At 67.8% G+C, this 55,133-nt stretch carries 58 protein-coding genes, 1 tRNA gene and 3 pseudogenes (1 of these 62 running past the window's edge); 37 read left to right on the forward strand and 25 right to left on the reverse strand.

The genetic code is table 11. The features are described 5' to 3' along the window. Positions 1-133 precede the first annotated feature (133 nt). From E3O54_RS07390 to E3O54_RS07440, 11 genes are all read left to right on the forward strand, one after another. Positions 134-1,375: a helix-turn-helix domain-containing protein gene (locus E3O54_RS07390; RefSeq protein WP_134375303.1), complete on the forward strand. Its 1,242-nt coding sequence runs from the start codon at positions 134-136 to the stop codon at positions 1,373-1,375. Beyond that, positions 1,372-2,136 carry an IS21-like element helper ATPase IstB gene (istB, locus tag E3O54_RS07395; RefSeq protein ID WP_134401299.1) on the forward strand — a complete coding sequence of 255 codons (765 nt, stop codon included), beginning with the start codon at positions 1,372-1,374 and terminating at the stop codon, positions 2,134-2,136. The genes E3O54_RS07390 and istB overlap by 4 nt, the downstream gene beginning before the upstream one ends. Positions 2,137-3,237: 1,101 nt before the next feature. Further along, positions 3,238-4,395: an NAD(P) transhydrogenase subunit alpha gene (locus E3O54_RS07400; protein WP_104099785.1), complete on the forward strand. Its 1,158-nt coding sequence runs from the start codon at positions 3,238-3,240 to the stop codon at positions 4,393-4,395. Next, the gene (locus E3O54_RS07405; RefSeq protein WP_104099771.1) at positions 4,395-4,718 is read left to right on the forward strand and encodes an NAD(P) transhydrogenase subunit alpha; all 324 of its coding nucleotides are present in this window, start codon (positions 4,395-4,397) and stop codon (positions 4,716-4,718) included. Before E3O54_RS07400 ends, E3O54_RS07405 begins: the two co-directional genes overlap by 1 nt. Then, positions 4,715-6,088 carry an NAD(P)(+) transhydrogenase (Re/Si-specific) subunit beta gene (locus E3O54_RS07410; RefSeq protein ID WP_104099770.1) on the forward strand — a complete coding sequence of 458 codons (1,374 nt, stop codon included), beginning with the start codon at positions 4,715-4,717 and terminating at the stop codon, positions 6,086-6,088. Before E3O54_RS07405 ends, E3O54_RS07410 begins: the two co-directional genes overlap by 4 nt. 103 nt (positions 6,089-6,191) lie before the next feature. Then, a complete protein-coding gene (locus E3O54_RS07415; RefSeq protein ID WP_134342720.1) occupies positions 6,192-6,803 on the forward strand; it encodes a hypothetical protein in 612 nt (203 codons plus the stop codon). Between the two features lie 207 nt (positions 6,804-7,010). After that, on the forward strand, positions 7,011-7,604 hold the full coding sequence (locus E3O54_RS07420) for a copper resistance protein CopC (protein WP_134342719.1): 594 nt from the start codon (positions 7,011-7,013) through the stop codon (positions 7,602-7,604). 97 nt (positions 7,605-7,701) lie between these two features. Next, on the forward strand, positions 7,702-8,247 hold the full coding sequence (locus E3O54_RS07425; RefSeq protein ID WP_104099767.1) for a copper chaperone PCu(A)C: 546 nt from the start codon (positions 7,702-7,704) through the stop codon (positions 8,245-8,247). Between the two features lie 44 nt (positions 8,248-8,291). Further along, on the forward strand, positions 8,292-9,506 hold the full coding sequence (locus tag E3O54_RS07430; protein WP_370247543.1) for a Dyp-type peroxidase: 1,215 nt from the start codon (positions 8,292-8,294) through the stop codon (positions 9,504-9,506). An 87-nt stretch (positions 9,507-9,593) separates the two neighbouring features. Then, the gene (locus tag E3O54_RS07435; RefSeq protein WP_104099766.1) at positions 9,594-10,193 is read left to right on the forward strand and encodes an HdeD family acid-resistance protein; all 600 of its coding nucleotides are present in this window, start codon (positions 9,594-9,596) and stop codon (positions 10,191-10,193) included. Next, positions 10,190-10,444: a hypothetical protein gene (locus E3O54_RS07440; protein ID WP_104099765.1), complete on the forward strand. Its 255-nt coding sequence runs from the start codon at positions 10,190-10,192 to the stop codon at positions 10,442-10,444. Before E3O54_RS07435 ends, E3O54_RS07440 begins: the two co-directional genes overlap by 4 nt. 112 nt (positions 10,445-10,556) lie before the next feature. Here E3O54_RS07440 and purB read toward each other — a convergent pair whose 3' ends face one another. Then, the gene (purB, locus tag E3O54_RS07445) at positions 10,557-11,939 is read right to left on the reverse strand and encodes an adenylosuccinate lyase (protein WP_134342718.1); all 1,383 of its coding nucleotides are present in this window, start codon (positions 11,937-11,939) and stop codon (positions 10,557-10,559) included. Continuing rightward, complete coding sequence (locus E3O54_RS07450) at positions 11,936-12,463, reverse strand: low molecular weight protein-tyrosine-phosphatase (protein WP_104099783.1); 528 nt, start codon at positions 12,461-12,463, stop codon at positions 11,936-11,938. Before E3O54_RS07450 ends, purB begins: the two co-directional genes overlap by 4 nt. A 180-nt stretch (positions 12,464-12,643) precedes the next feature. Between E3O54_RS07450 and E3O54_RS07455 the strand changes: the two genes are divergently transcribed. Continuing rightward, positions 12,644-12,970, forward strand: coding sequence for a hypothetical protein (locus E3O54_RS07455; protein WP_134401300.1), 327 nt, complete (start codon positions 12,644-12,646; stop codon positions 12,968-12,970). Next, positions 12,967-14,469, forward strand: coding sequence for a hypothetical protein (locus E3O54_RS07460; RefSeq protein ID WP_104099762.1), 1,503 nt, complete (start codon positions 12,967-12,969; stop codon positions 14,467-14,469). Before E3O54_RS07455 ends, E3O54_RS07460 begins: the two co-directional genes overlap by 4 nt. 42 nt (positions 14,470-14,511) lie before the next feature. Here E3O54_RS07460 and E3O54_RS07465 read toward each other — a convergent pair whose 3' ends face one another. Beyond that, positions 14,512-14,904, reverse strand: a complete 393-nt coding sequence (locus E3O54_RS07465) for a phage holin family protein (protein ID WP_104099761.1) — start codon at positions 14,902-14,904, stop codon at positions 14,512-14,514. A gap of 99 nt (positions 14,905-15,003) precedes the next feature. Here E3O54_RS07465 and E3O54_RS07470 point away from each other — a divergent pair, with 99 nt between their 5' ends. From E3O54_RS07470 to E3O54_RS07535, 14 genes are all read left to right on the forward strand, one after another. Then, complete coding sequence (locus E3O54_RS07470; protein ID WP_134342716.1) at positions 15,004-16,107, forward strand: histidinol-phosphate transaminase; 1,104 nt, start codon at positions 15,004-15,006, stop codon at positions 16,105-16,107. Between the two features lie 40 nt (positions 16,108-16,147). Beyond that, complete coding sequence (locus E3O54_RS07475; protein WP_104099759.1) at positions 16,148-17,239, forward strand: thiamine pyrophosphate-dependent dehydrogenase E1 component subunit alpha; 1,092 nt, start codon at positions 16,148-16,150, stop codon at positions 17,237-17,239. A gap of 119 nt (positions 17,240-17,358) precedes the next feature. Beyond that, the gene (locus E3O54_RS07480) at positions 17,359-18,318 is read left to right on the forward strand and encodes an alpha-ketoacid dehydrogenase subunit beta (RefSeq protein ID WP_233191201.1); all 960 of its coding nucleotides are present in this window, start codon (positions 17,359-17,361) and stop codon (positions 18,316-18,318) included. A 51-nt stretch (positions 18,319-18,369) separates the two neighbouring features. Next, positions 18,370-19,746, forward strand: coding sequence for a dihydrolipoamide acetyltransferase family protein (locus E3O54_RS07485; RefSeq protein WP_134401301.1), 1,377 nt, complete (start codon positions 18,370-18,372; stop codon positions 19,744-19,746). A gap of 74 nt (positions 19,747-19,820) precedes the next feature. Next, entirely contained in the window at positions 19,821-20,840 is a 1,020-nt protein-coding gene (locus E3O54_RS07490; protein WP_198411446.1) for a metal ABC transporter substrate-binding protein, read from the forward strand. Between the two features lie 7 nt (positions 20,841-20,847). Then, positions 20,848-21,639, forward strand: coding sequence for a metal ABC transporter ATP-binding protein (locus E3O54_RS07495; RefSeq protein ID WP_104099757.1), 792 nt, complete (start codon positions 20,848-20,850; stop codon positions 21,637-21,639). A gap of 1 nt (position 21,640) precedes the next feature. Continuing rightward, entirely contained in the window at positions 21,641-22,600 is a 960-nt protein-coding gene (locus E3O54_RS07500; protein ID WP_134401302.1) for a metal ABC transporter permease, read from the forward strand. Next, the gene (locus E3O54_RS07505) at positions 22,600-23,406 is read left to right on the forward strand and encodes a metal ABC transporter permease (protein ID WP_134401303.1); all 807 of its coding nucleotides are present in this window, start codon (positions 22,600-22,602) and stop codon (positions 23,404-23,406) included. The genes E3O54_RS07500 and E3O54_RS07505 overlap by 1 nt, the downstream gene beginning before the upstream one ends. Then, positions 23,403-24,029, forward strand: a complete 627-nt coding sequence (locus tag E3O54_RS17330; RefSeq protein WP_370247529.1) for a Fur family transcriptional regulator — start codon at positions 23,403-23,405, stop codon at positions 24,027-24,029. The genes E3O54_RS07505 and E3O54_RS17330 overlap by 4 nt, the downstream gene beginning before the upstream one ends. A gap of 61 nt (positions 24,030-24,090) precedes the next feature. After that, entirely contained in the window at positions 24,091-24,327 is a 237-nt protein-coding gene (rpmB, locus tag E3O54_RS07515; protein ID WP_104099753.1) for a 50S ribosomal protein L28, read from the forward strand. Further along, positions 24,327-24,494 (forward strand): 50S ribosomal protein L33, encoded by a 168-nt coding sequence (gene rpmG / locus E3O54_RS07520; RefSeq protein WP_104099752.1) that lies wholly within the window; start codon positions 24,327-24,329, stop codon positions 24,492-24,494. Before rpmB ends, rpmG begins: the two co-directional genes overlap by 1 nt. 2 nt (positions 24,495-24,496) lie before the next feature. Beyond that, positions 24,497-24,802, forward strand: coding sequence for a 30S ribosomal protein S14 (gene rpsN / locus E3O54_RS07525; RefSeq protein ID WP_104099751.1), 306 nt, complete (start codon positions 24,497-24,499; stop codon positions 24,800-24,802). 272 nt (positions 24,803-25,074) lie between these two features. Further along, on the forward strand, positions 25,075-25,362 hold the full coding sequence (locus E3O54_RS07530) for an HU family DNA-binding protein (RefSeq protein WP_104099750.1): 288 nt from the start codon (positions 25,075-25,077) through the stop codon (positions 25,360-25,362). 118 nt (positions 25,363-25,480) lie between these two features. Continuing rightward, the gene (locus tag E3O54_RS07535; RefSeq protein WP_174720201.1) at positions 25,481-27,487 is read left to right on the forward strand and encodes a cytochrome c oxidase assembly protein; all 2,007 of its coding nucleotides are present in this window, start codon (positions 25,481-25,483) and stop codon (positions 27,485-27,487) included. A gap of 33 nt (positions 27,488-27,520) precedes the next feature. Here the strand turns inward: E3O54_RS07535 and E3O54_RS07540 are convergent, their stop codons facing one another. After that, the gene (locus tag E3O54_RS07540) at positions 27,521-28,564 is read right to left on the reverse strand and encodes a hypothetical protein (protein WP_134401304.1); all 1,044 of its coding nucleotides are present in this window, start codon (positions 28,562-28,564) and stop codon (positions 27,521-27,523) included. Positions 28,565-28,675: 111 nt separating this feature from the next. Here E3O54_RS07540 and E3O54_RS07545 point away from each other — a divergent pair, with 111 nt between their 5' ends. Together E3O54_RS07545 and E3O54_RS07555 are read left to right on the forward strand one after the other, a co-directional pair. Beyond that, positions 28,676-29,989 carry an ATP-dependent RecD-like DNA helicase gene (locus tag E3O54_RS07545; RefSeq protein WP_104099748.1) on the forward strand — a complete coding sequence of 438 codons (1,314 nt, stop codon included), beginning with the start codon at positions 28,676-28,678 and terminating at the stop codon, positions 29,987-29,989. Between the two features lie 400 nt (positions 29,990-30,389). Continuing rightward, positions 30,390-31,625 carry a serine hydrolase gene (locus tag E3O54_RS07555; RefSeq protein WP_158250214.1) on the forward strand — a complete coding sequence of 412 codons (1,236 nt, stop codon included), beginning with the start codon at positions 30,390-30,392 and terminating at the stop codon, positions 31,623-31,625. Between the two features lie 52 nt (positions 31,626-31,677). On the opposite strand, the gene E3O54_RS07560 is transcribed toward E3O54_RS07555, so the two are convergent. Both E3O54_RS07560 and E3O54_RS07565 read right to left on the reverse strand, forming a co-directional pair. Further along, positions 31,678-32,259, reverse strand: coding sequence for a hypothetical protein (locus tag E3O54_RS07560; protein ID WP_134401305.1), 582 nt, complete (start codon positions 32,257-32,259; stop codon positions 31,678-31,680). Positions 32,260-32,295: 36 nt separating this feature from the next. After that, positions 32,296-32,706, reverse strand: a complete 411-nt coding sequence (locus tag E3O54_RS07565; RefSeq protein WP_104099744.1) for a DUF4383 domain-containing protein — start codon at positions 32,704-32,706, stop codon at positions 32,296-32,298. A gap of 118 nt (positions 32,707-32,824) precedes the next feature. On the opposite strand from E3O54_RS07565, the gene E3O54_RS07570 reads away from it, so the two are divergent. Beyond that, complete coding sequence (locus E3O54_RS07570) at positions 32,825-33,346, forward strand: DinB family protein (RefSeq protein WP_134401306.1); 522 nt, start codon at positions 32,825-32,827, stop codon at positions 33,344-33,346. Positions 33,347-33,475: 129 nt separating this feature from the next. Here E3O54_RS07570 and E3O54_RS07575 read toward each other — a convergent pair whose 3' ends face one another. The 9 genes and pseudogenes from E3O54_RS07575 to E3O54_RS07615 all read right to left on the reverse strand — a co-directional run bounded on the left by E3O54_RS07575 (position 33,476) and on the right by E3O54_RS07615 (position 41,259). Then, on the reverse strand, positions 33,476-33,742 hold the full coding sequence (locus tag E3O54_RS07575; RefSeq protein WP_104099742.1) for a GlsB/YeaQ/YmgE family stress response membrane protein: 267 nt from the start codon (positions 33,740-33,742) through the stop codon (positions 33,476-33,478). Between the two features lie 75 nt (positions 33,743-33,817). Next, positions 33,818-34,258: an Asp23/Gls24 family envelope stress response protein gene (locus E3O54_RS07580; protein ID WP_134401307.1), complete on the reverse strand. Its 441-nt coding sequence runs from the start codon at positions 34,256-34,258 to the stop codon at positions 33,818-33,820. Positions 34,259-34,372: 114 nt separating this feature from the next. Further along, a complete protein-coding gene (locus tag E3O54_RS07585; RefSeq protein ID WP_104099740.1) occupies positions 34,373-35,266 on the reverse strand; it encodes a D-hexose-6-phosphate mutarotase in 894 nt (297 codons plus the stop codon). A gap of 196 nt (positions 35,267-35,462) precedes the next feature. Further along, complete coding sequence (locus E3O54_RS16555) at positions 35,463-36,401, reverse strand: RNA polymerase sigma factor RpoD/SigA (protein ID WP_104194766.1); 939 nt, start codon at positions 36,399-36,401, stop codon at positions 35,463-35,465. 105 nt (positions 36,402-36,506) lie between these two features. Then, positions 36,507-36,758 (reverse strand): acyl carrier protein, encoded by a 252-nt coding sequence (locus E3O54_RS07595; RefSeq protein WP_134401308.1) that lies wholly within the window; start codon positions 36,756-36,758, stop codon positions 36,507-36,509. Further along, positions 36,755-37,921: an E3 binding domain-containing protein gene (locus E3O54_RS07600; RefSeq protein ID WP_134401309.1), complete on the reverse strand. Its 1,167-nt coding sequence runs from the start codon at positions 37,919-37,921 to the stop codon at positions 36,755-36,757. The genes E3O54_RS07595 and E3O54_RS07600 overlap by 4 nt, the downstream gene beginning before the upstream one ends. Further along, positions 37,914-38,711 (reverse strand): alpha-ketoacid dehydrogenase subunit beta, encoded by a 798-nt coding sequence (locus E3O54_RS07605; protein WP_134401310.1) that lies wholly within the window; start codon positions 38,709-38,711, stop codon positions 37,914-37,916. Before E3O54_RS07605 ends, E3O54_RS07600 begins: the two co-directional genes overlap by 8 nt. 13 nt (positions 38,712-38,724) lie before the next feature. Then, positions 38,725-39,621, reverse strand: coding sequence for a thiamine pyrophosphate-dependent enzyme (locus tag E3O54_RS07610; RefSeq protein WP_241976793.1), 897 nt, complete (start codon positions 39,619-39,621; stop codon positions 38,725-38,727). 123 nt (positions 39,622-39,744) lie between these two features. Further along, positions 39,745-41,259 (reverse strand): annotated as a pseudogene (locus tag E3O54_RS07615) (AMP-binding protein). On the opposite strand from E3O54_RS07615, the gene E3O54_RS07620 reads away from it, so the two are divergent. Beyond that, on the forward strand, positions 41,177-41,725 hold the full coding sequence (locus E3O54_RS07620) for a hypothetical protein (protein ID WP_134401312.1): 549 nt from the start codon (positions 41,177-41,179) through the stop codon (positions 41,723-41,725). The pseudogene E3O54_RS07615 and the gene E3O54_RS07620 overlap by 83 nt on opposite strands. Positions 41,726-41,733: 8 nt before the next feature. Here the strand turns inward: E3O54_RS07620 and E3O54_RS07625 are convergent. The 3 genes and pseudogenes from E3O54_RS07625 to alsS all read right to left on the reverse strand — a co-directional run. Beyond that, positions 41,734-41,895, reverse strand: a pseudogene (locus tag E3O54_RS07625) (PhnA domain-containing protein); the annotation flags it as partial. A gap of 404 nt (positions 41,896-42,299) precedes the next feature. Continuing rightward, positions 42,300-43,031 carry an acetolactate decarboxylase gene (gene budA / locus E3O54_RS07630; RefSeq protein WP_104099735.1) on the reverse strand — a complete coding sequence of 244 codons (732 nt, stop codon included), beginning with the start codon at positions 43,029-43,031 and terminating at the stop codon, positions 42,300-42,302. Continuing rightward, positions 43,028-44,770: an acetolactate synthase AlsS gene (gene alsS / locus E3O54_RS07635; RefSeq protein ID WP_134401313.1), complete on the reverse strand. Its 1,743-nt coding sequence runs from the start codon at positions 44,768-44,770 to the stop codon at positions 43,028-43,030. Before alsS ends, budA begins: the two co-directional genes overlap by 4 nt. A gap of 118 nt (positions 44,771-44,888) precedes the next feature. Between alsS and E3O54_RS07640 the strand changes: the two genes are divergently transcribed. Beyond that, the gene (locus E3O54_RS07640; protein ID WP_134401314.1) at positions 44,889-45,779 is read left to right on the forward strand and encodes a LysR family transcriptional regulator; all 891 of its coding nucleotides are present in this window, start codon (positions 44,889-44,891) and stop codon (positions 45,777-45,779) included. 25 nt (positions 45,780-45,804) lie between these two features. On the opposite strand, the gene E3O54_RS07645 is transcribed toward E3O54_RS07640, so the two are convergent. The 6 genes and pseudogenes from E3O54_RS07645 to E3O54_RS07665 all read right to left on the reverse strand — a co-directional run bounded on the left by E3O54_RS07645 (position 45,805) and on the right by E3O54_RS07665 (position 49,561). Beyond that, positions 45,805-46,830, reverse strand: a complete 1,026-nt coding sequence (locus tag E3O54_RS07645; protein ID WP_370247537.1) for an ABC transporter permease — start codon at positions 46,828-46,830, stop codon at positions 45,805-45,807. Positions 46,831-46,869: 39 nt separating this feature from the next. Beyond that, positions 46,870-47,103, reverse strand: a complete 234-nt coding sequence (locus tag E3O54_RS17335) for a hypothetical protein (protein WP_370247539.1) — start codon at positions 47,101-47,103, stop codon at positions 46,870-46,872. 8 nt (positions 47,104-47,111) lie between these two features. After that, positions 47,112-47,792, reverse strand: a pseudogene (locus tag E3O54_RS07650) (ABC transporter ATP-binding protein). Continuing rightward, positions 47,789-48,367 carry a hypothetical protein gene (locus tag E3O54_RS07655; RefSeq protein WP_134401315.1) on the reverse strand — a complete coding sequence of 193 codons (579 nt, stop codon included), beginning with the start codon at positions 48,365-48,367 and terminating at the stop codon, positions 47,789-47,791. Before E3O54_RS07655 ends, E3O54_RS07650 begins: the two are co-directional and overlap by 4 nt. 243 nt (positions 48,368-48,610) lie before the next feature. Beyond that, entirely contained in the window at positions 48,611-49,375 is a 765-nt protein-coding gene (locus tag E3O54_RS07660) for a hypothetical protein (protein WP_134401316.1), read from the reverse strand. Positions 49,376-49,490: 115 nt separating this feature from the next. Further along, positions 49,491-49,561: transfer RNA gene (locus tag E3O54_RS07665), tRNA-Gly, on the reverse strand. Positions 49,562-49,633: 72 nt separating this feature from the next. On the opposite strand from E3O54_RS07665, the gene dcd reads away from it, so the two are divergent. Both dcd and E3O54_RS07675 read left to right on the forward strand, forming a co-directional pair. Continuing rightward, positions 49,634-50,245 (forward strand): dCTP deaminase, encoded by a 612-nt coding sequence (gene dcd / locus E3O54_RS07670; RefSeq protein WP_104099730.1) that lies wholly within the window; start codon positions 49,634-49,636, stop codon positions 50,243-50,245. A gap of 43 nt (positions 50,246-50,288) precedes the next feature. Next, a complete protein-coding gene (locus tag E3O54_RS07675; RefSeq protein WP_134374336.1) occupies positions 50,289-50,810 on the forward strand; it encodes a hypothetical protein in 522 nt (173 codons plus the stop codon). Here E3O54_RS07675 and E3O54_RS07680 read toward each other — a convergent pair. After that, the gene (locus E3O54_RS07680; RefSeq protein WP_134401317.1) at positions 50,807-52,135 is read right to left on the reverse strand and encodes an MFS transporter; all 1,329 of its coding nucleotides are present in this window, start codon (positions 52,133-52,135) and stop codon (positions 50,807-50,809) included. The two genes, E3O54_RS07675 and E3O54_RS07680, sit on opposite strands and share 4 nt — an antisense overlap. A 187-nt stretch (positions 52,136-52,322) precedes the next feature. On the opposite strand from E3O54_RS07680, the gene dnaK reads away from it, so the two are divergent. The 3 genes in view from dnaK to E3O54_RS07695 are tightly spaced (each overlapping or abutting the next) and all read left to right on the forward strand, a layout consistent with a single transcriptional unit that may run on beyond the window. After that, on the forward strand, positions 52,323-54,191 hold the full coding sequence (dnaK, locus tag E3O54_RS07685; RefSeq protein ID WP_104099727.1) for a molecular chaperone DnaK: 1,869 nt from the start codon (positions 52,323-52,325) through the stop codon (positions 54,189-54,191). Further along, positions 54,191-54,811 (forward strand): nucleotide exchange factor GrpE, encoded by a 621-nt coding sequence (locus E3O54_RS07690; RefSeq protein WP_134401318.1) that lies wholly within the window; start codon positions 54,191-54,193, stop codon positions 54,809-54,811. Before dnaK ends, E3O54_RS07690 begins: the two co-directional genes overlap by 1 nt. Continuing rightward, positions 54,804-55,133, forward strand: partial view of a DnaJ C-terminal domain-containing protein gene (locus E3O54_RS07695; RefSeq protein WP_104099725.1) — the beginning only. 678 nt of this gene lie beyond the right edge of the window; 330 of the gene's 1,008 nt are visible here — the first part of the coding sequence; the start codon lies at positions 54,804-54,806; its stop codon lies beyond the right edge, outside the window. The genes E3O54_RS07690 and E3O54_RS07695 overlap by 8 nt, the downstream gene beginning before the upstream one ends.

A 55,133-nucleotide genomic window follows, 5' to 3' on the forward strand; every position in this document is an offset into this window, starting at 1 on the left:
CCGGAAACGCCTCGGTTGGACAACACCAGCCGAGCTCCTCGTCGACGAACTAGAATCCAGCTAACCAACCAGTGTTGCGACGACCGCTGGAATTCGCCCCAACTGAAAATAGGGCCACCAACCATCATGGAAGGTGATCAAATTGGATGATTGGGCAGAGATTCGCCACCTGCATTCGACGGGGAAGCATTCGAAGCGGGAGATAGCTCGGCTGGTTGGAGTGTCCCGAGGAACGGTGGACCGGGCGTTGGCCGTGGATCGGTCGCCGACGTATCAGCGGGAGCCGACTGGGTCGAGTTTCGACGCGTTCGCCGGCCAGGTGCGGGTGTTGCTCGCAGCGACGCCAACGATGCCGGCCGCGACCGCTGCTGAGCGGGTGGGCTGGTCGGGGTCTCCGTCGCTGTTCCGGGCCAAGATCGCCGAGCTGCGGCCGGAGTATGCGGTGCCGGATCCCGCGGATCGGCTGGTGCACCCGCCCGGGTTCCAGGTCCAATGTGATCTCTGGTTCCCGCACGAAGACCTGCCGCTGGGCCATGACCAGGCTGCTGCGCCGCCGGTTTTGGTGATGACGTCAACGTTCTCCGGATTCATCCAGGCCCGCATGTTGCCCTCGAGGACGACGCCGGATTTGCTCGGTGGGATGTGGTCGTTGCTGCAGGAGGCCGAGGCCGTTCCCGCCCGTTTGACCTGGGACAACGAGACCGGCATCGGGCGCGGGAAACTCACCGAGCCGGCCGCCGCGTTCGCCGGCACCCTCGGCACGCAAATCAAGCTGCTCAAGGCCCGCGATCCTGAGTCCAAGGGCATGGTGGAGCGGATGAATCGCTTCTTCCGCAGCCGATTCATGTCGGGTCGCGCCTTCATCTCTCCCGACGACTTCAACCAGCAGTTGGCTGGCTGGCTGCCCATCGCGAACAACCGTCTCTCGAGGTCGCGACGAGGGCGACCCGGTGACCTGGTCCGCCTCGACCGGGCGGCGATGCGCGGCCTGCCGCCGATGGCGCCGGAGGTGATGTTCCGCAACAGCGTCCGGCTCCCAAGGGATTACTACGTTCGCGCGTTCAGCAACGACTACTCCGTCGACCCAGCCATGATCGGCCGGGTCGTTGACGTGGCAGCGAGCCTGGAGCGCGTGACCGTCCACCACGACGGGGTCCTCATCGCCGAGCATCGCCGGAAGTGGGCTCGGCAACTGACCGTCACCGACCCGGCACATGTCCTCCGCGCGGCCGAGCTGCGCGCCCAGTTCCAAGCCCAACGCGCCCGCCGGCCCACGGTCACGGCCGTCGTCGAGATGGCCTCACTGGACCGCTACGACGAGCTCTTCAGCGTTGACATCGACGCCGCACCGACCGTGTTGGCGGTCGCGTCATGACCGGCTCGGAAGCGGCCTCGCAGATCGAGTACTACGCCCGCGCGCTGCGGGCGCCACGGATCAGTGAAGCGTTCCGGCGCCTGGGCGATCAGGCCCGCGACGCGGGCTGGTCCCACGAGGAATACCTCTCCGCAGTGCTCTCCAAAGAGGTCTCCGAACGCGAAACCTCCGGGGCCGCGCTGCGGATCAAGGCCGCCCGGTTTCCCGGTCACAAGACCCTCGAGGACTTCAACTTCGACCACCAACCCTCCGCCAACCGAAACCTGATCGCGCACCTCGGCACGAGCGTGTTCCTCACCGAAGCGAAGAACGTCGTCCTCCTCGGGCCACCCGGAACCGGGAAAACACACCTCGCCGTCGGCATCGGGATCAAGGCCGCCAAGGCCGGCCACCGGGTCCTCTTCGACACCGCGACGGGCTGGGTGACTCGACTCCAAGAGGCCCACTCGCGGGGCAAACTCGCCGCCGAACTCATCAGGCTGCGCCGCTACAGCCTGCTGATCGTCGATGAGGTCGGCTACATCCCATTCGACCAGGACGCCGCGAACCTGTTCTTCCAGCTCGTGTCATCCCGCTACGAACACGCCTCGCTGATCATGACGAGCAACCTGCCCTTCGCCCGCTGGGGCGACGTGTTCGGCGACCTCACCATCGCCTCCGCGATGATCGACCGCATCGTTCACCACGCCGACGTAATCAGCCTCAAAGGCAACAGCTACCGGCTCAAGCAACACCAACCCGCCGTGACTACGGCACACTAGAACCACACGAGAGTGGCCCTGTTTTCAGTTGGCAGAAGTGGTCCTGTTTTCAGTCGGCGTTAACACTCGGGAAGGCATCCAAACGCGTCCAAGAGGCGGCGCGAGGCTCATACCAGTTCAACTTCGTGCTTCGGACTCACGGGTGGACTCGCCTTCCGCCGAAAAGTTGGTCGTGACACCCCCACTCTCGATTCTGGCATCGAGAGACGACGCATTTCGTAGCAGGCATGGAGCGTCCAAGCGCTAACGATGCAGCGGGTCTAGCTTCTTACAAGTTTCTGCTGCAGTGGATGTTGCATTAGTCGGTGTGCCGACTGGCGGCTGTGGAACGGTCACGATGGATCGAGTTGTGTGTCCTTCCGGATCCTTCTTGGCGCGAGCTCTCCGACACAACAAGATGATTGAGTTGACAACCACCGTGCCCAGGCCAATGACATAGCCAGGGATCCACCAGGCGCTCGACCGGTCCTCCGATCCCGGTGAAGTTGACGCAGCCGCGATGAAGCTCGCGCCCAGCGAAACGAACATCAGAGTTCCACCGGCCGTTAGCACGCCAACTTGAATCCGGTCAGCAGTTAATGTCCATGAAGAAGATGCTTTGACATAGTTTCTGATCAGCTGCGATCTCACTTCGCTGAGGGCGCTTGGTCTGGACCAGAGAGCTTCTCAATCGCAGACGTGAGTCGTTCAATTCGACCTAGACCGACGTTCGGCATGAAGGCGCCACCGACTGAGACGCCTATCGCGACGGCGGCTGTGATTGAAGCCACGATGCTCGGAATTTCCTCAACTGCTCACATGCCATAAGGGTATTGCCGGGTGATCTCACCCCTTGACCACCTGCAGGACAAGGTTGAGACACGGTCGAGGATAGTGACAGGAAGACGGGGATTGGCGCGGTGACAGGTGCACAGAATTCGCCGTGATTTCGGCAGTAGCCAATGACAACTGAGTCAGGAACCTACACACCCGCCGCAACGCGGTCATATTCTCCGGGCGGCACGCGAATCCCACTACGCTACGAACGGGGACGAAAGTGCCGTGCAAGCGTTCGGATCGGTCCGTTCTCGCTCGTGGCCGTTCGCCACGAAGGAGACGCGCGTGAGAGTCGGCATCGGACGAGAACGCCTGCAGGGTGAGCGCCGCGTCGCGGCGACCCCCGAGACAGTGACCCAGCTCACAACCCTTGGACTCGAGGTCCTGGTTGAGTCTGGTGCGGGCGCCCCTTCCGGTCACGGCGACGCCGCCTACACGGATGCCGGTGCCGCCGTTGTGCCGCACCTCACCCCGGGCGACCTCGATGTCTACTGCCACGTGCGCCCCCTCGCCCCGGAGTTCGCGGCTGCTCTCCGCCCCGGCACGATTACGGTCGGCCTGGCGTCGCCGGCCTCCGAGCTGGCCACGGTCGCCGCCCTGGCCGCGGCCGGCGCGACGGCCTTTGCCCTCGAACTGGTTCCGCGCATCTCGCGCGCCCAGTCGATGGACGCGCTCACTAGCCAATCGCTGGTCTCCGGCTATCGCGTGGTGCTCGAGGCGGCCATCCGATTCCCCCGCTTCTTCCCGCTCTACATGACCGCGGCCGGTACGATTCCGCCGGCTCGAGTGCTCGTGCTCGGGGCCGGCGTGGCCGGACTGCAGGCAATCGCCACGGCCAAGCGCCTTGGTGCCCGGGTCTCGGCCTACGACGTGCGCCCGGCCTCGGCCGATGAGGTCACCTCCATGGGTGGCACCTTCGTCGACCTCGACCTGGACGCCGTCGAGGGTACGGGTGGCTACGCCCGGGAGCTGAGCGTAGACCGTGCCGTGCGCCAGCGCGAACTGCTTGCACCCTACGTGGCCGCAGCCGACGTCATGATCACCACGGCGGCCATCCCCGGTCGCGCGGCCCCGCTTCTCGTCACGCACGAGATGGTGGCCGCGATGCGTCCAGGCTCGGTCGTGATCGACCTGGCCGCCGAGACCGGCGGGAACGTCGAGGGTGTTCTCGCCGGTGTGGACACCCTGGTGCCCACCCAGGTCGGTGACGGCTCCGTCACGCTCGTGGGCATGAAGGACGCCCCCTCCACGATGCCGGCGGACGCCTCGCGGCTTTTCGCCAAGAACGTGGCCAACCTGCTCGCTTTGATGACCGTCGACGGCACGGTGACGCCCGACTTCACGGACGAGGTCGTCGCCGGGGCCTGCCTGACGCATGACGGCACCATCCGGCACGAACCCACGGCCGCCGCCGTGGCCGCCGCCGCGACAGGAGAACACTGATGGATCCAATCACCCTGCTGACCGTCGTCGTGCTGGCGGTCTTCGTCGGCTTCGAGGTCGTCTCGAAGGTCTCGAGCACCCTGCACACCCCACTGATGAGCGGGGCGAACGCCATCCACGGCATCATCCTGATCGGAGCCATCATCGTCGCCGGGCAGACCCTGGAGCCGTGGCTGCTCGCGGTCGCCCTGCTCGCCGTGGTGATGGCCACCGCGAACCTCGTCGGTGGCTTCGTCGTGACCGACCGGATGCTCAAAATGTTCGCCCCCCGCAAACCGGCCGGCGCCGGCCCGAAGACCGATCCGAAGGACGCGACGAAATGAGCCTGCTCAGCCCCGAGTGGACCAGCCTGCTCTACCTGATCGCCGCGGTCTGTTTCATCTTGGCCCTGCGCGGGCTCTCCTCGCCGAAGACCGCCCGCCGCGGCAACCTGATCGGGGCCGCCGGCGCGCTGCTGGCCGTGATCACCGTCTTCCTCTCCGCCCGGATCGAGAACATCCCGGCCATCCTCATCGCCATCGCGGTGGGGTCGGCGATCGCCGCCCCCATCTCGCGGCGCGTGGAGATGACGCAGATGCCCCAGCTCGTCGCGCTGTTCAACGGCGTCGGCGGCGGTGCCGCGGCACTGGTCGCCATGCTGGAGCTCGGCAGCACCGACAGCCCGTGGAGCAAGGTGGCCGTGGTCTTCACGATGCTCATCGGCGCCGTCTCGTTCTCCGGCTCCGCGGTCACCGTCGGCAAGCTGCAGGGTCTGATCAGCTCCAGGCCTCTCATCTTCCCGGGCCTCGCGATCGTGATGGGCGGCATCGTGCTGGCCGCCCTTGTGGCCGGAGGCTTTGTCGTCGCCACCGGTGCGGCCGGTTGGGCTATCGGTCTGCTCGTGCTGGGACTGCTCGTCGGGGCGCTGCTCGTGCTCCCCGTCGGTGGGGCCGACGTGCCGATCGTGATTTCCCTGCTCAACGCCTTCACCGGGCTGGCCGTCGCGGCCTCCGGCATCGTTCTCGGCAACCTGCTCCTTGTGGTGGCCGGCACCCTCGTGGGCGCCAGCGGCACGATCCTGACCCGGGCGATGGCATCCGCCATGGGTCGCGGCGTGAACGGAATCCTGTTCGGGGCGTTCAAGGGCGGTTCCACCGCCGGGTCGACCGCCCAGAGCGACCGGCCCGTGCGCAGCTCCAATGCGGAAGACGTCGCGGTGCTGCTCAACTACGCCCAGCGCGTGGTCATCGTGCCCGGCTACGGCCTCGCCGTGGCGCAGGGCCAGCACACCATCGCCGAACTCGCCACCACCCTCGAGGCGCGCGGTATCGAGGTCGTCTTCGCCATCCACCCGGTGGCCGGGCGCATGCCCGGGCACATGAACGTGCTTCTCGCCGAGGCGAATGTGCCCTATGAGGCGCTCAAGGAGATGGCCGAGGTCAACCCCGAGTTCAAGAACACGGATGTCGCCCTCGTCGTCGGCGCCAACGACGTGGTCAACCCGGCCGCGAAGACGTCGCCCGGCTCGCCGATCTACGGCATGCCGATCCTCGACGTCGGTGATGCCCGGCAGGTGGTGTTCCTCAAACGGTCGATGCGTCCCGGTTTCGCCGGCATCGAGAACGAGCTGCTCTACGACCCGAAGACGACGCTGCTGTTCGGCGACGCCAAGGACTCTCTGACGAAGGTGCTCGGCGCGGTCAACGCGCTCTGAGTTCGGTGCCCGCCCGGCCCCGGCGCACAGGTCAGGGCGGTAGGGTTCAGTCAGGGATCCGACCCTGATCCCGATCGGGGCGGTTCCGGTGCGAGGGAGGGCCATGACGAGCAGGTGGGCGCGATTCGGTCGCGGATGGCTGACCGCATCCGTCGCCGTCTTCGTCGCCGCCCTCTCGCACATCGCCGGCGGCGGCAACGCTCCCGGCTGGCTCAGCGTGGGTCTGGCCCTCGCCTTCGCGGGGATAGCGTCCGTACTGTTGGCCGGCACAAGCTTGTCGCTATTGCGTCTCTCCCTCTCCGTCGGGGTCAGCCAGCTTCTGCTGCACGTTCTGTTCGGCCTCGGCGGGGCCTCGAGCACGACGATGACGAGCACCTCCCATCACGGAGCCGTCACCCTGGCGGACGCGACCCCCCACCTGATGCACGCGGTCGGCGCCCTGCCTGGTGGCTGGATGTGGGTGGCACACGCCTTGGCCGCCCTCGTCACCATCGCCGCCCTGTACCGCGGCGAGAAGACGTTCTGGGCGCTGCTCGAGGAGACGACGATCCGTCTCATCGCGGTCCTGATCGAACGCCTCGCTCCGGCGCAGATCGGAACGAATGCGGCGACGCTGCGCCCTGCTTTCCGCCGGGTCTTCGTTCCTGCCGATCTCGGCGTACTGCTCTCCAGTGCGCTCCGCCGCGGTCCGCCCCCGCGCGCCCTGGCACCGTGAGGCTCTGACCTTCTCACTCGTGCGCTCTGATCCCGATGCGCTGCACCCTGCGCGCGACCCGCTGACCCGCTGACACCTGGCCCGAGTGATTCCGTTCGACCTCGGTGAGGTCGCCGGCGTCTGCGCACCCGGCCACCGGCACGTCTGTGCCCGGTGAATCTGCCGTCGCACCGCCCCATCTCTTCCCTCCACGAATCGGAGATTTCAATGATTTCTGCCCAACCGCGACGCCCGGCAGCCGCCGTTTTCCTGACCCTGGCCGTGATCGCTCTGTCCATATTCAGCCCGGTGGCTCCGGCGGCCGACGCCCACGACCAGGTGGCGTTGACCGTGCCGGCCGACGGTGTGAACGTCGACCTCGCTCCCGCCGAGATCGCCATCACGTTCACGCAGGACATCCTCGAGGTCGGCGCCATCGTCATGGTTGTCGATACCGAGGAGAAGAACTGGGCAGAGGGCGACATGCGGCTCGACGGGCCGCAGGCCACCCAGCCGGTGGCGGCCGACCTGCCCGACGGTGCCTACGACGTGCGCTGGCGGGTCGTGTCCGCCGACGGTCACCCGGTCTCTGGCGCCTTCGCCTTCACCGTGGGCGCCGCGGCCCAGCCTCGATCACAGTCGACTGCGGGTGCAACCGCGGCGCCGGACCCGTCCGGCGACGCGACATCCGCCGCCTCGGAAGAGACCGCCGACGGAACGGGACTCGCGGTGGTCGCGGTGGGTCTCCTCGGTGCCCTCGGTGGACTGGCCGCCGTCGCCCTGTTCATTGCCTGGCGAGCCAGGCGCCCTGGCAACCCGTGAAAAACCTGAAGCACCTGAAGCACCTGAAGCACCTGAAGCACCTGACACGCCGCATCGTTTCCCGAGCACCCAACGCACCACACCAGGAGAACCCCTCATGAAGCTCAACACCGTTCCCACCCGATTCGTCGTTGCCGCCGCCGCTCTGATGCTGGCCCTCTCGGGCTGCGCCGGCGCGACCGAGGCACCCGCGGCGACGACCGACAGCGCCACCTCGGCCGACACCCTGGCCATGACGGATGCCTGGGTCAAGGCGAGCGAGTCCGGCATGACCGGCGCCTTCGGCCTGCTCGAGAACTCCGGACCCGACGACATCACGGTCGTCTCAGCCGAGACATCCGCAGCCTCGATGATCGAACTTCACGAAACCGTGGCCAACGACGCCGGCGACATGGTCATGCAGGAGAATCCGGATGGCTTCGTGGTGCCGGCCGGCGGCTCCATCGAACTCATCCCTGGCGGCCGCCACATCATGCTGATGGGGCTCACCGGCCCGCTCGCCGCCGGCGATGCGGCCGCCTTCACCCTCGACCTCGCCGACGGGTCGAGCCTGGACTTCTCGGCCCCGGTGAAGGACTACACCGGGGCCAACGAAACATACGAGGGCGACACCGAAATGGACATGGATACCGACAGCCAGTGAGTTCCCTCACAGAGAATGAACGGAGTGGACCGCCCGAATCGTCCGTGCAGTCGGGCCGCCGGCTAAGCCGGCGCCGCCTTCTTCTGGGTGGTGCCGCCGCCGGGATCGGTGCGGCCGGAGCCATGGGCATCGACCTCGTGGCCAAGGCCGGGATCGGCGGCTCTGCGGCTCCATCGGTACCGCTCTTTCGCGGCACCGACGCCGTTCCCTTCTTCGGGGTGCACCAGGCCGGGGTGGACACCGACCCGCAGGCCCGGGTCACGTTCGTGGCGCTCAACCTGCCCGCGCAGATCGACCGGGCCGCGCTGCGGCGGATGATGCGCATCCTGACCGACGATGCCGCCCGGCTCACCCAGGGCGAGGGCGCCCTGGCCGACTCGGAACCCGAGCTGGCCGTCGTGCCGGCCCGGCTGACGGTCACCTTCGGCTTCGGGCCCTGCCTCGTCGCCGTCGCCGGGGGAGAGGCTCCCGGCTGGCTGAGGCCCCTGCCCGCGTTCACGATCGACCGGCTCCAGCCGGAGTGGAACGACGGTGACCTGCTGCTGCAGATCGCCGCCGACGACCCGATGACGGTCGCCCATGCCACCCGGATGCTTCTGAAGGACCTGCGCTCCTTCGCGTCGGTGCGGTGGGTTCAGTCCGGCTTCCGCCGAGCAGCCGGTTCGGAGAAGCCCGGCACCACCATGCGCAACCTGTTCGGCCAGGTGGACGGCACCGCGAACCCGGCCGCCGGAACGGCCGACTTCAATGCCCTGGTCTGGGGCACGGCCTCCGGTCCCGGCTGGCTGGTGGGTGGAACCAGCCTCGTCCTGCGCCGGATCAGCATGAACCTCGACACGTGGGACGGGCTCGACCGCTCGGGCCGCGAGTCCGCGGTCGGACGCACTCTCGCCGTCGGGGCGCCGCTCACGGGCACGAAGGAGCGCGACGAGCCCGACTTCACGGCGACGAACGCGCTCGGGTTCCCGGTCATCCCCGAGTACTCCCACCTGCGTCGCGCCCGGTCGGAGGACCGGTCCCAGCGCATCCACCGCCGCGGCTACAATTATGACGACGCGCCTCAGGGTTCCGGCGTCTCCAACTCCGGACTGCTGTTCGCGTCTTTCCAGGCGGATGTCGACGCGCAGTTCGTGCCCATCCAGCAGCGCCTCGACACCCTCGACCTGCTCAACCAGTGGACCACCCCGATCGGTTCCGCAGTGTTCGCGATTCCGCCGGGATGCGCAACGGACGGCTACATCGGCGACACCCTGTTCTGACCGATCTGCGCACCGGGGCCCAGCGGGCGGCCAGGACCGCCCGCGTAGACTGTATTCGTCTCAACCCGCAATGAAAGAGGTCGTCGCGTGGCGAACGCCCAGGCTCCACACTCCACCACCGGCCGGTACTGGCCGGTGCCGGTGCTGCGGGCCGCCCTCACCCTTGTGCCGGCGGCCGCGATTACCTTCAACGCCGATCATTCGGCGGAATTCGGCCTTCTCGTGTTCGGCGTCTTCGCGCTTCTCAGCGGACTCACGGTGGGTCTGCTCAGCCGGCGCACGCTGGCCGATCCGCGGGAGCGGTCCCTCTTTGTGGTGCAGGGCGCCGTTGGTGTCGCCGCCGGCCTCCTCGCGCTGCTCTTCCACGCGGGCGGGCTCGGTTTCTTCCTCCTCCTGGTCTCGGTCTGGGCGGCGGTGACCGGTTTTCTCGAGCTGTACAGCGGCATCCGTGCGCGTCGGCGCGACCCGGCCGACCGTGACTGGCTGCTGGTCGGCGCCGTCACCGCCCTGCTGGCCGTGATCTTCCTGCTGCTGCCGCCCAACGCAGTGGTGTCGGTCGGCCTGTTCGGCGCCTACCTCGTGATGCTCGGCGTCTACCTCGCCATCGCCGGGTTCTCCCTCAAGTGGTCCGGCACGGATGCCGCCCGCGCCCTCACGGCCTCACCCAACGATTCGGACACCCTGTGACCCAGAACACCCCGCGCACGCCCAGCCGTTCCGAGAAGCTCAAGCCGATCGAACTCGTCGGCTTCTCGGCCGTGATGGCCGTGTTCCTCGGCCTGGTCGTGCTGATGAGCACCCGGGACGTGGTGCTGGCGTTGATCGGCTTCGGCGGCACGTTCATCCTCGTGCTCGTCGTGATCGCGATGCTCGTGCTCGGCATGAAGCCGAACCCGGCCGAGAGGTCCGACCTCGACGAGCAGGACCGCGGCCTCTGAACGGAGGCGCCGTGCGTACTCCGACGCCACGAGCATTCTGACGCCGCGCGTGGGGTGCGCTGCTGCGCACGTGGCACGCCACCAGCGGAACGGCGCAGCACCCGCGCAGCCGCTAGGTCAGGTAGTCGAGAAGCGGGTCCGCGAGACCCACGTAGCTGCCCGGGGTCAGAGCGAGCAGCCGCGCCTTGGCGGCGTCGCCGATCTCCAGTTCGGTGACGAAGGCCACCAGATCGTGCCGGTTGATCCGCTTGCCCCGGGTGAGTTCCTTGAGCAGGGCGTAGGGGTCCTCGATCGTAGAGCGCCCCGCCGACACCTCGGCGCGGATCACGGTCTGGATCGCCTCGCCGAGGATCTCCCAGTTGGCGTCGAGGTCGCGGGCGAGCATGGCGCGGTCGATGTCGATTTCGCCGAGGCCGCGCAGGATGTTGTCGAGGGCGAGCAGGGAGTGTCCGAAGCCCACGCCGATGTTGCGCTGCGTGGTGGAGTCGGTCAGGTCGCGCTGCAGCCGCGAGGTCACCAGTGTCGCCGCGAGCGAGTCGAGGATCGCGCTGGACAGCTCGAGGTTGGCCTCCGCGTTCTCGAAGCGGATGGGGTTGATCTTGTGCGGCATGGTCGATGAGCCGGTGGCCCCGACCTGCGGGATCTGGCGGAAGTAGCCGAGCGAGATGTAGGTCCAGACATCCGTCGCCAGGTTGTGCAGCACCCGGTTCGCGTGGGAGACGCGCGAGTAGAGCTCGGCCTGCCAGTCGTGGGGCTCGATCTGGGTGGTCAGCGGGTTCCAGGTGAGCCCGAGGCCCTCGACGAAGCCGCGCGACACGGCCGGCCAGTCGACGGCGGGATCGGCCGTGACGTGGGCGGCGAAGGTGCCGGTGGCACCGCTGAATTTGCCCAGGTACTCGCTGTCCTCGACCTGCTGGGCCAGGCGCTCGAGCCGGTAGACGAAGACCGCGAGCTCCTTGCCCACCGTGGTGGGTGTCGCCGGCTGGCCGTGTGTGCGGGCCAGCATGGAGTCGGCGCGGTATTCGAGGGCGCGTAGGCGCAGGGCGCCGATGACGGCGCGGAATTTGGGCAGCCAGACCTCGCGCACAGCGTCGCTCACGGTCAGCGCGTAGGACAGGTTGTTTATGTCCTCGCTGGTGGCGGCGAAGTGGGTGAGCTCGTTGATGTGGTCGAGGCCCAGCGTGCTCAGGCGGCGGCGCACGAGGTACTCGACGGCTTTCACGTCGTGCCGGGTGGTGGCTTCCAGCACGGCCAACTCGTCGATCTCGGTCTGGCCGAAGTCGGTGACCAGAGCGCGCAGGCCGAGCTTCTGCTCCGCGTTCAGCGGTACGGAGCCGAACAGGCTGCGGTCGGTGAGGGTGATCAGCCATTCCACCTCGACCTGCACCCGGGCCCGATTGAGGCCTGCCTCGGATAGGTACTCGCCCAGTTCGGTGACGGCGGCGCGGTAGCGGCCATCGAGTGGGCTGAGGACCTGGGGCGGTAACGGACTCATCGGACTCCCTGTCGGATTGCGGGTGCAAGTTGCGCGAAGAGCGCTTCATTTGCGCTTTCAATCATGCCAAGAACCGTGTCAAAGAAAGCATCGTCGGAATAGTAGGGGTCGGGAACGTCCAGCAGGGCAGCCTGGGCCGCATCGAAACTGAGCAGCAGGCGCACCTTGCTGCGGTCACGCTCGGTCGTGGCCCAGTTGCGCAGGATGCGTTCCTGCGCGCGGTCGAGCACCACGACGAGGTCGAGGTCGGCAAACCACTCGGGGTCGAACTGGCGGGCCCGATGATGCCTGCCGTCGTAGCCGCGGGTGGCGAGGGCGGCGATCGTGCGCTGATCCGCCTGCTCGCCGACATGCCAGTCGCCGGTGCCGGCGGAGCTGGTGGTGATCAAACGACCCAGGCCGGAGCGCGTGATCAGATCGCGAAGCATGACTTCGGCCATCGGCGAACGGCAGATGTTCCCGGTGCAGACGAAAATAATGCGGAACGGTGTCGACTCATCGGGTGTGATCGACACAATGTCCATCTCCCCATTGTGTTGCACCCGGCCCCCTCCCCAGCCGCCGTCGTGCGGCATGTTCCGTGAACTCTCGGATTCATAGCGACCACGTCTGCCGGGGGTGGCACGCTCACTGGCAGCGAATCCGCAGCGCGCAGAAGGGCGGAGATGGAGATTCCGGGCGGCACCAGCTCGACTTGCACGATCGTGACTCATTACGCGCTGGAGGCGCGCCTCGACGAACTTCGGCAGCGACGGATGCTGGTGCGCCTGCTGCGCGACGACGTCGACATGGCGGCGGGCCGGCTCACGGCCGGCGACCTGACCGGCTCGTGGCGCTCAGAGGCCCAGCGGAACTACGACCGTCAGCGCAGCGACCTCGCCGGCGAACTCCGCCGAGCCGCCGGGCTCCTCGACGCCGCCCTCACCGAGGTGGTGGCCGCGATCGATCAGGGCGGGGCTGCTCTGGCCGAGGCCCGGGCGCCGGTCCCGACCCTGGCACCCGGCCCGGCTCCAGCCCGGGCGGTGCGATGACGGGGGAGCAGCCTGGCGGCCCCGGCGACACCCTGATCGTGTCCGGCGGCGGGAGCACGCTCGTCGCCACCGACACGCTGCTGGCCGAGGCGGCGCGGCTGCGGCTGCTTCAGGGTGACGCCGAGGACTGGCTGGTGCGGGTGGCGCGCATCCAGGCACTGGATTCCGACCAGCCCCTCGGTCCGGTGATGAGCCTGCCCAACGCCGGGATGAACGTGTTCGCGGCCCGCTCCGCCCTGGAGCGAGTCGCGGAGCGCAGCCAGACCCTCGCCGACGCTCTCATCGCGGCGGCGGAGGGCTACGGCAGGGCCGAGCGCCTGCGGGACTGGGGAGCAAGCCTCTCCGGGGCCTGGCTGGGCTCCACCCTCGGGCTGCTGGCACCTCTTCTGGCCCTGGCGGCCGTGCCCGGCCTCACGGTCGGCGTGGTGGGGTTGGTGCTCGGCGGTCTGCTCACCGGCCGGCGTCCGGGAGACGCGCCCGCCGAGATCGGCGCCTGGGTCCACGCGCATCCGCGGGCCCTGACCAACCCGGTCCTGGTCGAGGCGGTGCGGGTGATCGTCTCCTCGGCCGACGACGCGGCCACCGGTCGTGCCGGGGTGCCGTTCCCGGTGTCACTGGCCCTCGGCGACGAGGGCCTCGGCCTGCTCGGTGTCACGACGACCGCGGCGGGCCTGGTCGGGCTCGCCCGCCCCCTCGGCCTGCTGCGCGAGACTCCCGTGTCGGTGGAGCGGCTCGACGGTGGGACCCGCCCCCTCGGCCCGCCGCCTGCGGGTGCCGCGCGGCCCGGCGCCGCTCTCCCCGGCCGACCCGTCGCTCCGCCGGCCGGCTTCGAGGACCTGGCTGCCCGCATCCCCTCGGTGTCGGAGGACGCCCCACAGGTGCGCATCGAGCGTTATGGCGGTCCGGACGACGCATCCTGGGTGGTCTACATCGGCGGCACCGCGGCGTGGAGTCCGGTCGCCGGTGAACAACCGTGGGACCTCACCTCCAACCTCGTCGCCCTCGCCGACCAGGGCTCCGGCTCCTATCGGGCGGTCGTCGATGCCCTGCGGGAGGCCGGGGTGGCGCCGGGCGACCCGGTGGTTCCGGTGGGTCACTCGCAGGGCGGGTTGGTCGCGGCGCAGCTCGCGGCGTCCGGGGACTTCAACACCGTCGCGGTGGCGACCTTTGGGGGACTCACCGCCCAAGTGGCCCTGCCCGCAGACGTGGAGGCCGTCATGGTCGAGCACACCGACGACCTTGTCCCTGCCCTGGGGGGAACGGCCACCGGCGACGATGAGCGCCTGGTGGTGCGCCGCGAGGTGTTCGCTGAGACGGAGGTGCCGGTCGACCGGCCGCTGCCGGCTCACGCCCTCACCGCCTACCGGGAGACCGGGCGGCTCATGGACGGCTCCGAGGAACCACGATTACAGGAGTTCCGGGAGACCCTCGGGAAGATCCTCGGCACGGAAGCCGGCGAGTCCTCCCGGTGGCGGGGCTTCCGCCTGGCCGACGGCTGACCCGACGGCTGACCCGACGGCTGACCCGACGGCTGGAGATCGCTACGAGCGGGGGGTGACCGGTCGGATCAGCACGCCGAGAATCCAGCTGATGATGCCCAGCACGAGTGCGCCGAGCACACCCCACCAGAAATCGTCCACCACGAGCCCGAAGCCGACCAGGCCCGAGAACCAGGCCACGATCATCAGCAGGAAACCATTCACGATCAAGGAAATCAGGCCGAGCGTGAGGATGTAGACCGGGAACGCGACAACCCGCACGAAGCCGCCGATCACACTGTTGACGAGGCCGAAGACCAGCGCGACCAACAGATAGGTGGCGATCAGGGCGGTCGTGCCCTCGGCGAACGGATCGACCCGCACCCCGCTGACGAGCAGGGTCGTGAGCCACAGGGCGACGGAGTTGAGGATCAGCTTGATCAGGAATCTGGCCATGACTCCACTATGGCATCGCCGGTGACTGGTCGCACGGATGGGCCAGCCCGGGGCCTAACCATGCGGCCACGTGAATATGCCGCGGCGTAGAATCGCCGAGTGAGCCCATCAGACCCGCCCTCGGTCCGCCTGCGCCCCGAGATTGTCGCCCTCCCGGCCTATCGGCAGGGTCAAGCTGCCGCAGCCAGCGCGTTCAAACTCTCGAGCAACGAGAACCCCTTCGATCCGCTGCCCGGCGTCATCGCCGCCGTGAACGCCGAGACCGCGTACAACCGGTACCCGGATGCCTCGGCGCTGGCCCTGCGCGAACGGCTGGCCACGCAGTTCGGCCTGAGCGTCGACGAGGTGCACATCGGTGCCGGCTCCGTGGCCCTCCTGGCCCAGCTCATCCTCGCCGCCGCGGGACCGGGTGACGAGGTGCTCTACTCGTGGCGCTCCTTCGAGGCCTACCCCGGTCTGGTCACCGTCGCCGGTGCCACGAGCGTGCAGGTTCCGAACCGGGCCGACCATCGCCACGACCTGCCCGAGATGGCCACCCGCATCACGGACCATACCCGCGTCGTCATCATCTGCAGCCCGAACAATCCGACCGGGACTGCCGTCACGGGCGACGAGTTCGAATCGTTCATGGCCGTCGTCCCGCCGGACCTCCTCGTCATCCTCGATGAGGCCTACTGCGAGTTCGTCACCGACCCCGAGGCGGTCACCGGCCTGCCACTGCTGTCCCGGTTCCCGAACCTGGTCGTGCTGCGCACTTTCTCCAAGGCCTACGGCCTGGCCGGCCTGCGCGTCGGCTACGCCCTCGGTCCCGTCGCCGTGCTCGATGCGGCGAGGTCCACCGCGATCCCGCTCTCGGTCACAGGTGTTGCCGGCGCGGCCGCGATCGCCTCTCTCGACGCCGCCGACCAGCTGCTGCGGCGGGTGCGTGCCCTGACCGAGCGGCGCGACCGGGTCTGGCGCCTGCTGAGCGAGCAGGGCTGGAACATTCCGGTGCCTCAGGGAAACTTCATCTGGCTGCCCACCGCCGAGGACACCGCCGACATCGCCGATGTCCTGTCGGCCGTCGGCCTGATCGTGCGCCCGTTCCCCGAGGGCATCCGAATTTCGATCGGTGAGGAAGAATCCGTGGAGAAGCTCCTGGGTATTTGCGCCGACATTGTTGACGATCTACCAACGGGGCACCCTGCCCGAGGGCTAGGTTAGTACGGTGTCAGCGACCCCGAGTGCCTCTCCCACGGTGCGAATGCTCTCCCCGGAGGGTGTCTTCGCCCCGAGCGATTCCGCGGCCGAGTTCCTGCCCTACCTCGATCGACTGACCGAGGCCGACCATCGGCGGTTCTACCGCGACATGGTGGTGGTGCGCCGGTTCGACACCGAGGCCGCGAACCTGCAGCGGCAGGGCCAGCTGGCCCTCTGGGTGCCCAGCCACGGCCAGGAGGCCGCCCAGGTCGGCTCCGCCTACGCAACCCGGCCGCAGGACCACGTGTTCCCGTCCTATCGCGAGCACGTCGTCGGCATGATCCGCGGACTCGACCCCGTCGATATCCTGCGGATGCTGCGCGGTGTCACCCTCGGCGGCTGGACCCCCGAGGACCACGGCAACTTCCACCTGTACACCCTTGTGCTGGCCTCGCAGACCCTGCACGCCACGGGCTACGCGATGGGCATGCAGCTCGACGGCGCGACCGCGACCGGCAATCCCGAGACCGACCAGGCCGTCATCGTGTACTACGGCGATGGAGCTTCGTCGCAGGGCGACGCCAACGAGGCGCTCGTCTTCGCCGCCAGCTACCAGACCCCGCAGGTCTTCTTCCTGCAGAACAACCACTGGGCCATCTCAGTGCCCGTGACCCGGCAGTCCCGCACTCCGCTCTACCTGCGTGCCGCCGGCTTCGGCATGCCCGGCACCCAGATCGACGGCAACGACGTGCTCGCCAGTTTCGCGGTGACGGCCAAGCACCTCGACGACGCCCGCGCCGGCCACGGCCCCGCCCTGATCGAGGCCCTGACCTACCGAGTCGGTGCCCACACCACGGCCGACGACCCCACCAAGTACCGCGACCCGGAACAGCTGGCCTACTGGGTGGCCCGCGACCCGATCGTGCGCTTCCGCAGCTACCTGCAGGGCCTGGGGGTCGAGCCGGAGTTCCTCGACGCCGTCGACGAGGAGGCCGACGACTACGCCGCGGATGTGCGCCGCCGGGCCCTCGACATCCACTCCCCGGAGAAGGCTGTCATCTTCGACAACGTCTACGCCGAACCCCACCCGCTGATCCAGGAACAGAAGGCCTGGCTCGACCACTACGAGGCATCCTTCGAAGGAGGCGACGCGTGAGCGACACGATCGTGACGAGCACCACCGGCCTCGCCACACCGACCACCGCGATGCCGACCCCGGGACACCCGGCCGCCGCCAAGCGGGCCATTCCCGGCACCGGAACGGCGAACCTGCCCATGACGAAGGCCCTCAACGCGGGCCTGCGCCAGGCCATGCGCGACAACCCCCGGGTGCTGATGATGGGCGAGGACATCGGCCCGCTGGGCGGGGTCTTCCGCGTCACCGAGGGTCTGATCGCCGAATTCGGCGACAAGCGCGTGCTCGACACCCCGCTGGCCGAGTCCGGCATCATCGGTACGGCCATCGGCCTGGCCCTGCGCGGCTACCGCCCGGTCTGCGAGATCCAGTTCGACGGGTTCGTCTTCCCCGGCTTTGACCAGATCACCAGCCAGCTGGCGCGGATGCGCAACCGGCACGAGGGTGAGGTCTCCATGCCCGTCGTGATCCGCATCCCCTACGGCGGCCACATCGGGTCGATCGAGCACCACCAGGAGAGCCCGGAGACGTACTTCGCGCACACGCCGGGCCTGCGCGTGGTCAGCCCGTCGAACCCGCACGACGCCTACTGGATGTTGCAGGAGGCCATCGCCTCCGACGACCCGGTCATCTTCTTCGAGCCCAAGAGCCGCTACTGGCCCAAGGGTGAGGTGAACCTTGCCGAGAGCGGCACGCCCCTGCACGCCAGCCGCGTGGTACGCAGCGGTACGGATGCGACGGTCGTCGGCCACGGCGCCATGGTCAGCGTCCTGCTGCAGGCGGCGGATCTCGCGGCGGCGGAGGGAACCAGCGTCGAGGTCATCGACCTGCGTTCAATCTCGCCGATCGACTACGGTCCCATCCTCGCGTCGGTCGAGAAGACCGGGCATCTGGTCGTCGCCCAGGAGGCCCACGGCTTCGTCAGCGTCGGATCGGAGATCGCCGCGACCGTCATGGAGAAGGCCTTCTACCTGCTCGAGGCTCCCGTGCTGCGCGTCTCCGGTTTCGACACCCCGTTCCCGCCGGCCGCCGTCGAGACGCACTTCCTGCCCAGCCCGGACCGCGTGCTCGAGGCCGTCGACCGCGCCCTCTCCTACTGATATGAGTCGCACCAGGGCTTCTCGCCTCACCAATCGCAAGGAGCGTACTCGATGAGCGTGTCGAAATTCACACTGCCCGACGTCGGCGAGGGTCTCACCGAGGCCGAAATCGTGGAGTGGAAGGTGGCGCCCGGCGACACCGTGTCGATCAACCAGGTGCTGGTCGAGATCGAGACCGCGAAGTCGCTCGTCGAGCTGCCGTCGCCGTACATCGGCGTGGTCGGGGAGATCCTGGTGAAACCCGGCACGACCGTCGACGTCGGAACGGTCATCATCACCATCGTGGCCGAGACCGTCGCCGTCGCGTCTGCGTCGAGCAGTGCGATCGCGAACGGCGCGGGCGAGCTGGCCAGCGCGGCAGCGGATGCCGGCTCCACCATCACGGACGAGCCGGCCGAGACGCCGGGCGCGGTCCTGGTCGGGCGCGGCGCCGCGGCGACCATGCCCACCCGGCGCAAGCGCCACGGGGTCACCCCCGTCGCCCACGAGTCGATCGCGCCGCCGCCCGTGCACCCCACGCGCCCGGCCACTTCGCAGCTCCCGCAGCTGCCGCGCGCGGCATCCGCGGGCCCCGTCGTCGCCAAGCCGCCGATCCGCAAGCTGGCCAAGGACCTCGGTGTGGACTTGTCCCTGGTCGAGGCGACCGGCCCGGTCGGCGACGTCACCCGCGAGGACGTGCTGCGGGAGGCCACCCAGGCCAGCGTGTTCCGCAACATCCAGACGCCGGAATGGCCCAGCGACCGTGAGGAGCGCGTCCCGGTCAAAGGCGTGCGCAAGGCCATCGCCCAGGCCATGGCCTCCAGCGCCTTCACCGCACCGCACGTGAGCCTCTTCGTCGACGTGGACGCCACCCGCACCATGGAGTTCGTCAAGCGGCTCAAGGCGTCCACCGACTTCGCGGGCGTGCGCGTGTCCCCGATGCTGATCATGGCCAAAGCCATGATCTGGGCCGTGCGGCGCAACCCCACGGTCAACTCGGTTTTCACCGACGAGGAAATCGTGATCAAGCACTACGTGAACCTGGGCATCGCCGCGGCCACCCCCCGTGGGCTCATCGTGCCCAATGTGAAGGAAGCGCAGGATATGAGCCTGCTTGAACTGGCCCGCGCCCTTGAGAAGCTCACGCTCACCGCGCGGGACGGCAAGACCTCGCCGGCGGAGATGTCGAACGGCACGATCACGATCACCAATATCGGTGTCTTCGGCATGGATACCGGCACGCCCATCCTCAACTCCGGCGAGGCCGGCATCGTGGCCCTCGGAACGATCAAGCCCAAACCGTGGGTCGTCGACGGCGAGGTGCGGGTGCGTCAGGTGACGACCATCGGCGCGAGCTTCGACCATCGCGTGGTCGATGGGGATGTCGCGAGCCGCTTCCTGGCGGATGTCGCGAGCATCATCGAGGAGCCCGCGCTGCTGCTCGAGTAAGGTCCCGGAGGAGATCCCGGCGGCGGCCCTTATTGGTGTTGACAATCATTATCATTAGACGTAACATCGGCCCTGTGACCAACAATCGACTCGTCCTCACCGCCCTGGCCGCCGTTGCCGCGCTGACCATGGTCGGCTGCACTCCGACCGGCGGTTCGGCGGATGGCGCCGGCGCCGGCGACCTCAAGGTGGTCGCGACGACCACCCAGGTGGCGGACCTCACCCGCAACGTCGTCGGCGACACCGCGGGCGTAGTAGTGACCCAGCTCATCCAGCCCAACCAGAGCGCGCACAGCTATGACCCGTCCGTGGCCGACTTGACAGCCCTCGGTGAGGCCGATGTGCTCGTGATCAATGGGGTCGGCCTCGAGGAGTGGCTCGACGACGCAATCAGCGCCAGCGGTTTCGACGGCGTGACGATCGACTCCGACGAGGGCATCGAGATCCAGGACATCGCAGCCGGCGAAGAGGACCACGCCGACGACAAGGCCGCGACGGATGACGCCGAGCACTCCCACCAGGGCGGCAACCCTCACATCTGGACCGACGTGTCCAATGCCGAGACCATGGCCGTCACCATCGCCACGGGCCTCAGTGATGCCCAGCCGGACCTGGCCCCGGACGTCGAGGCCAACGCGACCGCCTACACCGGCCGGCTGGCCGAGCTCGACGACTGGATCCGTACCAACATCGACGCCGTGCCCGCCGAGCAGCGCCTGCTCGTGAGCAACCACGACGCATTCGGCTACTTCACCGAGGCTTACGGCATCACCTACGTCGGCTCCATCATCCCGAGCTTCGACGACAACGCCGAGCCCAGCGCCGCCGCGATCGACGAACTCGTCGACGCCATCACGGCCACCGGGGTCAAGGCGGTCTTCTCCGAGGCCTCGATCAGCCCGAAGGCCGCCGACACCATCGCCGGCGAGGCCGGCGTCAGCGTGTACTCGGGGGAGGACGCGCTCTACAGCGACTCCCTCGGTGCGCGGCACAGTGACGGCGCCACCTACATCAGTTCGCAGCTGCACAACGTCGGCCTGATCCTCGAATCCTGGGGAGCCGAGCCCACCGCGGTGCCCGCAGACCTGCGATAGTTAGTCAGTGATCGAGAACCCTTCTCAAGTACGGCCGAGCGCGCCTGTCGCGCTCAAGGTGGCGGGCGCCTCCTTTTCCTACGGCCAGAGCCCTGCCCTGGCCGACATCGACTTCGAGGTGCACGCCGGCGAGGCCGTGGCGCTGATCGGGCCCAACGGGTCCGGCAAGTCCACGCTGCTCAAGGGCATCCTCGGCCTGATCCAGCGCGTGAGCGGTACCGTCGAGGTGCTGGGAGCGGCAGCGGCCCCGGCCGGATCCATCGGTTACGTGCCGCAGGCCGACGAGATCGACCAGCAGTTCCCGGTCACGCTCGAGCAGGTCGTCATGATGGGGCGCTACCGCTCGCTAGGCTGGCTGCGCCTGCCCGGTAAGCGCGACCGTCAGGCCGTGGCCCGTGCACTCGACGCGGTGGGCCTCGCGCATCGCGCGAAAACCCGCTTCGGGGAACTCTCCGGCGGCCAGCAGCAGCGCGGACTGCTCGCACGGGCCGTGGCCGCGGGGCCCCGCCTGCTGCTGCTCGACGAGCCGTTCAACGGCCTCGACCAGCAGAATCGGGACGCGCTCGTGGGCACCGTCAAGCGTTTGAAGGAGGAGGGGGTGGCCGTGGTCGTCTCCACCCACGACCTCCAGCTCGCCCGCGAGGTCTGCGAACAGGTGTTGCTGCTCAATGGCGCCCAGGTGGCGTTCGGGCCGCGCGAGTCGGTGCTGATCCTGGAGAACGTGCAGCGCACGTTCCGAGAGGTCGGCGTGGAGATCGACGAGCACACCGTGGTTGTGCCCGGGCACACCGGTCACTGAGATGGACTTCCTCAGCCCGCTGATCGACGCCTTTGCCCTGCCGTTCATGACCCGGGCCCTCTTCGTGCTGGGTGCGCTCAGCCTGGTAGCCGGCGTCGTCGGGGTGCTGGTCAACCTGCGGGGCCTCGAGTTCATCAGCGACGGTCTCACCCACGCGGTCTTCCCCGGCATCGCGATCGGCTTCGTCTGGGGTGGGCGCGAGGGGCTGTTCGCCGGCGCGATGGTCGCCGCCCTGTTCGCGGCGGTCATCCTCACCCTGATCGTGCGCCAGTCCGTGTCCTCGGATGCCGCGGTCGCCATCGTCTTCACCGCCATGTTCAGCGTGGGCATCATCCTGGTCTCCCGCGAGACGAACTACGTCGGCCAGCTGGAGCAGCTTCTCTTCGGCCGCCTCCTCACGGTCAGCCCGAATGAGGTCGTGCAGACCGTCGCCATCTGCCTCGTGGCGCTGGTCCTGATCGGGCTCACGCTCAAGGAGGAGGTGTTCCGCGCCTTCGACCGGGTCGGCTTCGCCGCGGCCGGCTACCGCACGCTCGCGCTCGACCTCGTGCTCAACGTGGCCATCGCCCTCGTGGTCGTCGCGGCCTCCAGCGCCGTCGGCAACCTCCTCGTCCTGGCCGTGTTGATCGTGCCCGGCGCCGTGGCCCGGCTCATCACTGACCGGCTCTGGCTGCTGTTCCCGATCGCGGCCTGTTTCGCGGCCCTCGGTGCCTGGCTTGGGCTCGTGCTCGGTTTCCAGGCATCCGTGCAGGCCGGTCTCGACCTGCCCAGCGGCGCGACCGTGGTGCTGGTGCTGGTCGCCGGCTACGCCGTGGTGCTGCTGTTGCGCCTGTCCATCGACGGTCTTCGGCGGCTGGGTTCGCCCCGTCCGCGGTTGCAGCGCACCCCGCCGCCGCGCACCCCGCCGCCGCTGTCCCCGCAGCCGCACACCCCGCCGCCGCACGAACAGCTGGTGACGTGATGGGCTACTTCGAGAAGGCACTCCTCGCGGCCGCCGTGATCGGCGCCCTCAGCGGGCTGGTCGGATCCCTCGTCATATTGCGCCGCCGCACTTTCTTCGCCCAGGCCCTCACCCACGCCACCTTCCCGGGCGCCGTGACCGCCACGATCGTCGGCGTGAGCATCCCACTCGGGGCGGCCCTGGCGAGCATCCTCATCGTCGGCATCATGACCCTGATCGGCCGGGTGAAGCGGCAGGGCACCCAGGTGGCGTCCGGCATCCTGCTCACCGCGGGCTTCGCGCTCGGCGTGCTTCTGCAGGCCCTCAACCCGTCGCTGCCGGTGCAGGTCGACTCCTATTTGGTCGGGTCGATCCTCACCGTCACGACCGGTGACGTCTGGCTGGCCGTCGGCGTGCTCGGGGTGGCCGTGGCCGTGATGGTGCTGCTGGGCAAGGAGATCCTGTTCTCTACCTTCGACCCGAGCGGATTCCGCGCCGCCGGATTCCGGGAATGGCCGATCGAGCTGCTCACCCTCGCCCTGACCACCGCCACCGTGGTCACCGCAATGCCGGCCGTCGGGGCGATCCTCGCGATCGCGCTGATCGCGGCCCCGGCCGCCGCCGCGCGCCTGGTCACGCGCACCGCCACCCAGATCCTGGTTCTCGCTCCGGTGCTGGGCGCGGCCGCCGGCCTGGTCGGAGTGCTCCTGTCCCGGGCGATCGACGTGGCCGCCGGGCCGGCGATCGCCCTCACCGCGGCCGTCTTCTTCCTGGTGGCCCTGGGCGGTCGCCGGCTGGTCCGGGCGCGGTTACGGTTGAAAGCATGAAGCGAAACACCTGGCAGCGCGAGGCCGTGCGCACCGCACTCAGCGACGCCGAGGGATTCGTCAGCGCCCAGGGTCTGCACGCCAGCCTGCACGCCACCGGTTCGCCCATCGGCCTGGCCACGGTGTACCGGGCCCTGGCCGACCTGGCCGGCGAGGGCGAGGCCGACTCGCTGCAGTCGCCCGACGGTGAGGCGCTCTACCGCGCCTGCAGCACGACCGACCACCACCACCACCTGATCTGCCGCAACTGCGGACTCACCGTCGAGATCGAAGCGGACGCCGTGGAAAACTGGGCCAAGAACGTGGCCGCCGAGCACGGCTTCAGCCAGGCNTCAGCCAGGCCGCCCACGTGGTCGACGTGTTCGGTCTCTGCGCGGCCTGCTCCGCCGCATCCGTGGACTAGGCCCACCGCCGCCCGCCGGACTCGTCCTCGCCCCGAACGAATTCGACGGAGATTCTGCCCCCACAACCCGGTTTTGCCGGTTTTAGGGCCTGAATCGGCAAAATCTCCGTCGAATTGGTTCAGTTTGCGCTGGGGGAGAGCACCGCGTAATGTTGCATGCTGCTGCGCATATCTGTGCGTGCACTGCTGGTTCGCTCGCTTCCGCTTCGCGGAAGTGTAGTCATGCCAGCCGACAAGAGATCTTGGGAAGGGCATTCGCCCTTCGGTATTGGAGGAGAACCATGGCAGCTACTTGCCAGGTGACCGGCGCCGTTCCCGGCTTCGGACACAACATTTCGCACTCGCACCGACGCACCAAGCGTCGCTTCGACCCGAACGTTCAGACCAAGAAGTACTACGTACCGTCGCTTCGCCGCAACGTCACGCTGACCTTGTCCGTCAAGGGCATCAAGGTGATCGACGCTCGTGGCATTGAATCGGTCGTCAAGGACCTTCTCGCTCGTGGGGAGAAAATCTAATGGCCAAGCAGCATGACGTCCGCCCGATCATCAAGCTCCGTTCGACGGCCGGCACCGGTTACACCTACGTGACCAAGAAGAACCGTCGCAACGACCCCGACCGTCTCGTACTCAAGAAGTACGACCCCGTAGTGCGCAAGCACGTTGACTTCCGTGAGGAGCGCTAAAAATGGCGAAGAAGAGCATGATTGCCAAGAACAACCAGCGCAAGGTTATCGTCGAGCGCTACGCCGCGAAGCGCCTTGAGCTCAAGAAGGCCCTCGTCAACCCGGCCGGCACCGATGAGTCCCGTGAAGCTGCTCGCCTCGGCCTGCAGAAGCTTCCCCGCAACGCGTCGCCGGTTCGCCTGCGCAACCGCGACGCGGTCGACGGTCGTCCCCGTGGACACCTCAGCAAGTTCGGAATCTCCCGCGTGCGTTTCCGCGACATGGCTCACCGCGGCGAACTGCCCGGCATCACCAAGTCCAGCTGGTAACAACGCACCAAGCCGCTTAGCCGGTCATTCGGAACCTCGGTTCTGAAGCGAGAGGATGTCGACTCCGGTCGGCATCCTCTTTTTTCGCCCACAGCGAAAATGAAGCCGTTACGGCAGCCAAACCGGCTGGAAACGCCGCAAATCCGCGGAATTCCGCGGTTGTCTGCTAGATTCAACCCGGTCCAACCGGCCAAACGGAGTCGCTCCTCGGAGCGTCGCCCGCAATACGTGAATCCCTGTTTTTACAGACAAAGGTCCGAGGAGGACACTCAATGGCTGACAAGTCGCTGAACAAGACCGAGCTCGTTGCCAAGGTTGCCGCAGACTCTGGCCAGAGCCAGGCTGCAGTTGACAGCGTTCTGAACGCTTTCTTTGCAACTCTCGCCGACACCGTCGCGAACGACGGCAAGGTCACGATCCCGGGCTGGCTCGGAGTCGAGCGCACCGCTACCGCAGCGCGCACCGGCCGCAACCCGCAGACCGGCGAAGAGATCGCCATCGCCGCGGGCCACCGCGTCAAGCTGACCGCTGGTAGCAAGCTCAAGGCTGCCGCCAAGTAGGTCGCGAACCAAGAAAGCAGGGCGTCGCCTTCGGTCGGCGCCCTGCTTTCGTCTGTGACGTCACACGTCAGCGTGCCTCGTGGAGCGTGCGTCCACCGGGCACGGTTAGGCTGAGTCAGTGCCTCGTCTCGTGCGTATTTCCGGTCCGGTAGTGCTTCTGCTGGTCGCGACGCTGGCGACGCTCGTCGCGCTAGCCTACGGTGGCGGCGCTTCGGCGCAACTGCTGGCCGATCCGGGACCAGTCGTGCGGTGGGGTCTCCCGCTGGCCAAGCTCCTCGTCAACCTCAGCGCCGCCGGCACCATCGGCGCCCTCGTGCTCACCCTTTTCGCCCTGAGCCCTCGGGAACCCGAATACAACGCGGCCCTCGATTTCGCCGCCGGGTCCGCCGCCGTCTTCACCGTGGCATCCGCCCTCACCGGTTTCTTCACCTTCCTGCAGGTGACGACCATTCCGCTCAGCTTCGATGACCGGTTCAGCGCCACCGCCGGACAGTTCTTCAGCGACATCGAGATCGGCCAGGCCTGGCTGATCACCACCCTGATCGCGGCCTTCGTCACCGTCTTGTGTTTCGCGGTGCGTTCACTGACCGGGCTCGTCTTCGTCACGGTCCTCGCCGTGGCTGCCCTGGTGCCGATTGCACTACAGGGGCACGCGGCCGGCGCCGAGGGGCACGACGTGGCCATCACCGCCCTGGGTCTGCACCTGGTCTTCGCCGCGGTCTGGCTGGGCGGGCTGCTGACCATCATCGTGCTGCGCAAGCAGTTGGCCGGCGGCCGCCTCGATCCGGTCATCGCGCGCTACTCCTCGCTCGCCCTCGTTTCCTTCATCGTCGTCGCTGCGTCCGGCTACGTCGGCGCCGAACTGCGGTTGGGTGCCTGGGACCGGCTGCTCTCGCCCTATGGCATCCTCGTTCTGGTCAAGGTCTTCGCCCTCACCGTGCTCGGCGCGTTCGGCGTGCTGCAACGCCGGTACGTGATCGGGCGGATGCTGCGGAGCACCCCCGGAGACGCCCAGACCCCCGCACCTCGCCGGAGCGTCTGGTTTTGGTGGCTCATCGTCACGGAACTGGCGTTCATGGGGCTCGCCTCCGGGGCTGCCGCCGCCCTCGCCAAGACCGCGACGCCGGTCGAGCAGATCACGGCGACCGAGATTCCCACCTCGACGCCCGCCCAGATCCTGACCGGCGAGCTCCTGCCACCGCCGCTCACTTTCAGCCGCTACTTCACCGAGTGGAACTTCGACCTGGCCTGGGTGCTGTTCTGCGCGTTCGGCATCTTCTTCTACGTGGCCGGGGTGCGCCGCCTGGCCCGCCGCGGCGATAAGTGGCCCGTCTTCCGCACCGTGCTCTGGGTGACCGGCATGCTGATCCTGTTCTACATCACCAACGGCGGCGCGAACCTCTACGCGAAGTACCTCTTCTCCTCCCACATGCTCATGCACATGGCCCTGACCATGCTCGTGCCCGTCTTTCTGGTGCCCGGGGCGCCGGTCACTCTCGCCGCCCGGGCCATCCGCAAGCGGCAGGATGGCAGCCGCGGCGCCCGCGAGTGGATCCTGTTGGCCGTGCACTCGACGTACGCGGGGTTCCTGGCCAATCCGCTGGTCGCAGCCGTGCTCTTCGCCGGTTCACTCTGGGTGTTCTATTACTCCTCGCTATTCAGCTGGGCGACGACCGACCACATCGGCCACGAGTGGATGATCGTGCACTTCCTGATCACCGGCTACCTGTTCGTGCAGTCGCTGATCGGCATCGACCCGGTGCCCTACCGCCTGCCCTACGCCGGCCGCCTGCTGCTTCTTCTGGGCACGATGGCCTTCCACGCCTTCTTCGGTGTCACCATGATGACGGGCACCGGGCTGCTCCTCGCCGACTGGTACGGGGCCATGGGGCGCGATTGGGGGCTCAGCGGCATCGAGGACCAGCAGATGGGCGGTGGCATCGCCTGGAGCGTCGGCGAGATCCCAACGATCGCCCTGGCCATTGCGGTGGCCATCCAATGGAGCCGCAGCGACGAGAAGGAAACCCGCCGCAAGGACCGAAACGCCGCCCGCACGGGCGACGCCGAACTGCTCCAGTACAACGCGGGCCTGGCCCGCCTCGCCGCGCACGACCGCTCGGAGTAGCAAGAAAGCGTTCAGCAGGGCAGCCGCCGCCGGTCAGCGCAGCTGGAGAGCGAGCGACCCGTCCGGGTTCACGGTCACGCTGATCGCGACCGCAAAGGCCACGTCCTCATCCCGCACCTCGACATCGCCGTCGAAAAGCGACTGCACCTCCACCACAATGTGCGCCTGCCCCTCGGTGTCGGGCATCTCGAAGGTGGAGTCGCCGGCCACGAGGGTGACTGGGGGATACTGGGCGATCGACCAGATCGGGTCGTCTCGCACCCGGTCGTTGATCTCGATGCCGAATGGGCAGTTCGTGGGCTGCAACACCTGTTGCGTGGTGCAATCGTCGAGGAAACGGTCCAGCTCGGCCTGGACCTGACCGATGAATTGGGCGTTGGGCTGGGCGTCGACCGTGACATCCGTCACCCCGGACGCGACGACCGGCACCGTCTGCGAGGCCGCGTCGAGCAGGGTGGAGGTGTGCTCGAACGAGTAGAGGGCTGGTGCGAAGGCCAGGTAGGCCGCCTGGTTCGAGAACATTTCCGGCGCGCCATCGGCGGCGTGCGCACGCGTGTCGAGGGTCAGCCTGTTCACCGAGAACGTGGCCTGCTGCAGCACGTTCACTCGCAGCACGGCCAGCGGGCTGGTGGTGAAGCGCCAGCTGTCGAAAACGCCGAAGAACGTGCCGGCGCTCTCCACCTGGAAGGTCATCGCCGCGGGTGTGCCGTTCAGCCGGAACTCGTAGTCGACCGTGTGCCGTCCGTCGGCCGACTCGTCGTCAGCGGTCAGACGGATGTCGGTGAGCTCCCCCAGCACAGAGTTCCGCAGCAGGGTGTCCGGCAGGTCCTTCGGCAGCGCGGCCGCTTTGAGCTCCGCAGCCGTGGGTTTGACCCCGGGAAGCAGCAGCGCACTGGCGGTGTCTTTGCGGGCCAGGGCGTCGAGATACTGCCCCACGAAGCTGCCGGCGCTGTAGAGGTCGCGGTTGAGCGACCCGATCGTCGCGACCAGGCCTGCGCCAAGGAGGGCGGCAACGATGACCACGGCCACGATGGCGCGCCGCTCGTTACGCCGGCGCCTGCCGTCCCGGTTGCTCACCCCCACATCCTACGGGGCCGGTTCTCCACCAACCCGTAGACCGGGGCCGACTCGTGCAGCCGGGCCGGATACAGTGGTATGTCCCGTCCGCACCCCATCGAAAGCGCCCCCGTGTCTGAGATTCCGCTGTCGCGCGAGCAGGCCGAAGTGTTCGAGGCCATCGAGGGAACCCGGCAGAACGTGTTCGTGACCGGGCGCGCCGGCACCGGCAAGTCGACGCTGCTCAATCACCTCGCCTGGAACACGAGCAAGCAGATCGTGATTGCCGCTCCCACCGGGGTGGCGGCCTTGAACGTGGGCGGCCAGACCATCCACTCCCTGTTCCGCCTGCCGATCGGCGTGATCGCCGACAACGCGATCGACCAGTCCGACCAGGTACGCAAACTGCTCAACACGATCGACACGGTCGTCATCGACGAGGTGTCGATGGTCAACGCCGACCTGATGGATGCGATCGACCGCAGCCTGCGTCAGGCGCGGCAACGGCCGAACGACACGTTCGGCGGCGCGCAGATCGTGCTCTTCGGCGACCCGTACCAGCTGGCCCCGGTGCCGGGGGATTCCGACGAGCGTGCCTACTTCGCGGACACCTACCGGTCGATGTGGTTCTTCGACGCGAAGGTCTGGCAGGTCGCCGACCTGCGCATCTTCGAGCTCACCGAGGTGCACCGGCAGCGCGACGCCGACTTCAAACACATGCTCAACGCGGTGCGGCACGGGCAGGTCACGGCCGAGATCGGCGGCGCGCTCAACGCCGCGGGCGCCCGCACCCCGCCGAGGGAGGGCGTGATCACGCTGGCCACCCGCAACGATTCCGTGAACCGGATCAACGCATCCGCTCTCAAACGCCTCCCCGGCAAGGCGCTGACCGCCAAGGCCGACGTCACCGGCGACTTCGGCGGGCGCACATTCCCCGCCGACGAGGTGCTCGAGCTGAAGGTCGGGGCGCAGGTCATGTTTCTGCGCAACGACTCCAACCAGGACGGCGGCCCGCGCTGGGTGAACGGCAGCATCGGCACCGTCACTCGGGTCGATTCGACGGTGTACGTGGACATCGACGGCGAAACGCACGAGGTCGAACCGGCGGTGTGGGAGAAGTTCAAGTACACCTACAACCCGACCACGAAGAAGCTGCGCAAAGACGTCGTCGCCGAGTTCACGCAGTTCCCGTTGCGGCTGGCGTGGGCGGTCACCATCCACAAATCGCAGGGCGCCACCTATGAACGCGCGGTCGTCGACCTCGGCGCGCGCGTGTTCAGCCCCGGCCAGACCTATGTGGCCCTCAGCCGGCTGACCAGCCTGGACGGCCTTTATCTGACCCGTCCGCTGCGCCCGAGCGACATGATCGTGGACGAGAACGTGCAGCGGTTCATGCGCGGCCCGCACCCTACCGAGACCCCCTGCCCGGTCACCCCCGCCGACTAGCCCCGTGTTTACCGCCGCGGCTGCCCTTCTCGCGGCTGCCTCTCCCGCCGCTGCCTACGCACCAATTCGACGGAGATTTTGCCGAAAACGGTGCAGAACAGCCCAAAACTAGAGTCTCTAGCCCAAAATCTCCGTCGAATTCGTTAGGGACGAGGGCGGCAGTAGGGGCAAGAGCGAGAGCCGAGGGGCCGCCGGCAGCAATACGGTGCGGCCGGACGGCGGCGTGGGTACACTCCGTCGTGCAGGGGCGCTCCTGTGTGGGCCGCGACGCGACGGGGGTCAGGCGATGAAGCTCGGACAGGCACCGATCAGCCAAGCCGCAGCCGGCCTTGTACCAGCCGGCTCCGCACCTCGTCACGCGAGCCCCCACACACGCCACCACCGCGTGCCGGCTCTCGTCGTGAGTGCCGCCCTCGTGCTGACGGCGTGCACCGCGGCGACGGATGCGTCCCCGGAGGCCCGCGCGCAGGCGGCGGCCCCGTTCTCGTCCGAGGTCACGTCCCGGCTGGATGACGTGCTCGCCGAGGCGAAGACCCTGTCCGGTTCCTCGGGGGCCATTGCCGGTGTCTGGGCGCCGTGGGCCGGCACCTGGGTCGCGTCGCCCGGGTCCGTCTCGAGGACGACACCGGGTGCCCTCACCCCGGAGATGCGATTCCGGATCGGCACCAACACGACGGCGCTGACCTGCACGGTGCTGCTCCGGCTCGTCGAGGAGGGGCGGGTGCGCTTGGAGGATCCGGTGTCCGACTACGTGCCCCGGGTGGTGGGGCTGGACAAAATCACCCTCGGGCAGCTTTGCCGCAACACGTCCGGCCTGGCCGATCACGCCTCCCTGATGGCTCCGCAGATTATGGCCAACCCCAGTCGCAAATGGTCGACACGTGAAGTCATCGCGAGCGGCACGGGCGCACCTCGGGTGGCGCTGCCCGGCGGAACCTGGTCCGCGTCGGATACCGGGGTCGTGCTGCTCGGTCTCGCCCTGCAGCAGGCAACCCGACGCGACTGGCCGTGGCTCTACCGGCACTACGTGTTCGAACCGCTGGGCATGACGAACACCAGCCTGCCATCGCCGGGCGAGCTTGCGATCCCGGGGCCGAGTCCCCGCGGCTATGCCGCGGCCCTTGATCCGGTCGGCAGGGCCCGCTGTGGGAGCGTGCTCGATGTAACGCAGCTGTCGCCCTCGGTGGGCGGAGTGGCGGCGGGGGCGGTCTCGAACCTCGACGACCTGAAGATCTGGGCGCAGGCGCTGGCCGCGGGGACCCTCCTGTCGAAAACATCGACGGATGCGCAGTGGGCGCCGGTTCTGCCGGGTGCCGGAGCCCTCTCCTGGCATCAACACGGCCTCGGGGTCGAGCGGTTCGGCCCGCTGCTCGGTCAGTCCGGGGAGATCCCCGGTTTCATTTCGGCGGCGATGGCCGACCCGGTCAGCGGACTCACGGTAGTGGTCTCCTTCAATAATTCGACCTCCGGCCGCGGGTTCGCCGAGGCGGTCGCCCGCCGACTTGCCGCGGTCGCCGGCGCTGCGCCCGCGTCCGGAGAGGTGCCGGCACCCCAGCTGAACCTGCCCTGGACCGAAAACCAAGTCGCCGGCGAAATCCGGGCTGTCGCCGTCTGCGGATCGCAGCAGCCGGACTAGAAGGGCTGCCGGGTCCAGCGAGACCCGGGAATTATCTTTGGCCCGCAGCCGGTCAGTGGTGGGAGTGCGGTGCGCCGGGCAGAACGGCGGGGCCCGAGTGACCGTGGGACCCGTGCGGGACCGCCTGAGTGCCGGCATCCGTCGCGGCCAGGGCCGGAGTGGTCAGGCCGGAAACCAGCAGGCTGCCGAGCGTCAGCGCGGCCAGGAAACGCCAGCCCTGCGGTGCGGGTTCGGTCGCCCCGGTCACCCCGGCAGGGGTGTCGGATGCCGCCGTCCGGCATCTGGCACGCCGCCGGGTGAGGGCAAGGGAGACGGCCACGAACACGCCGAACGAGGTGGCGATGGTCATCGGGAAGACCGGCAGCACTGTGGCGTCGGCCGGCACCGCCGAGGTGCTGCGGAGCGCCACCATTGCAGCCCAAATGACGCCAGGGAGAAGGGCGGCGACGAGGGCCTGGTTCGGCCAAAGATGCCTTCCTCGCACGAGCGTCGCCACACCCCAGCAGAGCTCGGCGACGCCGAGCCCGACGAAGGTGACGGCGAGCAGGGCTGGAGCGCCGGCGCCCACGGCCAGGTGAATAATCCCTGCCCCGAGGGCGGCGAAAGCGATCCAGAGGCGCGTGATCTGCGTCATGGGATTCCTGTCCGCGGTGTGGGTGGCGCGCGTGGGCTAGACGGTGACCGTGCGCGGTACCGTCTTGTCGGCTGCGAGACCGGCTCCAAGCAGCACGATGGCGCTGGTCAGATGCAGGAAGTGGTCGGCCGTGTTAAGGGCGAGGATGTTGAGCGCGGTGTCGGCGATGAAGAAACCGACAATTCCGAGGAGCAGGTACACCGCACCGACCGTGGTGTTGACGGCCTTTGCGGCGGGGGCCGTGGCCAGGCCGGCGATCAACAGTGCTGCGCCGATCAGGAGGTGGGCCGTGTTGTGGAGAGGGTTGACCGCGAAGATGCCGAGAAGCAGGCCGCCATCGGTGGCGAAGAAGTCGACGCCGCCGGTCACGAAGAAACCGAGCACGCCGACCAGAACGTAGACGGCACCGAAAACAGTGGCAATGATGCGGTTGGGGGATGTACGCATGAGAAGACCTCCAGTAGATGTCACGGTGCATCCGTGCTCGCCCATTGTTCGGAATCAACGACGGTTCGGTTTGGCCGGACACCGGTGCGTAGCCGTGACCACCGGATAGGATCACCGGATGGGAATCAGCGCGGATACAAAAGATTGGACCTGGGTGCTGGAGCGCCCCTGCCCGGAGTGCGGTTTCTCCGCCGCCGACGTCGATTTCGCGCACATTCCGCGGCTGGTGCGCGAGAACGCGGCCCGCTGGCAGCCGGTGCTGCAGCGAACGGATGTCGCGTCGCGCCCCGACGAGCAGACCTGGTCTGCCCTGGAATACGCGGCCCATGTTCGCGACGTGTTCCGCATCTTCGACGAGCGTCTCACCCTCATGCTCGCCGAGGACGACCCGGCTTTCCCGAACTGGGACCAGGACGCCACCGCGGTGATGGAGCGCTATAACGAGCAGGAGCCGGCGGTCGTGGCCCGCGAACTCGCCGAAGCCGCGGCATCCGTCGCCGGCTCTTTCGCCGCCGTTCCGCCCGCAGACCACGGCCGAACCGGTCGCCGCAGCGACGGTGCCCGGTTCACCGTCACCACGATGGGGCAATATTTTGTGCACGATCCGGTGCACCACCTGCACGACGTCGCCGGCGGCTGACGCCACCGGCACGCAGAATGCCGGCAATCGGACGCCAGCAGGCACGAATCAACAAAAAATAAGCGCGAACGAACCGGAGCACCCCCTAATAGTGCGCCCGTTCGTTCGCGCTTGTCGCGCTGCCGTGACTTAGGCCCGGCGGCGACGCCCCGTGAGTGCGCCGTAGATCACGAGAACGATGACGGAGCCGGCGATGGCGAGAAGCCAGGTCGAGATGTCGAAGAAGTTCTCCAGACCCGTGCCGAAGATGACCGAGCCGAGGAAACCACCGAGGAACGCGCCGAGCACGCCGAGGATGAGGGTGATGACCCAGCCGCCGCCCTGGTTGCCCGGCAGGATTGCCTTGGCGATTGCGCCGGCGATGAGTCCGAGAATAAGGAATCCGATGAAGCCCATAATTTGTCCTTGCGTCTCTCTGTTGTTTGCGAACTGATGAAGGTCAGTTCTGGTGAAGTGGGGAAAAGAGCCGGACTAGTCCGGGGTGTCTGCCTCGTCGACGTCCGCGACCGTGTCATCTGACGCCTGGTGCACGTCCTTGACGGTCACATCGACCGAGGTGACCTGCATGCCGACGATTGTCTCGATCGCCGTCTCGACCGCGTTGCGCACTGCGCCCGCGACCTTTTGCAGTTCGTGCGGGTACTCGACGACGATGGAGATCGCGATGGATGCCGCGGCGCCCTCGGTGGTGACGCTCACCCCGGGGGAGAGGTCGGCGACGCTGAGGGCTTCCCGGATGGCGCCGAGAGCCCGGGCCGCGCTTCCGCCGAGCGCGTGAACGCCCGGCACCTCGCGTGCGGCGATGCCGGCTACCTTCGCGACGACGCCATCGGCGATGACAGTCGTCCCTGGTCCGGTTGGGGGGACGGCTGGTCGTGCGGAGGTCGTCTGTTCAACGATGGCAAGCTCCAATCTGTCGCGGCGCGTGGCACGAGCCGGGCGACACTAGTATGACGTGGGTCGACGGGAATTCGTCACGCTAGCGCCGAAAGAAAGTTTTTGCGGGGCAGTCCCGAAGGTCGGTTCTCAGGCCGAAACCGCGAACTCGACGGTCGTTGTGTGGCTCTGGCCGGCGTCCAGACGTACCTGGTCCCGGCGTACGTTCGCGGTTTCCACGCAGACCATGCCGGGCCACTCGTCGTCGCCGAAGTCGCTCATCCGGGCGGCCTTGTCGGCCCAGGGGTTCCAGACCACGGTGCTGTCGGATCCGTCGGATTCGATCGTGACGGTGCGGCCGTCCGGGTCGGCGACGGTGGCGCTGCCGCGGCTGCCCAGATAGAGGCGGTCCGTCTCGGTGCCGAAGCCCAGGGGGTTGTTCTCCGCGGGCTCGGTCAGAGCGGTCAGCTGGTTCAGGAACGCGGTGCCCTGCAGCCCCGAGACCGTCGTGCCGCGCACATTGCTCACTCGCAGATAGGTGTGCAGCGCTTCTTCGTAGCTGAGCGCATCCGTCTCCCGGTTGGTCACCCGGAGAGCGAGGGTCAGGCGGGCGCCGACGGTGACCGTGTAGCGGGCCTCGAAACGGTGGGGCCAAGCCGAGGTGCGTGTGGCGGGAGTGTCGGTGAGGCTGAAGGTGAGCACGACGTCGTCGTCGGATTCGTGGGCGTCCACGAGCTCCCACTCGATCAGGCGGGCGAAACCGTGCGACGGCGCGGCCGGATCGAGCGCGTTCGCACCGAACCAGGGGAAGCAGATCGGCACGCCGCCGCGGATCGCGGCGGTGGCCTCGAACCGGCTCAGGTCGCTCAGGAAAAGCACCGGCCGGCCGCCGGCCGGGGTGAAGTCGGTGACGTGCGCGCCGTGCAGGTAGATCTCGGCGGAGCCGGCGCGACCGACCACTCTCACCACGGTGAGGCCACCGCGGCCCTCTCCGATTCGAACGGATGCGGGCAGAGACCTGGGTGCAGCGCTTACGGAGGACATGAGCCCATTTTCGCGCTTCCCGCGACCCAGCGCCTAATGCCGATCGACGCCTCGCTGTGCAGCGTCAGTGAAATCGCCTTCGACCGGAACTACTGGGCGCCATGGATGAGCAGGGGGAGTGACCACAGCGGCTGACGTGACTTCTCGAGTCGCGTCGGCCGCTGCGTCAGCCGGTCAGGTCCCCGCCCAGAGGCGGTCAATCGCGCAGGTACTGTTCCAGGCACGGCACCTTCAGCAGGGCCAGTGCGCGCTTCTCGATCTGGCGCACCCGTTCCCGGGTCACGCCCTGAACGACGGCGATCTGGTCCAGCGTCTGGGGCGCGCCCCCGTCGAGACCGAACCGGGACATCAGGATCGACCGCTCCCGCGGCGGCAGGGCACTCATGTAGAAAACGATGTCCGAAGCCCGCATGGTGAGCACGGCATGCTCCTCGGGCTGGGGGAGGTCGTCGTCGATGATCAGCTCGGAGATGTCGCCGAGACCATCGCCCACCGGCGACTGCAGGGACATCGGCTCGTTGTCATAGCGCAGCAGGCGCATCACATCGGCCGGCAGGATCTGCGAGGCCTCGGAGAGCTCCGCCACGGTGGGTTCGCGGTCGAGGGTGCTGGTGAGGTCTCGGCGGATGCGCTTGATCTTGTTGAGCTTCTCCGCGGTGTGCACGGGGATGCGGATCATGCGGGATTTGTCGGCCATGCCGCGGTGGATGGCTTGGCGGATCCACCAGGTGGCGTAGGTGGAGAATTTGTAGCCGGTCATGAAGTCGTATTTTTCGACGGCGCGGACGAGGCCGATGTTGCCGTCCTGCACGAGGTCCATGATGGGCATTCCGCGTCCGGAGTAGTGCTTGGCGATGCTGACCACCAGGCGCAGATTCGCTTCGATGAAGTGGTTCTTCGCGCGGCGGCCGTCATGGGCAAGCCAGGCCAGCTCGCGGAGGAGAGAGGGTTCAATTTCGCCCTGCTCGCTGCGTTGCTCGGCGAACAGGCCGACTTCGATGCGTCTGGCCAGGTCGACCTCGTCCTCGGCGGTGAGGAGCGAAACGCTGCCGATTTTTCTCAGGTAGTCGCCGAACGCGTCCGTCGCTGCACGGTTATACGTGGCAACGGATGATGCATGTGCGGTAATGGTCATGGGTTCCTCCAGTTCGGGCTGGAACATCAGTACATATCCTGGGCGGGACTGCGTCGAGGGCCTTGACTCGGCCGGGAAGAAACCGAATAATGCTCGAGAACTGAATCAACCGTGCAGGGCGACATAGGTGATCAGGACTCGCACCGTTGTGACAACCGCGTAGTCGCGCTCGGGGATGTCAACGCCTGTCGCCTCGTGGATCGTCTCGATCAGCCGCAAGAAGTCCAGCGAGTCGAGTTCCAGATCCTGGCGCAATCGCGCGCCCTCGTCGAGATCGTCGGTGTCGACATCCGGCGCCACCTGGCGGATGGCCGCATACACGGCCGCTCGGGCCTCCTGTTCGGTCTGTTCGGTCATAGCTCCTCCGGGTTCTGCAACAGTTCGTCGATCCGGGCGAGGAATCGCCCGCCGCGCGCCCGGCTCACCAGGTCCCGCAGCTGTTTCATCAGCACCTCCAGCGGCAGGGTGTCCGCGTCGTGCGGCGCGGGGGCAACCAGGCCACCCCGGCGCAATGCCACGGCTACGCTCAGGTGCACTGCGGCGCTCGGTTGGAAGGAACCCTCGGTGAAGAAGCCGTTGACCTCGGGGACGTCCCTGACGGCCAGCCCGGAGGCCTTCAGGAGCAGGGCGGCCGGCACGAGCCGCTCAGCGATCGGGCGGGCGGAGTTGTACTGCTCCATCCAGGCCAGTGCCGCCCGCAAATCCAGGGTGGTGCTCAGGTAGTAGTGCGGGATGGTCTTCTTCGAGCGCGCCATCAGCGACCCGATGGCGCGGAGCAGGCCCGCGGCCCGCTCGGCGGCATCCGTTGGAGCGGCGGTTGGCCCGGCGGTTGGTGCGATCACTGGTGCGGCGGCCGGCTCTGCGACGGGTGGCGCGGTGGTGACGTTGCGCACGTCGGCCTCGGTGACGGCGCCCCCGGCGCCGGTGCCCGGCACGACTGCCAGGTCCACGCCGAGACTCTTGGCGACGCGCCGCACGAGCGGGGAGGACCGCACCCGGCGGACCGTCAGCGGGGTTACTGCCGGGGCAGACGGTTGTTCGGCAGGCGGCCGGTGCCGGGCAGGCGGTTGTTCGGCGGTCGACAGCGCGGCTGCGGCCTGCTCCACGTCGGCCCGGGTGAGGGCGCCGTGCTTCCCGGTTCCGTGCAACGCGTCGGTGTCGATGCCGAGCCGGTGTGCAAGCTGGCGCATAGGGGGAGACACGAAGCCCGGCACCGGGACCGCCCGGGCGAGCGCCGGGGCCGGCGCGGACGTGGTCGGCACCGTGGGCTCGACCTCGGCCGCCGGGGTCTGGGTGATCCGGGCGAGTGGTGCGCCGACCGGAACGGTCGTGCCGACCTCGACGAGCAGCTCGGCGACCACGCCCTCCTCGAACGACTCCACGTCGATGTCCGCCTTCTCGGTGTCGACGACGGCGACCATGTCGCCGCGATGCACGCAGTCGCCCGGCTTGACCAGCCACTCCACCACGCTGCCCTGCTCCGTGTCCGCGCCGAGCGCCGGCATCCGGAACTCACCCACGGGTGCCCACCGCCTCCCGGGCGGCGGCGATGACGCGTGCGGCCGACGGCGGGGCGGCCTGCTCCAGGTGCCGGGCGTAGGGCAGCGGCACCTCGGCGCTGCAGACCCGGCCGACCGGAGAATCCAGGTCGAAGAAGGCTGTTTCGGTGATGCGGGCGCTGATCTCGGCCGAGATGCTGCCGCTGCGCCATTCTTCGTCGATCACGACCGCGGTGTCGATGTCGACCACGCCGGCGTCATCGTCGAGCTCGCCGGCAGTGTTGTAGAGCGAACCAGGCTCGAAGATCAGCACCGGGTCAGGGTCTTGCAGGGCGCTCCACAGCATCCCGCGGGCGTCGGCCAGGGACGACGGAGTGAGGATACGCAGGCCCGGGATGTGTGCGTACCAGCCCTCGAGGCCGTGGGAGTGTTGGGCGGCCAGCTGGCGCCCGGCGCCGGTGGTCATGCGGATCACCACGGGCACACTGAACTGCCCGCCCGACATGTAGGACAGGGTCGCCGCGTTGTTCATGATCTGGCCGAGGGCGAGCAGACTGGGGTTGACGGTCATGATCTCGACGATCGGGCGCATCCCGCCCAGGGCCGCGCCGATCCCGGCCCGCTCGAACCCGGTTTCCGAAAGCGGGGTGTCCCGGATGCGTTCGGGCCTGAATTCCTCTAGCAGACCCAGGCTCACCGCGAAGCAGCCGCCGTGGGCCCCGACGTCTTCCCCCATCATGAACACCCGGTCATCGCGCGCCATCGCCTCCCGGATGGCCGCCCGCATGGCCTCGCGATAGGTGGTTTTCATCTCGGCATCCGTTTCATGATCGTTCCTGCTCGGTGACGTCTCTCTCGGTATACACGTGGCGGGTGAGGTTTTCGACCGGTTGCGCGGTGCCTGCCTCGGCGAAGTCGACGGCGGCCTGCACCTCGGTGTCCACGGATGCCTGCAGGTCGGCCCACATGCGCTCGGGGAGCTCGCCGGCGGCCTCCAGCGCGGCGCGCAGCAGGTCGATCGGGTCGCGCTCCAGCCCCTGGGCCACCTCGGCCTTCTCGCGGTAGCGCACGGGGTCGATCATCGAGTGTGCCCGGAAGCGGTACGTGCGGAGCTCGAGGAAGTGCGGTCCGGCGCCGGCTCTCACGGCGGCGACGGCGCGCCGAGTGGCTTCCTCGACGGCGCCCTCGCCGAAGAAGCAGGCGGTGACGCGGGAACGGCCCGCCATCTTGTCGGCCAGAGCCAGACCGATGGCGAGAGGAAGACCGCCGGCGACGATGGCGTTGCCCCCGAAGAACCGGGTGGCCGCGTCGAAAAGGTGCATGGACCCGCTGCGGCCCCGGCAGCATCCCTGTTCGAATCCGTACATCTCGGCCAGGATTGCGCCGGCGGCGACCCCTCGCAGCAGCGCGTGGCCGTGTTCGCGGTTGGTCGCCACGACGGCGTCCTCCGGTTCGAGCGTCACCAGAACGCCGGCTGCCACCGCCTGATCGCCGATGCAGACGTGCATGAACCCGCGGATCTTGGGAAGTGAGGTTGAAGTCCAGTTCCCGCGGCGCCACGGCCGGGCCGAGGCGCCGCGGGCGAAGCCGATGATGTCCAGGCGCAGAACCTCGCTGGGCTCCCACTCTGTCTTTAGTGCCACGAAGGCCTTGACCACCTCGCCGTCAACCGGATCCGGGATGCCGATCACACCGGCTTCCGCCACCGCCTCGTGCTCCATCAGCGAGCTCTCCATCTCGAAGGGCCCGATCAGGTGCCCGGACGACTTGATGACGTCGTCTCCGCGGCCGACAAACCAAAAGTACTCGTCGGAATCCCGTCGGGCGAGGTCGCCGGTGAGGCACTAGCCGCCGGCGAAAGTTCGTCGGTAACGTTCCTCCTCGCCCAGATACCCGCGGAACATCGACGGCCAGCCGGGCCGCAGTGCCAGCTCGCCCAGGGCATCCATTTCGGTCACCAGCACGACCTCGCCGCCCCGCATCAGCGGCGCGCCCTGCTGGTCGCGGGCGCCCAGCGCTGCCTCGACGCCGGGCAAAGGCCGCCCCATCGAGCCGGGGCGGATGGGCGTGGCCGCGTAGTTCGCGATCATGATCCCGCCGGTATCGGTCTGCCACCAGTTGTCGTGCACGGGTTGCCTGAACGTCTCCTGGCCCCACACCACGACCTCCGGGTTGAGCGGCTCACCCACGCTGGCCACGAACCTCAGCGCGGACAGGTCGTGGCCGGCGGCCCGGTCTGAGCCGGCTTTCATAAGCATTCGCAGGGCGGTCGGCGCCGTGTACCAGACGGTCACGCGCTGCTCGGCGAGCACCCGGTACCACCGGTCCGCGTCCAGCTCCTCCTCGTCGACGATGGCGGTCACGCCGTGCACCAGCGGAGCGATGATGCCGTAGGAGGTGCCCGTGACCCAGTCGGGGTCGGCGGTACACCAGTAGACATCACCGGGGTGCAGGTCGAGGGCGAACCGGCCGGTCGCGTAGTGCGCGGTCACGGCGTCGTGCACGTGGATGGCACCCTTCGGGGTGCCGGTGGTGCCGCTCGTGAAGCGCAGCAGAGCCATGTCCTAGCTCTGGGTGGCGGCGATCTCGATGTAGGGCGGGGTCTCCCGCAGCTGGGCCGCCAGATCGAGCTTGCCCGGGTCCGGATGGCCGTCGGCGTCGACCAGCAACACGTGCCGCGGGTCCGGCAGCTGGACCCGGATCGGCGCCACCTTCTTGCGGTACAGCGCCCGCGTTGTGACCAGGGCCCGGCCGCCGCCGAGCTGGAGCCGTCGGCGTACCGGCTCCGGCCCGAAGGCGGAGAACAGCGGGCAGAAGACGCTGGCATTCTTGAACGTGCCGAGCACCGCGACGTAGAGCGCGGGAACGCGGCCGAGGAGGGAGAAGACCCGGTCGCCCCGCCCGATGCCTAGGCCCCGCAGCACGCTGGCGAAGCGGCCGGTCTGCTCGGCGAGCTCTGCATAGCTCAGGGAGTGGGTCTTGCCGTCGCCGCGCACGAAGCACAGGGCCTCGTGAGCGGCCCTGGCACCGGCGGCATGCCGGTCAACCGCCTCGTAGGCGATGTTGAGCCCCCGATCGCCGGGCAGCCCCGAAAGAGCGTGGCGGGCCTCGTCCCAGGTGAAGGCGGCGCAGGTCTCGTCATAGTTGACGAGGTTGGGCGGCACCGTGAGGGCGCGAACATTCTTGGGGATGGTGGGCCAGCGTGTCGAGGCTTCGGTTCCTGCCGTCATGCAGCCCATGAGACCCCCGTGGGCACGTGGGGCGTAGGGTATCGCCATGGCCTCCTTTGAGCGGATTGTCGACGAGGGCGTTCTCATCGGGCTCTCCGCGGCGCGCATGGCCGTGAAGAACCACATCATCGTGGGGGCGCTGCGTGAGCACCGCGACTTCGCCGATGCCGATTACACCGCGGCCGTCCGCTCCGAATTGGTCCGGCTGGCGACGCAGAACGAGGAAGATGCCGAGCGTGTCGGCCGGCAGCGGAAAGTCCTGAGCCGGCAGCGGAGCGCATTCGAGATCACCGACGATGACAGGCTCCACGTGCGCCAGCTGGCCTTGCGACGGAGTGTGCACCTGAAGCTCGCCGGTGCCCTACGGGCCGTGGCCGCCGACGACGAGCAGGTCGCCGACCTGCTTAAGCGGGCCCGCACGGACGCCAGCGAGGAAATCGGCGCCGCGCTCGCCGCCCGGCTGGTCGAACAGGTTGTCGACCGCCGGGAGCCCGACTACGCGCAGCGGCGGGCGGAACGGGTGCGGGTTCTGGTGAACACCGATCTGGCGGCGCTGATGTCGAACCGTCGGGCAGGGCTGGATTCCGGACGCTGACGGTCCCCTTAGCGGGCGGTTCGGGGCTGGACCTTCTTCACCACGCTGGACTTCAGCCGCATTGAGCCGAATGCGTCCACCTTGCAGTCGATGTCGTGGTCGCTTACGCCATCCAGCAGACGGATACCCCGCACCTTCGCGCTCACCGTGATGGCGGTCGCGCTGCCCTCATGCGTGGGTTAGGCCCGGCCGAGCCGACACATGTGGCCAACTCAGGACATCCGTCAGCCAAGTCCATCGGCCGCCACGGACCAGTGCGGAACCGGGGCGGATGTTCGGCCCGGCCGGACGGATCTCCTGAATTGGCCACAACGCGCGCCGGATGAGCGGCAGCGCGTGCGCGCTTCGCACCTCCATCAGCCGCTCCACCCCGTACCCCGGACGAATTCGACGGAGAGCCGAGATTTTGCCCAAAAATGGCCGTAAATCCTGAGAAGAAGCCGATTTGCACCAGAATCTCCGTCGAATTGGCTGGACGCCGGGCAGGGAGTCACCTGTGATGAGCAGCATTCACTCGGTGCGCTGAGCTGTGATCTTTCGAGAGCGACACAACCAACCGATTCGGATCGCTCGGCTACCGGTGCATTTCGGTCTTCTGGATCTGCCACTCGAGGTCGTCGGGGGACAGGTTGGCGTTCTTGAAGGCATCCGTCAGCGGCAGCTGCAAGCGCAGGTCGGTGCCGAGGCACAGGGCAGCGGTGCCGGAGCGCAGCTTGAAGTCGAGCACGTGGCCGCCGGCCGTGCGGTCGTCGGTCAGGAAATGCGTGTGGCAGCCGGGCACGCCGATCCCCTGCTCGTAGAGCGGGGTGCGGAAGCCAGCCACGACGCCCGAGACGTCGTGCAACTCAATGATCGCGTCCTCGTCGGTTGCCTCCACCATGGGGCGGTAGGGCTTCTCCTGCTTGACGACCGTGCGCATCCGGATCCACTCGAAGTCGCCGTCGATGCGCAGGGCGTACATGTAGTTCTGCGACGCCGTCAGCTTGTCGATGAACGTTGACGCCTCCGCGCGCACGATGTTCTTCGGCAATTGGCTCTCGATATGAGGCACGAAATTCGTGACGACGGCGTAGGGCGTGTGCGCGCCCAGGTCGGCCTTCGACACCCCGCCGTCGGCCCGCAACTGGTAGCAGATGCCGTCGATGATCAGCATTTCACCGTCCAGTCCGTTGAACGTGCCGAGTCCGAAACTGCCGCGGCCGAGCAGGTCGCGCACGGTCATCTCGTCTTCGTAGACGCCGTCGAGCAGCGCGCTCATCAGGCTCGTCTGGAAAATTTCGTGTCGGGTGACAGTGAATTTGCTCATTGCAGCACATCGCTTTCCAGATCGGCCATCAGGTCATCTCTATTGTTGCGGTAGTCGACGTGCACGTCGATGATGCTCGGGCCGGGTTCGGCAAGGGCCTGCGCCAGGATGCCGGCGAAGTCGTCGAGGTGCGTTACCCGGTGGCCGTGGGCGCCGAACGATTCGGCATAGGCGACGGCGTCGTAATCGCCCAGCTGCACGCCGGAGGTGCGCCCGTATTTGCCCATCTGCTGGAACGCCACCATGTCGTAGGTGCCGTCGTTGAAAATGATGTGGGTGAACGTCGAGCCGAGCCGCACGGCCGTCTCCAGCTCCATGGCGGAGTAGAGAAAACCGCCGTCGCCCGACACGGACACGACTGGTGTGCCCGGGCGCACCAGGGTCGCGGCGATCGCCCAGGGCAGGGCCACGCCCAGGGTCTGCTGGCCGTTCGAGAACAGCAGGGTGCGCGGGTGGTAGGTGCGGAAGTGCCGGGCCATGTAGATGTAGTGGGAGCCCACGTCGCAGAGCACCGTCGTGTCATCCGGGAGCAGTTCGCGCATCATCAGGGTGAGGTCGGCCGGGTGCACGCCCTCGGACTCGTCCCGGCGACCGGTGGGCTGGTCGGCGTGCGCGAGGCGGGCGCGCTGCTCGGCTACCTCGGCCGCGGCGGCGACCGGCATCGACAGCCCGTTGATCTGGCGGGCGAGGGCGTCGAGGGTCTCGGCGACGTCGCCGCGCAGTTCGAGCGTGGGGCGGTAGTAGTCGTCGAGGTCGGCGGAGAGTTCGTCCAGGTGGATGATCACGCGCAGGTGGTCTTTGTTCCACTTCGACGGTTCGTACTCGACGAAGTCGTAGCCGACGGTCAGGATCACGTCGGCCTTGTGCAGAAGGATGTCCCCGGGCTGGTTGCGGAACAGGCCCACGCGTCCGAGGTAATGCTCTTCGAGCTCGTGCGAGATGACTCCCGCGGCCTGGAACGTCTCGACGACGGGCAGTCCGGCGACGCCCAGCAGGCGGTGCAGCGCCGCGACGGCCTGGTCCGAGCCGGACCGCGCGCCGGCGAGGATGACCGGGAACTGCGCATCCTTCAGCAGGGCGGCAGCGCGCTGCACGCTCTCGGAGGGTGCGGCGCCCAGCTGCGGCACCCAGTGCGGATGCGTCATCGACACGGTCGTCGAGTCCGTGAGCACGTCGTAGGGGAGAACAACCGCGGCGGCGCCCTTGGGCTCCTGGGTTGCCTCGCGGAACGCGTTCGCGATTGCTTCCGGCACGTTGTCGGCGACACTCACCTCGCCGGCGTACTTGGTCACGGCGGACAGCATGCCCACGGCATCCATTGTCTGGTGGGTACGCTTCAACCGGTCTGCGCGCGGAACCGCGCCGCAGAGGGCGACCACCGGGTCGCCTTCGGTCGTCGCCGTCAGCAGGCCCGTCGCGAGGTTGGAGGTGCCTGGGCCGCTCGTCACCAGGACGACGCCCGGCTGGCCGCTCAGACGCCCGACGGCCGCGGCCATGAAGGCCGCATTCTGCTCGTGACGCACCACGATCACCTCGGGTCCGTCGTCGATGAGAGCGTCATAGACCGGGTCGATCTTGGCGCCGGGAACGCCGAAGACCCACTGCACGCCGTATGCCTTCAGGCATTCCACCACGCGTTCGGCGGAGCGGGTGGACGGAGCGGGGGTGCCGGCGTCAGAGCGCACGAGCGTGGTCTCGGTTGTGTCGTCGTCGCTCTGGAGCGGTGAAGTAGTGGTCATTGTGATGCCTCCCGGATCGCCGTTCTGAATCGGCCTCCCCTCCATCGTCGCTGCACATTCAATAAGAAGCAACGCCGAGTAGCGATGCAAACGATCTGAAAATGAGATGCTTAGGCCCATGGAATTGAGACAGCTCGAATTCTTCAGCGCCGTCGCCGGTGAGTTGAGCTTCACGCGCGCCGGGGACCGGCTCACCATCGCCCAGTCAGCCGTCTCGGCCGGCATTCGATCGCTCGAAAGCGAATTGGGCGTCGAACTGTTCGATCGCAGCCGCCGCCAGATCAGGCTCACTACGATTGGCGAACTGCTGCTTCCGAAGGTGCGCGACGCCCTCGACGCCGTGAACGAGGTGCGCGACGCCGCCCAGGACACCACCCGCGCCATCACCGGGTCCATCGTGATCGGGCTGATGACCTCGGTCACGCTCGTCAATGTGCCTCGGCTGCTCGGTCTCTTCCGCGCCGGCCATCCGGGCGTCGGCGTGCGGCTGCGCGCGGCCCGGCGGGGGTCGGCCGGGCTGGTCGACGAGCTCGTCTCGGGCGAACTCGACCTGGCCTTCCTCGCCCTCAGCGGCCCGGCGCCGACGGCGCTCTCAGCCGTGCCGATCGCTTCGTCGCCGATGGTGCTGGTGGTGCCGAAAGGCCACCGGCTCGCCTCCGCGTCGGCCGTGGGCCTGGGCCACCTCGTGCCGGAGGAGTTCATCGATCTGCCGCCCGGCTACGCCAGCCGTCAGATCGTGGACGATGCCTTCACCGCTGCCGGCCTCGAGCGGCGGGTGATGATCGAGGTCTCCGATATCGGAACGGCCGCCGAATACGTGACCAACGGCCTCGGAGTGGCCCTGTTGCCCGAATTCACCGCCCACGACGCGCTCGACGTGCACCGGCTTCCCGTGGCGAATCTGCCCGATTTCACGGTGTACCTGGCGGCCTCGCGCAAGCGGCGCGCGTCGGCTGCCGTGCGCGCGTTCGTGGAGCTCGCGCTCGTCGCCGACGAGGCGCGCGGCTGATGCGAGGCGGGGCCGACAGGGTGCGTCAGTTGCCCCCGCGCAGGGCGACGATCGGCTCGATATTCGACGGCTTCAGGGCGGGGTAGACCCCGGCGGCAAGGCCGACGACGGCCCCGAGCAGCGCCGACCCGGCTGCGAGCCAGGGGTCGACGACCGGCGCCCACTGCTGAATAGGCGACACGATCACCACCGCGAAGACCCCGAGTGCGGCTCCGATCAGGCCGCCGAGTAGGCCGATGACCACGGATTCGACCATGAACTGGCTCGAGATGTTGCGCTTGGTGGCGCCCAAGGCCCGGCGCAGCCCGATCTCGCCCACCCTTTCCATCACCGACAGCAGAGTGACGTTCGCGATCCCCAGTCCGCCCGCGACGAGTGCGAGCACGCCGAGAATCAGGGAGATGACGTTCACGTCGGCCTGCACGTTCTCGCGCAGGCCGGACCTAGCCGACGGGGCCTGTACCTCGAAGTTCTGCGCAGCGTTGGGGTCCAGGGCGAGCGGAGCCTGTTCCGCGACCACTTTGCCGGCGCCGAGAGCGATCCGGATCTGCAGTTCATCCGGGCCGGTCAGGCCGAAGTCGGCGCGCGCGCTGCCCATCGGCACGACCACCGCGTCGAGCAGGTCGGAGCGTCGCTCCATCCCATCGATGATGCCGATCACGGTATATGAGGAGTCGCCGATGAAGATGAAGGGCTGGCTGTCGACGCGGTTGATGCCCAGGCGCTCAGCCGCGCGCGAACCGAGCACCGCCACCCGATCGGCCCTGGCATCGTGGCCGGTGTCGAAGTACCAGCCGGTCACGATGTTGCCGCGAACCGCGTCGAGCAGTCCGGGGAAGGTGGCCATTAGCGATGGGCCCAGGGTTGCCGGTTCCGACGGGTCGTTTACCGGCACCGCGGTAATGGTCACGGCATCGAGGGGCACCTCGCTGACGAGGCCGGCCAGCTCCACCCCGGCCAAGCGGCTGACCCGGTCCGGGGCATCCCAAGGCAATCGCCCGGTCGTGCGCTCCGAGCCGTTCATCCCGTCGGTGCTCCCCGGCTCGATCACGACCTGGGTGGCCGCGACCGCGTCGAATTGGCGGGCGATCTAACCGGCCGCCGTCTGGGCGAATCCGATTGTCACCACCAGGGAGGCGATTCCGATCGTGGTCCCGAGCGCGGTCATGATCAGGCGGGTGGGGCGCGCCCCGATGCCATAGCCCGCCTCGACGATGAGGTCCTGCACCGAGAACCGGTCGGCGCGGGTGATGGCCGGCGCGGCCCCGCGGTCACCGTCGCTTACCGGGGCCGGAGCGCTGGTCGCTCGACGGCGGTTCGGCATCCGCAATTTTATGTTGTTTCGCCCACGCGGCCGTCGGTGATGCTGATGGTGCGCCCGGCGCGATCCGCCACGGCCCGGTCGTGGGTGATGACGATGAGCGTGAGGCCGCCGGCGTTCAGCTCCTCTAACAGGTCCATGACCTCCCTGGAGGTGGAGGCGTCGAGGTTGCCGGTCGGCTCGTCGGCCAACAGCAGCTGGGGCGAGGCCACCACGGCCCGCGCGACCGCGACCCGCTGGCGCTCGCCGCCGGAGAGAGTGCCGGGCAGGAAGTCGATCCGGTGGTCCAGGTGCACCCGGTGCAGGGCGGCGCGGGCCCGTCATTCGCGGTCGGCGCGCGGAACTTTGCTGTAGATCGTGGCCAGCAGCTCATTGTCGCACACCGAGCGGTGCGGCATGAGGTGGAAGGCCTGGAACACGAAGCCGATCTTGCCGCCCCGCAGCGCCGCGCGTTCCGCCTCGCCGGCCAGACCCGTGAGCGCTCCGTCGAGGTAGTACTCGCCGACGCTCGGTCGGTCGAGCAGGCCGAGGATGTTGAGCATGGTCGACTTGCCCGACCCGCTCGGCCCGACGATCGAGAGGTAGTCCTGCTTCTCTACCCGCAGGTTGATTGATGTGAGCGCCTGGACCTCGGGCGGGCCGGGGAAGGAGCGGGTGACGTCGATGAGCTCCACGACGGCCGGTCGGCTCATCGCCCGGCCACGACGAGGTCCCCTTCCTCGAGGGAACCGTCGACCGCCTGCACCTCGACGTAACCGTCAGCCGCGAGCCCGGCGCTCACCTCGACCAGCACGGTCTTTTTTCCGTATCCGGTCGACACCTCGACCCGGGATTCCCCGCCCGGGCCGGCGGTAAGCGCGGCCAACGGCACAGCGAGCACCTCCCCGTCGGTGGAGCTGACCGGGATGATGACCCGCAGGTTGCTGCCCTGGATGCTCTGGAGCTGCCCGGGTGTGAGGTCGTCGGGCGTGAGCAGGATGGTGAAGCGTCCGCTCGCCGCATCCGTTCCCTCTTTAGCCTCGGCCACGGCGACGGATGTCACGGTGGCGCCGTGCTCGGAATCGTCCTGCATCGAGAGCACGGCGGCGTTGCCGACCTTCATGAGTTTGGCATCGCTCGCCGAGGCGGAGGCGCTGATCTGGATCGTGGCACCGGAGACGCGCATCACGGAGCCCGTGATCGAGGTGCCGCGGGATACGGTGACCTCGTCGACCCGGCGGGGGAGACCCGGCAGGTACAGGATTTCGCATGCCGCCAGATAGGTCATGGTGGCCTCGTTCGCCGCGGCGAGGGCGCGCTCGCTGCCGGCAACGCCGGCCCGAACGAATTCGACGGAGTTTTTGCCCGAAACGGCCCGGAAACCCGAAAAAATGGTCCCATATACGAGAATCTCCGTCGAATTGGTGCGGCGACGGACCCGGCGCTCCGCCGCTGAGGAACAAAGTCCACGGGGGCTGTCGGATCGGAGCTATCGGGAGTCATGCAACCCAACGGGTTGGGACTCACTCAGCTAGCGGTCGAGCCCTGCCATGCGTTCCAGTGCGGCTCGCATGATCATCTGGGCCGGATCGCCGATCACGTGATTGTTCAGGTACAGGCTCTCCGCCCATGACAGGACTTCCGCTTTGGTGAGCCCCACGGCCGACCAGTCCACCCCTGCTTCCGCGCGCGCTGTCGGTTCCCCGGTCTTCGGGTTCAGCCACACCCGTGCGATCGGGATATCCGGATCTTCGTGCTCCGGATTCCAGAGGAGCGCGATCGGGTGGTCAAATCCGTCGAGGTGATCGTCGGCGATGTGGCCGGACCCGAGCCAGGGGAGCATCAGCTGCTCGCCCTCCAACTCCACGTCGATGATTTCGAGCGGGACCGGCCCGTAATCGCGGGAGTACACCGGCAGCCCCACATGGTGCCATTCGGCGGCCTCATCCGAGTCTTCCAGCAGATCCGGGAGGCGCGGTGCAACGTGCAGCACGAAGCCGGTCGCCCAGTCGACGAGGGCCTGGGTGTCGGCGGCCGGCCACGGACTGTCATCGCTCGAAGACCCGTCCGCGTTGTGGAAGTGGTACTCGACTCCTTCTTCCAGGATGTCCAGGTGGAACTCTCCGTCGTCGAAGCCGAGGAAGATGCCGGCGACCTGCTCCTCGTCGTCCCAGTCCGCGTCGAATTCCGGGTGCCGGAAACGCGGGGGCAGCGGGGGGATGTCCAGGGGCAGCACGCCGAGGTCGAGCACCACCCGCAGCACGGTGTTCGGCATACGCAGTGTCGGGTCGGTCATAGTCTCGACGATACCGGAGGCCGCCGACGTGGGGCAGCACAGAGCCGCAGCACAGAGCCGCAGCACAGAGCCGCATCACCGAGCCGCATCACAGGACCGGGAAATATGACAAGTGAGCGGATGACGGGAATCGAACCCGCGCTATCAGCTTGGGAAGCTGAAGTTCTACCATTGAACTACATCCGCATGTCCGTCGCGCAGGCAAGCCCGGAACGGAACCGTGCCAGCATATCAAGTCCGCGCCGTTAGGCTGGAACCGTGCTGCTCTCGGATCGCGAAATCAAGGCTGAAATCAACGCGGAACGAATCCGTCTGGAGCCGTACCAGGCCGACATGATTCAGCCGTCGAGTATCGACGTGCGACTCGACGGCTTCTTCCGCCTCTTCGACAACCACAAGTACCCCTATATCGATCCGGCCGAAGACCAGCCCGATCTGACCCGGTTGATCGAGACCGCCGCGGGCGAACCGTTCATCCTGCACCCCGGTGAGTTCGTACTCGGGTCCACCTACGAGAAGGTCACCCTGCCCGACGACGTCGCCGCGCGGCTGGAGGGCAAGAGCTCGCTCGGCCGGCTCGGCCTGCTCACCCACTCGACCGCCGGCTTCATCGATCCCGGTTTCACCGGCCACGTGACGCTCGAGTTGAGCAACGTCGCCACCCTGCCGATCAAGCTGTGGCCCGGCATGAAGATCGGTCAGCTCTGCTTCTTCCGGCTGAGTTCGCCCGCCGAACGTCCCTACGGCTCAAGCGAATACAGCTCCCGCTACCAGGGCCAGCGCGGGCCGACCGCGTCGCGGTCGTTCCAGAACTTCCACTGCACGGATGTGCGGGAGGCCTCGATGGGATCGACCACCGGAGCCGAGTAGCCCGGTTCACACGCATGCAACACGCGCCCGGTAAAATCGGCCCATGACCACATCCGTGCCCAGCTTTGCCGAGGCGCTCGTCGCGCCGGGACCGACAGCCGACTACCCGGGGCGGATGCGCCGCTTCGGCCAGCTGGTCGGCGCCTGGGCCGCCACCGGGTCCCTCCTCGACGAGACGACCGGCGAATGGACCGGGCGCGAATTCACCTGGATCGTCGACTTCGTGCTCGACGGGCGTGCGGTGCAAGACGTCGAGGTCGTCGTGAGCGACTCGCACCCGACCGGCTTCGAGACCGTCGCCACGGCCGTGCGAGTCTATGATTCCTACGCCGGCGTGTGGCGGGTCAGCTATTTCGCCCCGGCATCCGGCGAGTACTGCCACCTCGTGGCGACCCCCCACCGCAACGGCCTGCGCCAGGACGGCACGGGCACCGACGGCCGCCCGATCCGCTGGAACTTCGTCTCGATCACACCTGACGCCTACGCCTGGGAGGGCTGGGTCTCCAACGACGAGGGTTCCACCTGGGTGCTGGTCGAGCACAACGAGGCCACCCGCATCCGTTAGCCAATCTGGTCCTGGCGGGCCTTCACCGGAAGCAGGAGAAGCAGCCCCACGAGCAAAACCAACATAAGTCCGAGGATGCCCCAATAGGTTTCGCCGAAGATCGTCACCGTCAGGGCGAACATGGTCGGCGCCAGAAAGCTCACCGCGCGGCCCGTCGTGGCGTAGAGCCCGAAGACCTCACCCTCCCGGCCGGCCGGGATCAGGCGTGCCAGGAAGGTGCGGCTGGCCGACTGGGCCGGCCCGACGAAGAGCGTCAAGGCGAGGCCGGCGGTCCAGAACACGATCTGACCGCCGTCGTGCAGCAGGAATACGATGCTGCCGAACACGATCAGGCCGATCAGGGCGGTCACGATGATCGGCTTTGCGCCGACCCGGTCGTCAAGCGCGCCGGCGATGATGGTGGCCACGCCCGCCACGACATTGGCGGCGATAGCGAAGATGATCACCTCGCCGGGTGAGAATCCGAAGACGGATGCCGCGAGCACCCCGCCGAAGGTGAAAACCCCGGCCAGGCCGTCGCGGAAGATCGCGCTCGCGATCAGGAAGTACACCGTCTGGCGGCTGGTCTTCCAGAGCCGAATGATGTCCTGCCCGAGCACGACGTAGGAACGGAGGAAGCTCACCCGGGGCCGGCGCACCGCAACGGGAGAACGGTATTCGGGAACCGAGAACAGCACCGGCAGGGCGAACAGGCCGAACCAGGCGGCCGCGATGAGCATCGTGACCCGCACCGAGAGGCCGTTCTCGCTGGTCACCCCGAACAGACCCACGTCGGGGCTGATGAAACCGAAGTACACGATGAGCAGCAGCACGATGCCGCCGATGTAGCCCATGCCCCAACCGAAACCGCTGACCCTGCCGATGGTGCGCGCGGTCGAGACCTGGGACAGCATGGCGTTGTAGTTGACGCTGGCGAACTCGAAGAAGACGTTGCCGGCGGCCACCAGAACGAGGCCGAGCAGCAGGAAGCTCGGTGACGCCTCCACGAAGAACATCGCCGCGGTGAGGCCCACCACGATGAACGTGTTGACGCCGAGCCACAGCTTGCGCCGCCCGGAGGTGTCCGAGCGCTGTCCGGTGATCGGGGCCAGCACCGCTACCAGCAAGCCGGCGATGGCGAGGGCCCAACCGAGCTGGGCGGAAATGACGTCTTTGTCGCCGAACGAGCTGCCCGTGATGTAGACGGTGAAGACGAAGGTGGTGACCACCGCATTAAACGCGGCAGAGCCCCAGTCCCAGAAGCTCCAGGCCACTACGCGGCGTCCGCTCGTTTTGTCTGGCAGCTCCCGGGCATCCGTGCTGCCCTGCTCCGCGATCCCGGTCATGCGCTGAGGCTAGTGGATGTGGGTGGCCGGAGACCATCGATTGCACGAAATCTCAAAGTTGAGTCGTTCACGCTCAACTCTCAGGTGCGTGGCTTGACTTTCGATTTGGGACACTGGCACACTTGAGCCAGCACCACTCAACTCTGTGAAATCGAGCTGAGAACATACTTTAAAGGAGAACGCACACATGGCCCGTGCAGTAGGCATCGACCTCGGAACCACCAACTCTGTGGTGGCCGTCCTCGAAGGTGGAGAACCCACCGTCATCGCAAACGCCGAAGGCTTCCGGACCACGCCGTCCGTCGTCGCCTTCACCAAAGACGGCGAGGTGCTGGTCGGCGAGACCGCCAAGCGCCAGGCCGTCACCAACGTCGACCGCACCATCGCGTCGGTCAAGCGCCACATGGGCACCGACTGGAATGTCGCCATCGACGACAAGAAGTTCACCCCGCAGGAAGTTTCGGCCCGCATCCTGGCCAAGCTCAAGCGCGATGCCGAGGCGTACCTGGGCGACAAGGTGACGGATGCCGTCATCACCGTTCCCGCGTACTTCAACGATGCCGAGCGCCAGGCCACCAAGGAGGCCGGCGAGATCTCCGGCCTCAACGTGCTGCGTATTATCAACGAGCCGACCGCGGCCGCACTCGCCTACGGCCTCGACCGTGGCAAAGAAGACGAGCTCATCCTGGTCTTCGACCTCGGCGGCGGAACCTTCGACGTCTCCCTCCTCGAGGTAGGCAAGGACGACGACTTCTCCACCATTCAGGTGCGGTCGACTGCCGGTGACAACCGCCTCGGCGGCGACGACTGGGATCAGCGCATCGTCGATCACCTGATCAAGAAGTTCAAGGAAACCACCGGCGTCGACGTCTCCAAGGACAAGATCGCCAAGCAGCGCCTCAAGGAAGCCGCCGAGCAGGCCAAGAAGGAACTCTCGAGCAGCATGTCGACGAGCATCCAGCTGCCGTACCTCTCCCTGACCGAGAATGGCCCGGCCAACCTCGACGAGACGCTCACCCGCGCCCAGTTCGAGAAGATGACCGAAGACCTGCTCGACCGCACGAAGAAGCCGTTTCAGGACGTCATCCGTGAAGCCGGGGTCAAGGTGGAAGATATCGCACACGTCGTTCTCGTCGGTGGCTCCACCCGCATGCCCGCCGTGTACGAGCTCGTCAAGGCCGAGACCGGTGGCAAGGACCCGAACAAGGGCGTCAACCCGGACGAGGTCGTCGCCGTTGGCGCCGCACTGCAGGCCGGCGTGCTGAAGGGTGAGCGCAAAGATGTCCTGCTCATCGACGTCACCCCGCTGAGCCTCGGCATCGAGACCAAGGGCGGCATCATGACGCGCCTGATCGAGCGCAACACGGCCATCCCGACCAAGCGCAGCGAGACCTTCACCACAGCCGACGACAACCAGCCGTCCGTCGCGATCCAGGTCTTCCAAGGCGAGCGCGAGTTCACCCGCGACAACAAGAACCTCGGCACGTTCGAGCTGACCGGCATCGCGCCGGCCCCGCGCGGCATCCCGCAGGTTGAGGTTACCTTCGATCTCGACGCCAACGGCATCGTGCACGTGTCTGCCAAAGACAAGGGCACCGGCAAGGAACAGTCGATGACCATCACGGGCGGATCTTCGCTCGCGAAGGAAGACATCGAGCGCATGGTGCGCGAGGGCGAAGAGCACGCCGCCGAGGACAAGCGCCGTCGCGAGGCAGCCGAGACCCGCAACACGGCGGAGCAGCTCGCTTACTCGATCGAGAAGCTGATCAAGGAGAACGACGAGAAGCTGCCCGAGGACGTGAAGTCCGAGGTTCAGGCCGACGTCGACGCCCTCAAGGCCGCTCTCGTCGGCGACGACGATGCGGCCGTGAAGACGGCCTTCGACAAGCTCAACGAGAGCCAGGGCAAGCTCGGCGAGGCCATCTACAAGACCAGCCAGGCGGATGCCGCGGCCGGTGCCCCAACCGACTCCGAGCCGACCGCCGACGCGGCCGGCTCCGACGAAGACGTGGTTGACGCCGAGGTCGTCGACGACGAAGACGAGGCCAAGAAGTAATGGCAGACGACAACAAGCGTCCTGGCGACGAGCCGTTTGACGAGGGGGCATCCACTGAGGGTGCCCCCGGGGCCGACGCCGAGGCGGAAGCCGAAGGTGTGAGTGTCGAGGGCTTCGACGAGGCGTCCGCCGAGGGTATCGAAGAGGACGAGCTGACGGTCCAAGACATCCTGGATGCCGCCACGCGGGAAGTCGACGAGCCCACGAGCGAGCACCTCGCCGACCTCAAGCGGGTCACCGCGGAGTACGCCAACTACCGTCGCCGCACCGAGGCCAACCGCGAGGTCGAGCGTGAGCGCGTCACCGTGGATGTCGTAAAGGGCCTGATTCCCGTGCTCGACGATCTCGACCGCGCTGAGAAGCACGGCGACCTGGTCGAAGACTCGGCGTTCAGCACGATCGCCGCGAAACTGCGGGGGAGCGTCGAGCGCCTGGGCGTGAAGTCCTTCGGCACGGTCGGCGAACCGTTCGATCCGACCATCCACGAGGCGATCTTCCAGCTGCCCACCGCGGGCATCGAGTCGGAGACCGTCGGTGACGTGATCGAGACCGGCTACTTCCTCGGCTCGTCGCTCCTGCGCGTGGCCAAGGTCGTCGTGCAGGTACCGAGCGATGGCTAGCCAGGACTGGTTCGATAAGGACTTTTACAAGGTCCTGGGTGTGTCAAAGGACGTCACCCCGGCCGAGCTGAAGAAGGCCTATCGCAAGCTCGCCCGCACGTATCACCCGGACTCCAATCCGGGCAACCCTGCGGCCGAGGCGACGTTCAAGGAGATCAGCGAGGCACACTCGGTCATCGGTGACCCTGCCCAACGCAAGGAATACGATGCTGTGCGCGCGATGGGCGGTGGGGCCCGCTTCACCGCCCCGCGCCCCGGTGGCGGGCAGGCCGGAGGCTTCGATGATGTCTTCGGAGGCATGTTCGGTGGGGGCGCGCGGCAA

This window comes from Cryobacterium sp. TMT2-4, from assembly GCF_004402575.1.
In the GTDB taxonomy this organism is placed as follows: Bacteria; Actinomycetota; Actinomycetes; order Actinomycetales; family Microbacteriaceae; genus Cryobacterium; species Cryobacterium sandaracinum.

What these genes read in the sequence shown, in the direction of transcription:
- rpmG (WP_104099752.1), top strand. Translation starts at nt 24,327, where the DNA reads ATGGCCAAGCAGCATGACGTCCGCCCGATCATCAAGCTCCGTTCGACG.
- E3O54_RS07655 (WP_134401315.1), bottom strand. Translation starts at nt 48,367, where the DNA reads ATGACCTATCTGGCGGCATGCGAAATCCTGTACCTGCCGGGTCTCCCC.
- E3O54_RS07660 (WP_134401316.1), bottom strand. Translation starts at nt 49,375, where the DNA reads ATGACCGACCCGACACTGCGTATGCCGAACACCGTGCTGCGGGTGGTG.
- rpmB (WP_104099753.1), top strand. Translation starts at nt 24,091, where the DNA reads ATGGCAGCTACTTGCCAGGTGACCGGCGCCGTTCCCGGCTTCGGACAC.
- E3O54_RS07610 (WP_241976793.1), bottom strand. Translation starts at nt 39,621, where the DNA reads ATGGAGCACGAGGCGGTGGCGGAAGCCGGTGTGATCGGCATCCCGGAT.
- rpsN (WP_104099751.1), top strand. Translation starts at nt 24,497, where the DNA reads ATGGCGAAGAAGAGCATGATTGCCAAGAACAACCAGCGCAAGGTTATC.
- E3O54_RS07565 (WP_104099744.1), bottom strand. Translation starts at nt 32,706, where the DNA reads ATGCGTACATCCCCCAACCGCATCATTGCCACTGTTTTCGGTGCCGTC.
- E3O54_RS07500 (WP_134401302.1), top strand. Translation starts at nt 21,641, where the DNA reads ATGGACTTCCTCAGCCCGCTGATCGACGCCTTTGCCCTGCCGTTCATG.
- E3O54_RS17335 (WP_370247539.1), bottom strand. Translation starts at nt 47,103, where the DNA reads ATGCCGAACCGCCGTCGAGCGACCAGCGCTCCGGCCCCGGTAAGCGAC.
- E3O54_RS07425 (WP_104099767.1), top strand. Translation starts at nt 7,702, where the DNA reads ATGAAGCTCAACACCGTTCCCACCCGATTCGTCGTTGCCGCCGCCGCT.
- E3O54_RS07680 (WP_134401317.1), bottom strand. Translation starts at nt 52,135, where the DNA reads ATGACCGGGATCGCGGAGCAGGGCAGCACGGATGCCCGGGAGCTGCCA.
- E3O54_RS07480 (WP_233191201.1), top strand. Translation starts at nt 17,359, where the DNA reads ATGACGAAGGCCCTCAACGCGGGCCTGCGCCAGGCCATGCGCGACAAC.
- E3O54_RS07620 (WP_134401312.1), top strand. Translation starts at nt 41,177, where the DNA reads ATGGCCTCCTTTGAGCGGATTGTCGACGAGGGCGTTCTCATCGGGCTC.
- dnaK (WP_104099727.1), top strand. Translation starts at nt 52,323, where the DNA reads ATGGCCCGTGCAGTAGGCATCGACCTCGGAACCACCAACTCTGTGGTG.
- E3O54_RS07605 (WP_134401310.1), bottom strand. Translation starts at nt 38,711, where the DNA reads ATGAAAACCACCTATCGCGAGGCCATGCGGGCGGCCATCCGGGAGGCG.
- E3O54_RS07485 (WP_134401301.1), top strand. Translation starts at nt 18,370, where the DNA reads ATGAGCGTGTCGAAATTCACACTGCCCGACGTCGGCGAGGGTCTCACC.
- E3O54_RS07560 (WP_134401305.1), bottom strand. Translation starts at nt 32,259, where the DNA reads ATGACGCAGATCACGCGCCTCTGGATCGCTTTCGCCGCCCTCGGGGCA.
- alsS (WP_134401313.1), bottom strand. Translation starts at nt 44,770, where the DNA reads ATGACCACTACTTCACCGCTCCAGAGCGACGACGACACAACCGAGACC.
- E3O54_RS07675 (WP_134374336.1), top strand. Translation starts at nt 50,289, where the DNA reads ATGACCACATCCGTGCCCAGCTTTGCCGAGGCGCTCGTCGCGCCGGGA.
- E3O54_RS16555 (WP_104194766.1), bottom strand. Translation starts at nt 36,401, where the DNA reads ATGACCATTACCGCACATGCATCATCCGTTGCCACGTATAACCGTGCA.
- purB (WP_134342718.1), bottom strand. Translation starts at nt 11,939, where the DNA reads ATGAGTCCGTTACCGCCCCAGGTCCTCAGCCCACTCGATGGCCGCTAC.
- E3O54_RS07460 (WP_104099762.1), top strand. Translation starts at nt 12,967, where the DNA reads ATGACGGGGGAGCAGCCTGGCGGCCCCGGCGACACCCTGATCGTGTCC.
- E3O54_RS07405 (WP_104099771.1), top strand. Translation starts at nt 4,395, where the DNA reads ATGGATCCAATCACCCTGCTGACCGTCGTCGTGCTGGCGGTCTTCGTC.
- E3O54_RS07595 (WP_134401308.1), bottom strand. Translation starts at nt 36,758, where the DNA reads ATGACCGAACAGACCGAACAGGAGGCCCGAGCGGCCGTGTATGCGGCC.
- E3O54_RS07415 (WP_134342720.1), top strand. Translation starts at nt 6,192, where the DNA reads ATGACGAGCAGGTGGGCGCGATTCGGTCGCGGATGGCTGACCGCATCC.
- budA (WP_104099735.1), bottom strand. Translation starts at nt 43,031, where the DNA reads ATGAGCAAATTCACTGTCACCCGACACGAAATTTTCCAGACGAGCCTG.
- E3O54_RS07450 (WP_104099783.1), bottom strand. Translation starts at nt 12,463, where the DNA reads ATGGACATTGTGTCGATCACACCCGATGAGTCGACACCGTTCCGCATT.
- E3O54_RS07420 (WP_134342719.1), top strand. Translation starts at nt 7,011, where the DNA reads ATGATTTCTGCCCAACCGCGACGCCCGGCAGCCGCCGTTTTCCTGACC.
- E3O54_RS07640 (WP_134401314.1), top strand. Translation starts at nt 44,889, where the DNA reads ATGGAATTGAGACAGCTCGAATTCTTCAGCGCCGTCGCCGGTGAGTTG.
- E3O54_RS07575 (WP_104099742.1), bottom strand. Translation starts at nt 33,742, where the DNA reads ATGGGCTTCATCGGATTCCTTATTCTCGGACTCATCGCCGGCGCAATC.
- E3O54_RS07530 (WP_104099750.1), top strand. Translation starts at nt 25,075, where the DNA reads ATGGCTGACAAGTCGCTGAACAAGACCGAGCTCGTTGCCAAGGTTGCC.
- E3O54_RS07465 (WP_104099761.1), bottom strand. Translation starts at nt 14,904, where the DNA reads ATGGCCAGATTCCTGATCAAGCTGATCCTCAACTCCGTCGCCCTGTGG.
- E3O54_RS07690 (WP_134401318.1), top strand. Translation starts at nt 54,191, where the DNA reads ATGGCAGACGACAACAAGCGTCCTGGCGACGAGCCGTTTGACGAGGGG.
- E3O54_RS07475 (WP_104099759.1), top strand. Translation starts at nt 16,148, where the DNA reads ATGCTCTCCCCGGAGGGTGTCTTCGCCCCGAGCGATTCCGCGGCCGAG.
- E3O54_RS07410 (WP_104099770.1), top strand. Translation starts at nt 4,715, where the DNA reads ATGAGCCTGCTCAGCCCCGAGTGGACCAGCCTGCTCTACCTGATCGCC.
- E3O54_RS07505 (WP_134401303.1), top strand. Translation starts at nt 22,600, where the DNA reads ATGGGCTACTTCGAGAAGGCACTCCTCGCGGCCGCCGTGATCGGCGCC.
- E3O54_RS07585 (WP_104099740.1), bottom strand. Translation starts at nt 35,266, where the DNA reads ATGTCCTCCGTAAGCGCTGCACCCAGGTCTCTGCCCGCATCCGTTCGA.
- istB (WP_134401299.1), top strand. Translation starts at nt 1,372, where the DNA reads ATGACCGGCTCGGAAGCGGCCTCGCAGATCGAGTACTACGCCCGCGCG.
- E3O54_RS07570 (WP_134401306.1), top strand. Translation starts at nt 32,825, where the DNA reads ATGGGAATCAGCGCGGATACAAAAGATTGGACCTGGGTGCTGGAGCGC.